Origin of the sequence: Pseudoclavibacter chungangensis (assembly GCF_013410545.1) — a bacterium.
GTDB lineage: Bacteria > Actinomycetota > Actinomycetes > Actinomycetales > Microbacteriaceae > Pseudoclavibacter > Pseudoclavibacter chungangensis.
Genome location: NZ_JACCFV010000001.1, coordinates 344,275 through 401,828 on the forward strand (window position 1 = coordinate 344,275; position 57,554 = coordinate 401,828).

Genomic DNA, 57,554 nt, shown 5'->3' on the forward strand with positions numbered 1-57,554 from the left:
GGCCCCGGTTCGGGCCGTGAGACCGCCATCCGCTCGCTGCAGGCCGCGGGCCTCGAGGTCGGGTCGATCAACGACGTGACGCCGCAGGCGCACAACGGTTGCCGCCCGCCCAAGCGCCGCCGCGTCTAGGCAGTCGCGCCCACGCCGGGGCTCCGTCGCACGACGGAGCCGCCGGCGGTTCCCCGGTTTCGCCCTCCGCCCCGCCCGATCACGCCCGTGGTCCGGCGCCCTCGTGAAGTGTCATATAGCGGACACTTCGCCGAAAGGAACACATCGTGCTCATCGCACAGCGCCCCACTCTGACTGAAGAGAACATCTCGGAGTTCCGCTCGCGGTTCGTCATCGAGCCCCTCGAGCCCGGCTTCGGCTACACGCTCGGTAACTCGCTGCGCCGCACCCTGCTCAGCTCCATCCCCGGTGCCGCCGTCACCAGCATCCGCATCGACGGTGTGCTGCACGAGTTCAGCACCGTGCCCGGCGTGAAGGAGGATGTCACCGAGATCATCCTCAACATCAAGCAGCTCGTCGTCTCGTCGGAGCACGACGAGCCGATCACGGCGTACCTCCGCAAGACGGGCGCCGGCGAGGTCACCGCCGCCGACATCTCGGCGCCGGCGGGCGTCGAGATCCACAACCCCGAGCTCGTCATCGCGACGCTCAACGACGACGCGAAGCTCGAGCTCGAGCTGACCGTCGAGCGCGGTCGTGGTTACGTCTCGGCGTCGCAGAACCGCAACGAGTTCTCGGAGGCCGGCCAGGTCCCCGTCGACTCGATCTACTCGCCCGTCCTCAAGGTCACGTACCGCGTCGAGGCGACGCGTGCCGGTGAGCGCACCGACTTCGACCGCCTCGTGGTCGACGTCGAGACGAAGCCCGCCATCACGCCGCGCGACGCGATCGCGTCGGCCGGGCACACGCTCGTCGAGCTGTTCGGCCTCGCCCGTGCGCTCAACGAGGAGTCGGAGGGTATCGACATCGGCCCCGCGCCCGTCGACGCCGTCCTCTCGAACGAGCTCTCGATGCCGATCGAGGACCTCGACCTGTCGGTCCGCTCGTACAACTGCCTCAAGCGCGAGGGCATCAACACGGTGTCCGAGCTCGTGGCGCTGAGCGAGACGCAGCTCATGAACATCCGCAACTTCGGCCAGAAGTCGGTCGACGAGGTCCGCGACAAGCTCGTGGAGCTCGGCCTGTCGCTGAAGGACAGCGTGCCCGGCTTCGAGGGCGCGCACTTCTACGGCGCCGGCGACGACAGCGGCGAGTACATCTAAGTCCCGGCCCGTCCGGAACACGAAACGCATCTGAGAGAGAACACCAATGCCTAAGCCCAACAAGGGACCGCGTCTCGGCGGCGGCCCGGCGCACGAGCGCAAGATCCTCGCGAACCTGGCCTCGCAGCTCTTCGAGCACAAGCGCATCCAGACGACCGAGACGAAGGCGAAGCGCGTGCAGCCGCTCGCCGAGCGCTTCATCACGTTCGCGAAGCGCGGCGACATCCACGCGCGTCGTCGCGTGCTGCAGCAGATCACCGACAAGTCGGTCGTGCACGAGCTGTTCACCGAGATCGCCCCGCTCGTCGCGGACCGTCCCGGTGGCTACACGCGCATCGTGAAGACCGGTTACCGCAAGGGCGACAACGCGCCCATGGCGGTCATCGAGCTCGTGCTCGAGCCCGTCGCGCCGAAGTCGAAGGCCGCGAAGCCCGCGGCCGAGGAGCCCGCCGAGGAGCCCGAGGTCGTCGAGGACGAGGTCGTCGAGGAGTCGCCCGAGTCGGACGACGCCGCCGAGGCCGAGTCCGAGGAGGCCGTCGAGGACGACGCCGAGGCGAACGCCGCTGAGGCGGAGGACGAGGCCACGGAGTCGGACGACACGAAGTAGTCGGAACCGCACGTCGAGCGGGGCCCACGGTGCGCACGCACCGTGGGCCCCGTCGTGTGTGCGGTTCCGAGGCGGCGCGCGCCGTCCGTCGGTGGTTTCCGGGGAACATCCCGCGTCGTCCGCCGCGCAGCGCGGCACGGATGGGAGGATGGCGTCATGCCAGGTGAGACGGTGGCCGCGCGGGACGCCGATGCGAACGGTGGGCCCGTCCGGGTCCGCGTCGACATCGCCTACGACGGCACGGCGTTCAGCGGCTGGGCGGCGCAGCCGCGGCTGCGGACGGTGCAGGGCGTCCTCGAGGAGGCCCTGCGCATCCTCTACCGCGACCTTCCGGCCGGGCCGCTGCTCACGGTCGCCGGACGAACGGACGCAGGGGTGCACGCGCTCGGTCAGGTCGCGCACCTCGACCTCCCCGCCGAGGCGTGGGAGCGCACGGCACGCCGCGGTGGCCGCGAGGACGCGGCGAACGCGCTCGTCCGCCGCCTCGGGGGCGTGCTCGGGGCCGATTCCGATGTCGTCGTCACGGACGTCGCACTCGCCCCGCCGGGGTTCGACGCGAGGTTCTCGGCCCTGTGGCGACGCTACGAGTACCGGCTCGCCGATCTCGACGCACCCACGAACCCGCTCGAACGCCATCGGACCGCCCAGGTGCGCCAGCGCCTCGACCTCGACGCGATGAACGAGGCCGCCGCGCTCCTCGTCGGCCTGCACGATTTCGCGGGGTTCTGCAAACCGCGTGCCCACGCGACGACGATCCGCACGCTGCAGGAGTTCGCATGGACGCGGGACGAGCGTGGCGTCTTCACGGCCCGCGTCCGGGCGGACGCCTTCTGCCACTCGATGGTGCGCTCGCTCGTCGGGATGTGCGCGGCGGCCGGCGCGGGTCGGCTCGAGCTCGGACGCGTCGCCGAACTGCTGCACGCGAGTGAACGCTCGAACGCGTTCCCCGTGCTCGCGGCCCGGGGACTGACCCTCCTGGAGATCGGCTACCCCGAGGCCGAGCGTTTCGCGGTCCGGGCGGAACAGACCCGGGCCCGCCGCCATCTGACGCTCGTGGAAGCCGAGCCGGGTGAGGGGTGAGCGTGCGCGAACCACACGCGGGCTTGCCCTCGTGCCCGCGGGTCACATAGACTGCTTCAGTTGTCTGCGCGCTCCTGCGCGCCGTCATCGTAGTTGAGCCCTCCACAGCGACGTTCGCGGCCGTGCCGCAACCATCGCGACCGAGTGGGATCCACGAACCTCTCAATTCGAACGAAAGCAGCATTCACATGCGCACATTCACGCCCAAGGGCGAGGTCACGCGCGAGTGGGTCGTCATCGACGCCACCGACGTCGTGCTCGGCCGCCTCGCGACGCACGCCGCCGCCATCCTCCGCGGCAAGCACAAGCCCACCTTCGCGCAGCACGTCGACATGGGTGACTTCGTCATCGTCGTCAACGCCGACAAGGTCGCGCTCAGCGGCAACAAGGGCATCCAGAAGCGTGCCTACCGCCACTCGGGCTACCCGGGCGGTCTCTCGTCGCTCAACTACAACGAGCTGCTCGAGAAGCACCCCACGCGCGCCGTCGAGAAGGCGATCCGCGGCATGCTCCCCAAGAACACGCTCGGCCGCAACCAGCTCAAGAAGCTGAAGGTGTACGCGGGGGCCGAGCACCCCCACGCCGCCCAGCAGCCCAAGCCGTACGTCTTCGACCAGGTCGCCCAGTAGCGCCCAGAGAGACCGAGGAAATCATCATGGCGACCATCGCAGAGTCCACCGAGCAGCCGCAGAGCTACTCGACCGAAACCCCCGTGTCGGAGGCCCCCGAGGCCACGCCGCGCAACCTTTCCGTCCCCGGTGCGGCCGTCGGCCGTCGCAAGCAGGCCATCGCCCGCGTGCGTCTCGTCCCGGGCACCGGTTCGATCACGATCAACGGTCGTGACATCACGGACTACTTCCCCAACAAGCTGCACCAGCAGCTCATCAACGATCCGTTCACGCTCCTCGAGCTCGCGGGCAGCTACGACGTGATCGCCCGCATCCAGGGCGGTGGCCCCTCCGGCCAGGCCGGTGCACTGCGTCTCGGCATCGCTCGGGCGCTCAACGAGATCGACCGCGAGAACAACCGACCTGAGCTCAAGAAGGCCGGCTTCCTCTCGCGCGACGCTCGCGTCAAGGAGCGCAAGAAGGCCGGTCTCAAGAAGGCCCGCAAGGCGCCCCAGTACTCGAAGCGCTAAGCGGACGGTACGACGTGGCCCGGCTCTTCGGAACGGACGGTGTACGCGGTCTCGCCAACGACCACCTCACGGTGGAACTGTCGGTGGGACTCGCGCAGGCAGCCGCCATCGTGCTCGCGCGTGAGACGCGCGAGCACGGGCGGCGTCCCCGGGCGGTGGTCGCCAGGGATCCCCGGATCTCGGGCGAGTTCCTCGCCGCCGCCGTTTCGGCCGGGCTCGCGTCGTCGGGCGTCGACGTCCTCGACGCCGGGGTCATCCCGACCCCTGCCGCGGCGTTCCTGACGGCCGACATCGGCGCCGACTTCGGCGTCATGATCTCGGCGTCGCACAACGCGGCCCCCGACAACGGGATCAAGTTCTTCGCCCGCGGCGGGCGCAAACTGCCGGACGAACTCGAAGACGAGATCGAACTCCTCCTCGCCTCGCCGAAGCTCGCGCCCACGGGCGCCGGCGTCGGCCGCATCTCCCGCTTCGCGGACGCCGAGGACCGCTACGCGCTGCACCTGCTGCGGACGATCCCGACGAAGCCCGACGGCACACCCGCACTCGGTGGCCTGCGCGTCGTGCTCGATTGCGCGAACGGTGCCGCCGCCGGCGTCTCGCCGCAGGTGTTCACCGACGCCGGCGCCGAGGTGACCGTCATCGGCAACGAGCCCGACGGCCTCAACATCAACGACGGTGTCGGATCGACGCACCTGGGCCGACTCCGCGAGACGGTCGTCGCGCTCGGCGCCGACATCGGCATCGCGCACGACGGCGACGCGGATCGCTGTCTCGCCGTCGACGCCGACGGGAACGTCGTCGACGGCGACCAGATCATGGCGATCATCGCGATCTCCATGCAGCAGCGCGGTCTGCTCCGCGAGAACACGCTCGTCGCGACGGTCATGTCGAACCTCGGCCTCAAGATCGCGATGCGCGATGCCGGCATCACGATGCACGAGACGAAGGTCGGCGACCGCTACGTGCTCGCGGAACTCAATGCGCGCGGCCTCGCCCTCGGCGGTGAGCAGTCCGGTCACGTCATCCTCACCGACTACGCGACGACGGGTGACGGCATCCTCACGGGCCTCCACCTCGCATCCGTCATGAGCGACACGGGCAAGACGCTGCGCGAGCTCGCCGACGTCATGCGCGTCTACCCGCAGGTGCTCATCAACGTCCGCGGCGTCCGCAAGGACGACTGCGCCGACGACGAGCACGTGCAGGCCGCCGTCCGGCGCGTCGTCGACACGCTCGGCGACACGGGGCGTGTGCTGCTGCGGCCGAGCGGCACCGAGCCCCTCGTGCGCGTCATGGTCGAGGCCGCCGACCACGATTCGGCCCAGCGCTATGCCGAGGAGCTCGCGGACGTCGTCCGCGAGAGCCTCGCGCTCTGACACACCGCGCGGATCCGGCTCAGCCGTACCGTTCGCGATAGCGGCGCCTCGCTGCGGGGTGCAGCGCGATCGGTGGCGTGTCGACGAGGTTCGACGCCGTGAGGAACTGGACGCCGAGCGACTCCGTCGGGACGAGGCGGTCGGCGTCGTCGATGAGCACGTCGACGAGGGCCGTCGCGTGGTCGTCCGGGAAGTCCGCCCGCGCGAGCAGGTAGTTCGAGATGCCGATCGACGGGATCGCCGCGGGCGTCCCGTACGCGCCGGGCGGGACGGACGCCGCGACGTAGGCGCCCGGATGCGCGTCGCGGAGGGCGGGGAGCGCGGCCGTGAGGTCGACGAGCGACACGGGCGATTCCGTCCGCACCTCCGTCACCGCGGGCAGGGGCAGGCCGCCCGACCACACGAAGGCGTCCAGCTCGCCCGACACGAGTGCCGTCACGGCGTCGTCGAGCTTGAGTTTCTCGACCTGCACCGGGTCGGGCCCCTCGGTCAACCCGAGCGCGTCGAACACGCGACCCGCCGTGAGCGCGGCGCCGGAGCGCGGGGCCCCCACCGAGACGCGACGGCCGCGAAGATCGTCGACACCGCGGACGTGGCCGTCGGCGAGGGTGAAGCACTGCAGGTAGTTCTGGTACACGCGACCGATCGCGACCTTCTCGCGCGCGTCGTCCGCCGCCGCGTCGGCGAGCACGATCGCGAGCTCCGCATCGCCCGAGCGCAACAGCTCGAGGTTCTCGACGCTGCCCTCCGTCTCGAGCACCGTGAGCCCACCCGGGCGGCGGTCCGAGAACGCGGCGTCGAGGAGTTCCCCGAACTGCAGGTACGTGCCACCGCGTTCGCCGCACGCCATGCGGATCCCGTCCTCGCCCACGCGGGGCGCGCAGCCCGCGAGCTGGAGCGCCGCGAGCACGGCGGCGCCCTGCAGCAGAGTCCGGCGCGTGACGCTCACGTGATCCGCTCGAATCGCACACGGACCCGGAGGCCACCGGCGACCGCGCGGTCGTAGGTGACGTCGCCACCGTTCGCGCGCGCGAGCTGGCCGACGATCGCGAGGCCGAGCCCCGTGCCGGGACGCGAGCGGTGTTCCGGGGCCCGCCAGAATCGGGTACCGAGGTGTGCGAGGTCCTCCGGACCGAGCCCCGGCCCGTCGTCGGCGATCTCCAGGACGGCGTGCGGGCCCTCCGCGCGCACATCGAGCGTGACACGGGCGCCCTCGCCCGCGTACTCCCTCGCGTTGTCGAGCAGGATCTCGACGATCTCCTCGAGATCGCTCCGACGGCACGCGAGCGAGATCGGTGCGTGGGCCCGCGCGTCGGCGGTCGTGTCCGACTCGACGGGGCCGGCGATGTCATCGATGTCCGCGTCCTGTCGGGGGAGGTCGGCGCGTGTCGGATCGCTCGGCGCGACACGCAACTCGATGCCGCCGGCGGCGAGCCGTCGCACCGAGGCGCCGACGAGGTCGGCCGCCGAGGTCGTGTGCTCGTGCGAGGCCCCCTCCGCGAATCCCGCGCCCTTCGCACTCGCCTCCGCCGTGGCGCGGTGCTCCGCGTTCGCGAGCACGAGCATGCGGTCGACGACGTGCTCGAGCCGGTCCACGTCGTGGGCGATCGCGTCGAAGCCGTCGTCCGCGACCTGGCCCGCGTCGAAGCGCAACCGGATCGCCGCGAGCGGATTCCGGAGCTGGTGCGATGCCTCCGCGACGAAGCCGCGCTGCTGCTCGAGCGCCTCCTCCACGGCCCTCGACATGCGGGCGAACGACGCGGACAGCCGCCGCAGCTCCCGTGGGCCCGTCGGCGGGTGCAATCGCGGATTGCGCTGTTCGGCGAGCGCGTTCGCGGCAGCGTCGAGCGCCCGGACCGGCCGCAGGACCCAGTTCGTCCACGCGAGCGAGGCGGCGAGCAGGACGGCGAGCAGCAGCACGCCGACGAGCCCGACGAGCACCCAGCGCTGGGTGACGTCCGCTCGCGCCGTCGACAGGTCGACCGCGAGCACGACCGCGCCGAGCGCACCGCTCGAGCCCGTCGCGAACGGTTCGGCCACGAGCTGCTGCTCGCCGCTCCACGGGTAGACGGTCGGGAGCGTGCGGGGCGGCACCGAACGCGTCGCGGCCATCACGAGCGACCGCGTCGCGTCGTCGAGGGCGATGTCACCGACCTCGGCGACGACCTCGCCGCCGTCGTCGACGACGAGGATCGACTCCCCGTAGGTGTCGTGGAACCGGCCGAGGTAGTCGACGAGCGCCGCCGACTCGCCACTCGCGAGCGCCGCCTCGGCGCGACTCGCGATCTGGTCCATCGAGATGGACCTCGCGAGCGTGAGCTGCTGCGTCCGGGTGACCGCGATGCCCTCCCCGATGGGGACGAGGATCGACACGACCGCGAGCAGCCCGAACACGAGCAGGGGGAGCAGCACCTGCGCTCTCACGCGCCGGTCTCCAAGCGGTAGCCGTACCCCCGGATCGTGGTGATCGACAGGTCCGGCAACTTGTGCCGGAGCGCCGCGAGGTGCACGTCGAACGATCGGGACCGCGCCGCGTAGGCATCGCCCCACACGCGGTCCAGCAGCTCCTGTTTGCTCACGGCCCGGCCGGAGCGGCGGGCGAGCGCCGCGAGCAGATCGAACTCGGTCGGCGTGAGCGCGATCTCGTCGTCGCCGGCCGTGACGCGGCGCGCGGGCAGATCGATGCGCACGGGCCCGAGTGCCACGTGCTCGACCTCGGTGACCGTGCCGCGACGCCGCGCGACCGCATCGATCCGCGCGAGCAGCTCGTGCATGCGGACCGGCTTCACGAGGTAGTCGTCGGCCCCGAGACCGAGCGCGCGCACGGTCGAACGTTCGTCGCCGCGGGCGGTGACGACGATGACCGGGACTTCGCTCACGAGGCGCAATCGACGGAGCACCTCGAGGCCGTCGAGGTCCTCGAGGCCGAGATCGAGCAGCAGCACGTCGATGTCGTGGTGCCGCAGGAGCACGTCACCGCCGCGCGACACGCGCACGACGGCGTGCGTGGCACGCTCGAGCACGGTCGCGAGGGCTGCCGAGACCGACGCGTCATCCTCGGCGACGAGCACACGCATGGGGCTCATCCTACGCGGGACCGTCCCACGGCCCCGGGCGGGTCGGGGCACCGCCGTCGGTGCTCCGGCGTCGACGCACCGTTAAGGAAGCGTAAGGATGCGCGCGGCCCCGGGCCGGCGGCCGGGACACTGGTCCCAATGCACCGGGTCGGGCGTGCGACGACGCCCCCGACCCACGGGACGATCGAGAGGAACGTCGATGACGACGACAACCCAGCAACCGGGCAGCCTGCGCCGCTCGGTCTCCAACACGCTCAAGGGCTCGGCGGGCAACCTCGTCGAGTGGTACGACGTCTACGTCTACTCCGTGTTCGCCTCCTACTTCGAGTTCCAGTTCTTCAGCGAGGAGGACGAGAACTCGACCATCTACGTGTGGGCCATCTTCGCCGTCACGTTCCTCATGCGCCCGATCGGCGCGTGGTTCTTCGGCCGCTTCGCCGACCGGCACGGGCGCCGGCTCGCCCTCACCATCTCGGTCTCGATCATGGCCGGCTGTTCGTTCCTCATCGCCGTCACGCCCTCGGCCGAGGTGCTCGGCATCGGTGCGGCCGTCATCCTCATCGGCTGCCGGCTGCTGCAGGGCTTCGCGACGGGCGGCGAGTACGGCACGAGCGCGACCTACATGTCCGAGGCCGCGATCCCCGGTCGCCGAGGCTTCCTCTCCTCGTTCCACTACGTCACGCTCGTCGGCGGTCACGTCCTCGCGCAACTGACGCTGCTCGTCATGGTGCTCACCCTGTCCGACGACCAGATCTCCGAGTGGGGCTGGCGCGTCGGCTTCGGCATCGGCGGCGTTGCGGCGCTCGTCGTGTTCTGGCTGCGGCGCACGATGGACGAGTCGCTCACCGAGTCCGCCCTCGAGGCCGTCAAGGAGGGCAAGTCGAGCGAGTCGGGATCCATGCGGGACCTGCTCGTCAACAACTGGCGCCCCCTGCTGCTGTGCTTCCTCGTCACGATGGGTGGCACCGTCGCGTTCTACACGTACTCGGTGTCGGGCCCGGCGATCGTCAAGAGCTCGTTCGCGGGCGACGACGTCGTCGCGGGCACGATCATCAACCTGATCGCACTCACGGTCCTCATGCTCCTGCAGCCCGTCGGCGGCTGGTTGTCCGACATCGTGGGCCGCAAGACGCTGCTCGTGTTCTTCGGCATCGGCGGCGTCGCCTACACGTGGTTCATCATCACGTTCCTGCCGCAGCAGACGAACGCCCTGTCGGCGTTCGCGATCCTCGTCGGGGGTTTCGTGATCCTCACGGGCTACACGTCGATCAACGCGGTCGTGAAGGCCGAGCTGTTCCCCACCCACGTCCGCGCCCTCGGTGTCGGCTTCGGCTACGCCCTCGCGAACTCCCTCTTCGGCGGGACGGCGCCGCTCCTCTACACGGCGGCGAAGGGAACCGAGCAGGTGCCCCTGTTCATCGTCTACGTGACGATCGCGATCGCCGCGTCGCTCGTCGTGTACATCTTCTTCCTCAACAACAGGGGACGGAACTGGCTCGACGACGAGAGGGCGATGCGCGAGCGCGGCAAGGGCGACGCGGTCGGAGCGGAACCCGTCGGGAGTCGCTGACCCCGACCGAGGGCGGTCATCCACGGGTGGCCGCCCTCGGTGACCGGATCGTGAGGTTCAGGGGTGCACTCCCCCTTTTGTGCGGGCGCATCCGTCGATAGGGTGAACCGCACAATGACGCCCATCGGGCGCGGCGAGCGCACCTCCCGACGACGGAAACGACGCCGAACCGGCGCACGCCGCCACCTACCGCAGCTCCACGTGGAACCACGCCGAGCGAGCGCCGCGAAACAGGAGAGGATCACGCATGACCGCAGCGACATCTGACGCAGCCCCCGCGACGAAGGGGGGCCTCAGGGTCGGCGTTCAGAAGTTCGGCACGTTCCTCTCGGGGATGGTCATGCCGAACATCCCCGCGTTCATCGCGTGGGGGCTCATCACCGCCCTGTTCATCGAGACCGGCTGGATCGCCCTCATCGCCGGCGGTGCCGAGCACCTCCCCGACTGGGTCGGCCTCATCGGTGGCTTCGGGCAGAGCATCGTGGACGGTGAGCTGACCGACAACCCGGGGCTCGTCAGTCCGATGATCACGTACATGCTGCCGCTCCTCATCGCCTACCAGGGCGGCAAGATGGTCTACGACACGCGTGGCGGCGTCGTCGGCGTCATCGCCACGATGGGCGTCGTCGCCGGTGCGGGCATCCCGATGTTCATCGGCGCGATGATCATGGGGCCGCTCGCCGCCTACCTCATGAAGCAGCTCGACAAGCTCTGGGACGGCAAGGTCAGGGCCGGCTTCGAGATGCTCGTCAACAATTTCTCGGCCGGCATCTTCGGCATGATCATGGCGCTCGTCGGGTTCTTCGCGATCGCCCCGGTCGTGAAGGGGCTCACGACCGTGCTCGGGAACGGCGTCGAGTGGCTCGTCGCACACCAGCTCCTGCCGGTCGTGTCGATCCTCGTCGAGCCGGCGAAGGTCCTGTTCCTCAACAACGCGATCAACCACGGCGTGTTCACGCCCATCGGCACCGACCAGGCGGAGCAGACCGGTCGCTCGATCCTGTTCCTCATCGAGTCGAACCCCGGCCCCGGTCTCGGCATCCTCCTCGCGTTCGCGATCTTCGGCATCGGCATGGCCCGTGCCTCGGCACCCGGTGCCGTCGTGATCCACTTCTTCGGCGGCATCCACGAGATCTACTTCCCGTACGTGCTCGCGAAGCCCGTGCTCATTGTCGCCGCCATCGCCGGTGGCGCGACGGGCGTCCTCACGAACATGCTCTTCGGTACCGGGCTCGTGGCACCCGCGTCGCCCGGTTCGATCATCTCGATCATGGTCATGGCCGCGCCCGGGACGCACCTCGGGATCCTGCTGTCGGTCCTGCTCGCCGCAGCCGTGTCGTTCGCGGTGTCGGCCGTCTTCCTCCTCGCCTCGCGCAAGCGCGACCTCGCCGCGGGCGACGCGGGCGACCTCTCGGCCGCGATCGCGAAGACCGAGGCGAACAAGGGCAAGTCCTCGGCCGCGCTCTCGAGCCTCGGTGCCGGTCGGACCGGCGACACCGCGACGGCGCTCCGGACGCGTGAGATCCACAAGGTCGTGTTCGCGTGCGACGCGGGCATGGGCTCGAGCGCCATGGGCGCGAGCGTCCTGCGGAACAAGTTCAAGAAGGCCGGCCTCGGCGACATCTCGGTCACGAACGTCGCCGTCGCGAACCTCGACACGACGCCCGACCTCGTCGTCACGCACGAGGACCTCACGGACCGCGCCAAGCTCAAGACGCCCGACGCGATCCACGTCTCGGTGAAGGACTTCATGTCCTCCCCGCGGTACGACGAGGTCGTCGAGCTCGTCCGCGAGCAGCGGGCCGACGAGGACGCGACGGCGACCGCCGAGCCCGTCGGCGCATCGGCACCCGCCGCGGCGGGCACGACTGCGACGGCCGGCGAGACCGATGCCGCCGAGCAGGCGGACGGTGGCGAGCGGATCCTCACGCTCCAGCAGATCCGCGCCCACGGCTCGGCGACGAACCAGGACGAAGCGATCCAGGAGGCGGCCGACATCCTCATCGAGCGCGGTGCCGTGACGCCCGCCTACGCGAAGGCCATGCGTGAGCGCGAAGCGAGCATCTCGACCTACATGGGCAACTTCCTCGCGATCCCGCATGGAACGAACGAGGCCAAGGGCGAGATCCTGAGCTCAGCCCTGAGCTTCGTCCGCTACGACGAGCCCATCGACTGGGAGGGCGACCAGGTCCGCTTCGTCGTCGGCGTCGCGGGCAAGGAGGGCGGCCACCTCGACATCCTGCAGAAGATCGCGATCCTGTTCAGCGACGAGTCGAAGGTGCAGACGCTCCTCGACGCCACCGACGAGCAGGCCCTCTACGAACTGCTGGGGAGCGTGAACGAATGAGCACCGCCGTCCATTTCGGTGCGGGGAACATCGGCCGCGGCTTCATCGGACTCGTCCTGCACGAGGCCGGGTACGACGTCGTCTTCGTCGACGTGAACGCGGAGCTCATCCGTGAACTCCAGTCGGTCGACTCGTACGAGGTCCGTGAGGTCGGCGCACATCCGCGGACGCACGTCGTGGATCGCTTCCGAGCCGTGGACTCGAGGGAGGACGAGGCCGAGGCGATCGCCGCGGTCGCGGCGGCCGACATCGTCACGTGTGCGGTCGGTCCGAACGTGCTCAAATTCATCGCGCCCGTCATCCGCGAGGGCCTGCGGGCGCGACCGGACGATGCCGCGCCACTCGTGGTCATGGCGTGCGAGAACGCGATCGGTGCGACCGACACGCTCGCGGGGTTCGTGCTCGAGGGCGCGGGGGAGCTGGCGTCCCGGGCCGTGTTCGCGAACACCGCCGTCGATCGCATCATCCCCGCCGTCGACGTGCAGGGCGTCGACGTCGTCGTGGAGGACTTCTTCGAGTGGTCGATCGATCGTCGTCCGTTCCACGGACACGAGCCGGTGATCCCCGCCGCGCACTTCGTCGACGACCTCGGTCCGTACATCGAACGGAAGCTCTTCACGGTCAACACGGGACACGCGACGGCGGCCTATCACGGCTATCGTGCGGGCGAACCGTCGATCGCCGCCGCGCTCGCGAATCCCGCCGTGCGCGCGGAGGTCGAGGCGGCGCTCGGCGAGACGAGCGCACTGCTCGTCGAGAAGTACGGCTTCGACGCCGCCGAGCACGCCGCCTACGTGGCGCGTGCGCTCGAGCGCTTCGAGAATCCGGATCTGCCCGACACGCCGGTCCGGATCGGACGCCAGCCGCTGCGCAAGCTCAGCCGTCACGAGCGCTTCATCGGCCCCGCTGCCGAGGCGGCCGAGCGCGGGCTCGCGACGGACGCGCTCACGCGGGCCGTCGGCGCCGCACTCGCGTTCGACGCACCGGAGGACCCGGAGGCCGTCGAGCTGCAGGGCCTGCTCTCGAGCCTCGACGCCGCCGAACTCACGACGAAGGTGACGGGGCTCACACCCGAGCACCCGCTCACCGAGCGCGTCGAGGAGGTCGTGCGTGCGGCGCAGGCCGCGCGTCCCGCGAGCGACGAGGACTGATCGTCGCGAGCGGACGACGCGGCGCCCGGTGCACTCGCACCGGGCGCCGCGTCGTTCACCGGGCGTCGGCGAGATGTCGGACGAGCTGCGCCGTCGTCGAGTCGTCGAGTTCGACGATGTCGGGGCGTGACTTCAGGAAGTCGGAGAACGAGCGGAACCCGAGCGAGCGTTCGCTGAACGACGGGTCCATGCGCTTCATCTGCTGCTTCACGGCGGAGGAGTGGAGCCAATCGGCGTCCTCCTTCTCGTGCCGGATGCGCAGCGCGCGATCGAGGAGCGAGGTCGCCTCGTCCTGCGGATCGACGCCGCGCTCGGCGGGCGTCGCCTCGTCCTCCGGGGCGTCCGGAGCGGGTTCGGTCCGTGCCTCGTCGTGCGTGGGCTTTGCCGTCCCGGTGCGCGTCGTGCTGCCCCGCGGGGTGACGATGCCGGGCAGGTCGTCGTACGTGACGAGCTCGTCGCACGCGGCCGCGAGCATGCGCGAGGTCGACCCCGCGACGCCGATCGCGACGACGTAGCGACCGAGCCGCTTCGCGCGCTGCGCGAGCGCGATGTAGTCGGAGTCGCCCGCGACGAGCACGAGGTGGGTCAGGTCGGGGAGGCGGAACATGTCCTCGATCGCATCGACCGCGAGCCGGATGTCGGCGCCGTTCTTGCCGTAGGCCGCTGCGGGGAACAACTGCACGAGGTCCACGGCCCGCGACACGAGTTGCGCGCGGTAGTCGCCGTTGACGGGCACCGACCAGTCGGCGTAGGCGCGACTGAAGACGAGCGTGCCGTAGGAGGACGCGAAGTCGATGACGGCGCCGACGTCGATCGTCGCGGCCTCGAGGCGCTTCCGGAACTCGCCCGACGGGTCCTCCCGTGGGTTCCGCGGGCGGTCGCGCATGTACGAGCCGCGACCGTTGACCTGGTCGTAGCGCGAGATGACGATGTTGTCGAAGTCGAGATAGACGCCCACGCGGGCGTCGGAGCTGTCGGACATGTTTCGCCTCCGGTCGGGGAACCTCCATTGTGCCGTGCCGACGCGTCACGCCCGGCGGGCCACTCCGCACACGCGCCCGCGCCCGCACACGCGCCCGGGCCCGCACCCGCGCCCGGGCCCGCACCCGCGCACCTCCGGTCTCTCGAAAAAGCCGGGTTGTTGCTACCGGGCCGCGGACCCGGTAGCAACAACCCGGCTTCTTCGGGGGCGGTACGGGCGCTGATGAACCTGCTCCGTGGGTTCGCGTCCCGAGAGTCGTTGGGTGGCTGCGGGTTGCCGTCCTGCTCGCGCCGTTCGCGCCGTTCGCCGCACCGCTCGCGCCGTCCTCGGCACGGCGGGTCAGATCTTGCGCAGCAGCACCTCGCCGACCGAGTGGTCGTGGTCCTTCTTCAAGACGAGCCGCGCGCGACTTCGCGTCGGGCGGACGTTCTCGAGCAGGTTCGGGCCGTTGATCGTGTTCCAGATCTCGCGTGCCCGCGTTCGCGCCTCCGCCTCCGACATGTCCGCGTATCGCCGGAAATAGCTGCGCGGATTCGTGAACGCACCCTTCTGCAGTCGAAGGAAGCGCTCCTCGTACCAGCGCTCGATGTCGCTCGTCCGGGCATCGACGAAGATCGAGAAGTCGAACATGTCGCTCACGGCGAGCGAACGGCCGCGCGGCGGCTGGAGGACGTTGAGGCCCTCGACGATGAGGATGTCCGGCGCGTTCACGACGATCTCCGCATCGGGAACGATGTCGTAGCTGAGGTGCGAATAGAACGGCGCGCGCACCTCGGGCATGCCGGATTTCACGTTCGTGATGAAGCGCAGGAGCGCACGCTGGTCGTACGACTCGGGGAAGCCCTTGCGCTGCATGAGACCGCGCCGCTCGAGTTCGCGGTTCGGCAGCAGGAACCCGTCGGTCGTGACGAGCTCGACGCGCGGCGTGTCCTCCCAGCGGCGCAGCAGCTCGCGCAGGAGGCGCGACACGGTGGACTTGCCGACCGCGACGGACCCCGCGACCCCGATCACGAACGGCGTCGTCGCGGCGCGTTCGCCGAGAAAGCCACTCGTCGCGCGGTGCAGCGAGCGGGCGTTCGACGCGTAGAGGTTGAGCAGTCGACTGAGCGGAACGTACACCTGCCGCACCTCGTCGAGGTCGAGCGGGTCACCGAGGCCGCGCAACCGGACGACGTCGCTCTCGTCGAGCGTCATCGGCGTCGTCGGCGCGAGGGCGGCCCAATCGGATCGACCGATCTCCACGAAGGGGGTCGCGCCGCTCGTGGAGGTGCCGGGACCGGAGACGGACATGGGGATCGAGTCTAGCCCGCGTGAGCCGCGCGCCCCTTCGGCACGCACCCTGCGACCCGCCCGGTGGGTCGAAGCGCCCACCTGCACGTACACTCGGACCCATGTGTGGAATCGTTGGATACGTGGGTCAGCGTCCGTGCCAGGACATCCTCATCGGCGGGCTCCGTCGGCTCGAGTACCGGGGGTACGACTCGGCCGGCATCGCGGTGATCGACGCCGAGGGTGAACTGCACGCGCGCAAGCGTGCCGGCAAGCTCGCCGTCCTGACGGACGATCTCGAGCGACACCCCATGGCCGACGGGACGACCGGCATCGGTCACACCCGTTGGGCGACGCACGGCGGCCCGACGGACGCGAACGCGCACCCGCACCTCGCCGACGGCGGCCGCCTCGCGGTCATCCACAACGGCATCATCGAGAACTTCGCGCCGCTCAAGGCGGAGCTCGAGGCCGAGGGCGTCGAGTTCCTCTCCGAGACCGACACCGAGGTCGCGGCGCAGCTCATCGGCCGCGCGTACGACCGCGTCGGCAACCTCGAGGCCGCGTTCCGCGAGGTCGTCAACCGTCTCGACGGTGCGTTCACGCTGCTCGCGGTGCACGCGAACGAGCCGGGCGTGGTGGTCGGCGCGCGCCTCAACTCGCCCCTCGTGATCGGCCTCGGTGAGGGCGAGAACTTCCTCGGTTCGGACGTCGCGGCGTTCGTCGAGCACACGCGCCACGCGATCGCCGTCGGCCAGGCGCAGATCGTCGTCGTGCGTCCCGACGCCGTCGACATCACGACCTTCGCGGGCGAGCCCGCCGAGGGCGAGTCGTTCGAGGTGTCGTGGGACGCGTCGGCCGCCGAGAAGGGCGGCTGGCCGTCGTTCATGGCGAAGGAGATCGACGAGGACCCGGAGGCCGTCGCGAACACGCTCCGCGGCCGCATCGACGGGGACCACGTCGTCCTGCCCGACCTCGACGCGCTCGGCGACGACTACTTCCGCGGCATCGACCGCATCATCATCGTCGCGTGCGGCACCGCCGCCTACTCGGCGCAGGTCGGCGTCTACGCGATCGAGGAGTGGGCGCGCATCCCGTCCGTCGTCGAGCTCGCGCACGAGTTCCGTTACCGCAATCCCGTCCTGAACGAGCGCACGCTCGTCATCTCGATGAGCCAGTCGGGCGAGACGATGGACACGCTCATGGCGGTCCGCTACGCCCGTGAGAACGGGGCGAAGACGATCTCGATCTGCAACACGCAGGGGGCGACGATCCCGCGCGAGTCCGACGCGGTCGTCTACACGCACGCGGGCCCCGAGGTCGCGGTCGCGTCGACCAAGGCGTTCCTCGCGCAGATCACGGCCCTCTACCTGTTCGGCCTCTACGCGGGCCAGGTGCGCGGCACGCTCGCGCCCGCCGAGGAGGCCCGCCTCCTGCTCGAGTTCCAGACCGTGCCCGACAAGGTCCGCAAGGTCCTCGACATCCGCCCCCGCATGCACGAGCTCGCGACGTGGATGGCCGACACGCGCTCGGTGCTCTATCTCGGGCGCAACGTGGGCTTCCCCATCGCGCTCGAGGGCGCGCTCAAGCTCAAGGAGATCGCGTACATCCACGCGGAGGGCTTCGCGGCGGGTGAGCTCAAGCACGGACCGATCGCCCTCATCGAGCCGGGCCAGCCCGTGTTCGTGATCGTGCCGAGCCCGCGCCACGACGAGACGCTGCACCCGAAGATCGTCTCGAACATTCAGGAGATCCGTGCGCGCGGGGCCCGCGTGCTCGCGATCTGCGAGACGGGTGACGCGGCCGTGCTGCCGTACGCCGACGAGGTGTTCGCGGTCGAGCCGACCGATCGCTTCTTCGAGCCGCTGCTCGCGGTCGTGCCGCTGCAGGTGTTCGCGATCGAGCTCGCGACCGCGAAGGGGCTCGACGTCGACCAGCCGCGCAACCTCGCGAAGTCCGTCACGGTCGAGTAGCCGGTGGCGAAGGGCGCTTGATCGTCGGCATCGGGATCGACACGGTCGATCTGACGCGGTTCGCACGTTCCGTGGAACGTGCGCCGCGGCTCCTCGACCGGCTGTTCACCGATGCCGAACGAGCACTGCCCCGGGCATCGCTCGCGGCGCGGTTCGCCGCACGCGAGGCGGCGGTCAAGGCGCTCGGTGGCTTGCACGGGCTGCAGTTGCGGGACCTCGCGGTCGCGCGCGAGCACCTCGGTCCGCCGACGTTCGAGCTCGACGCGCATGCGCGGGCGGTCCTCGCGTCCCTCGGTGTCGCGCGGCTGCACCTGTCCATCACCCACGACGCCAACCTCGCGACGGCATTCGTCGTCGCCGAGGGTGGCACGAACTGAACCGAGCCCGAGGAGAACCGTGTCGTACCCGCGCATCGAGGTCGATCTCGACGCCTTCCGCCACAACGTGCGCACGTTGCGCGAGGCGATGGGCGGGCCGGTGCTCGCGGTCGTCAAGGCGAACGCCTACGGTCACGGGGCGGTCGAGGTGGCACGTGCCGCGCTCGAGGCGGGGGCCGACATGCTCGGCGTGGTCGACCTCGCGGAGGCACTCGCGCTGCGCGAGGCGGGCATCGAGGCGCCCGTCCTCGCGTGGATGCTCGGTGCGGACACGACGTGGCAGGAAGCGTTCGACGCGGAGATCGAGCTCGGCGTCTCGTCGCTCGTGCAGCTCGACGCGCTCGCGCACGACGCACTCGCATGGCGGGCGCACCGCGCACTCGACGGGGGACCCGCGCCCGTCGCGCTCGTGCACCTCAAGGTCGACACGGGGCTCGGTCGGGGCGGTGCCGTCGAAGCCGATTGGGGCGCGTACTTCGCTCGCGCGGCCGAACTCGAGCGCGACGGCCTGATCCGCGTCCGCGGCCTGCTGAGTCACCTCTCGGGGGCGTCGCCGGACGACGACCGGGCACAGGTCGCGGTGTTCGAGCGTGCCCACGCCGCGGCGCTGGCGACGGGGCTCGATCCGGCGGTCCGTCATCTGAGCGCGACGGCCGGTGGGCTGCGCATTCCCGAGGCCCGCTTCGACCTCGTGCGGCTCGGCGTCGCGATGTACGGCCTGTCACCGTTCGGTGGGGGAGATCCGGCGGGTGTCGAGCTGCGGCCCGCGCTGCGATTGCTCGCACCGGTCGTCCGGGTCGCGTCCGACGACGGAACGCGCGGGTGGGCCGTCGAGGTCGGCGCCGCACACGGGCTGCCGCCGGTCGGTGAGGGGGACCTCGAGCTGGCGGACGCCGACGGCGGCCGTTGGCGGGTCGTGCGCGTCGAGACGGTCCGCACGATCGTCGAGCCGATCGTGCCGCCGCCGAGCATCGAGGTCCTCGCGGACCGCGTGGGCGCGGCGGGCGACGAGGGTCGAGCGGACGACGCTGTCGTCCGGGACCTCGTCGTCATCGGCGATCCCGGCCGGGGCGAGCCCGGCGCGGACGCGTGGGCCGCCGCCGCGTCGACGATCAACTACGAGATCGTCGCGCGCCTGCACGCCGACCTGCCGCGCAGCTACGCGGCGCGCCGAGCGGACACCGCGGCGCGGCACGCGCAGGCCCCCGCGCCGCGCACACTCGCGGGGGGACGAGGCACCGCACCGCGCACCGCGCCCGCCCGATCGCTCGAGGTCGACGTGACGGCCTTCGAGCGTGCGCTCGACGGTTCACCCGTCGACGTCTCCGCCGATGCGTACGGTCTCGGCGTCGCGAGGATCCTTCCCGCGCTGCACGCGGCCGGAGCGGTGCCCGTCGTCCGGACGAGCGCCGACGTCGATCGCGTCGAACGCGAGACGGGGATCCGGCCGCAGCTCGACCCGTCCGCTCCTGATGCCACCCGCGACGCGTACGGGTTCGACGACGCGTCGGGGCGGTCACCGGTCGTCTCGCTCCGCTCCGAGCTCGTGCTCGTCAAGCACGTCGAGGCGGGGCAGGGGGTGTCGTACGGCTACACGTGGGTCGCGGCCGCACCCACCGTGCTGGGCCTCGTGCCCGTCGGCTACGCGGACGGACTCGTCCGCCGCGTCGGTGGACGCGCGTGGATGCTCGTCGACGGGGTCCGCCGTCCGATCGTCGGTCGTGTCGCGATGGACCAGGTCGTCGTCGACCTCGGCGACAGCGAGCCCGCGCCCGGAGCGCCGGTCGTGATCTTCGGCGACGATCCCGGAGCGCCGTCGCTGCGGGACTGGGCCGAGTGGTCGGGCGTCCGGCCCGAGGCGCTCACCGCCTCGCTCGGCCCCCGCATCCGGCGCGGCGACCGATCGGTGCGCCCGTGACCGACGGGGCGTTCGTCGTCGAGGCGCGGCTCCCGACGGCCGCCGCGACCGAGCGACTCGGCGCGTCGCTCGCGGGCCTCCTGCGGCGCGGTGACGTCGTCGTGCTCACGGGGCCGCTCGGTGCGGGGAAGACGACCCTCACGCGCGGACTCGGGGCGGCGCTCGACGTGCGCGGCGGCGTGTCGAGCCCGACGTTCGTGCTCGCGCGCACGCATCCGCCGCTCGGTGACGGTCCCGCACTCGTGCACGTCGACGCGTACCGGCTCGCGGACGCGCTCGAACTCGACGACCTCGATCTCGATCTCGACGTGTCGGTGACCGTCATCGAGTGGGGCCGCGACGTCGTCGACGTCCTCACCGACTCGTGGCTCGACATCGAACTGGAGCGGCCGCGTGCGGACGACGGGGACACGCCCCGCCCGGCCGACGGGGCCGATCCGGAGGACGACGACCACGACGTCCCCCGGGGCGTGCGCGTGACCGCGATCGGTGACCGTTGGCGGTCACCGGACACGCTCGCCGAGCTCCGCGCCGCCGTCGCGGGCGCGGGCGACGTCGACGCCCGGGACTGAGCGCTCCGGGACGAGCCGGCGCGTAGGATCGTGGGCATGCTGCTCGCGATCGACACGTCCGCCGGAACCGACGTGGCGGTCGTCTCGCCCGGCGGCCGGGTGCTCGGGACGTCGCGGGGCGACGATCGCAGGCATCACGCCGAGGCGATCGGCGACGCGATCCGCGACGCGCTCGATGCGGCGGGCCTCGGCACCCGGCACGTCACCGAGGTCGTCGCGGGGATGGGCCCCGGCCCGTTCACGGGCCTCCGCGTCGGTGTCGCCGCCGCGCGTGCGTTCGCGTTCGGGCTCGGCGTGCGCTGCGTGCCACTGCGTAGCCACGACGCGATCGCGCACGAGTGGCGTCAGCGGCACCTCGACGCGACGGGTGACCTGCTCGTCACGACCGACGCACGTCGCCGCGAGCTCGCGTGCACCGTCTACCCGTTCGGGCGCCTCGTCCCGGACGAGCCGACCGTGCTCGTCGCTCCGGACGAGGTCGCGACGAGGTTCGACGGCGTCGCGCATCGCGTCGACGCCGAGCGCGTTTCCGCCACACACCTCGCGCTCGCGTGGCTCGACCGCGTCCAGCTCGGGCAGGACGCCGACCCGGACGAGCTCGTCTACCTGCGCGCGCCCGACGCGAAGCCCGCCGCGGGCAGGAAGCGGGTGACCTCGTGAGCGACGCCCTCCACGTCCGTCCCGCCGGTCCCGACGACCTCGACGCGATCGTCGCACTCGACGAGCGCGCGTTCCCCGCGCAGCCGTGGTCGCGCGACATGTTCCTCGCCGAGCTCGAGAGCGAGCACACGCGATACCTCGTCGTGGTCGACGACGAGGGGGCGCTCCTCGGGGCGGCGGGTGTCATGTCGCCGCGCGGCGTCGGTGAAGCCGACGTCCAGACGATCGCGATCGACGAGTCGGTCCGCCGACGCGGCCTCGGTCGGCGTCTGCTCGTCGAACTCGCCACGTGGGCCGGCTCGCGCGGCGCGAATGCCCTGTTCCTCGAGGTCCGCGAGAACGCGGACGCCGCACAGGCCCTCTACCGTTCGCTCGGCTTCGAGGAGATCGGCCGGCGCCCCAACTACTACCCCCGCGAGGGCCTCGCCGCGATCGTCATGCGGGCGGACGTCGACGGCGTCTCCCGGCACGTGGCGCCCGAACACAGTGGGCGGCGCGCCCCCGTCGTGCTCGGTATCGAGACCTCGTGCGACGAGACGGGCGTCGGGATCGTGCGGGGCCGCACGCTCCTCGCGAACGCCGTCGCGTCGTCGATGGACGAGCACGTGATCTTCGGCGGCGTCGTCCCCGAGGTCGCCGCACGTGCCCACGTCGAGGCGATCGTGCCCACCCTGCGTGCCGCGCTCGACGAGGCGGGCCTGACGCTCGACGAGCTCGACGCGATCGCCGTGACCTCCGGCCCCGGCCTCGCAGGCGCCCTCATGGTCGGCGTCGGCGCCGCGAAAGGCCTCGCGGCCGCGACGGGCCTCCCGCTGTACGGCGTGAACCACCTGGTCGGGCACGTCGCGGCCGATCTCATCGGTCGTGAGGGCGACGGCGAGGAGGCCGTCGCGCTGCTCGTGTCGGGCGGCCACACGTCGCTCATCCACGTTCGCGATCTCGTCGACGACGTCGAGATGCTCGGCGAGACGATCGACGACGCCGCGGGGGAGGCGTTCGACAAGGTCGCGCGCATCCTCGGGCTGCCGTATCCGGGTGGGCCGGAGATCGACCGGGCCGCGGCCGACGGCGATCGCGACGCGATCCGGTTCCCGCGCGGCCTCACGGCACCGAAGGATCAGGCGCGTCACCGTTACGACTTCTCCTTCTCCGGGCTCAAGACCGCGGTCGCGAGGCACGTCGAAGCGCTCGAGGACGCCGGGGTTGAGGTCCCGGTCGCCGATGTCGCCGCGAGCTTCCGCGAGGCCGTCGCCGACGTGCTGACACGCAAGGCGGTGGACGCCTGCACCGAACGGGGCGTCGGCATTCTTGTGCTCGGTGGCGGGGTCGCCGCGAACGCGCGCGTCCGGGAGCTCGCGGCGGAACGTGCCGCCGCAGCGGGTATCGAGCTGCGCGTCCCGCCGCTCCGCCTCTGCACCGACAACGGCGCGATGATCGCCCAGCTCGGCGTCCTGCTCGTCGAACACGGTCGCGAGCCGTCGCCGTTCGACTTCGGGGCCGACTCGACGCTGCCCATGACGCGCCCGCAGGCGGTCGGGGTGACCGAATCCGGCCACGCCGAGGCGGGTGAGCGCGCGCGACTCTGAGCCGTCGGCCGCGTCGGCCGCGTCGGCCGCGTCGGCCGCGTCGTGTCCGTCACGACCGACACCGTCGATCGTGGCGCGCCGTGACGACGGGGAGCGGGCCGTGGTGCAGACTCGTCCCGACGTGCAGCCCCGGCGTCGTTCGGGGCGGGGAGGAGCGCACATGAGCGAATCGGGTGACGGGCGGCGCCCACCGGCGGGGGACGATCCGGATTCGCGGCCGCTCCCTCGGGTGGAACTCCCGAGCATCAATCGTGACCCCGTGGCGGATCCGAGCAATGCCGGCTACCTCGCGCACACCCCGGGCATCGGCGGGGCGCGGGACGCGGGCGCGGACGGTCGTGACGCGGTCGGCGGCGAGGCGGGGGACGAGGCGGACGTGACGGACACCGCCCCTGAAGCGACGGGCGCCGCGGGCGTGCCGGACGTCGCCGATGTGACGGATGACGGGTCGGCCGGTGACGAGGGCACGGCCGATGGTGCAGCGACGGGCGAGATCGCGGACGAGCACGACGCGCACGACGAGGGCGATGAGGACGACGTGGCCGACGAGCGCGACTCGGACCGGGGTGTGGACGCCGGGGACTCGACCGCCACCGTGCGCGGCGGGACGGCGACGCCGGAACCGAGACCCCGACGGACCGGGCTCCTCATCACGGTCGTCGTGGTCGTCGCGGCGCTCGTTGGCGCCGTGACCTGGGCGATGACGAGCGGCCTCCTCGGCTGATCGACCGCCGGCCCCGCCGGACGAGCGGCGCCGAGCCCGGCCCGGTACGATCGAGCATCGAGCGCCACGACTCCGCGGCGCCCGGCGAAGGGACGTGACGCATGTCGTATCAGGGTGGGTTCGACCAGCCCGATCCGTTCGGCGCGCCCCAGTACGGCCAACAGGGCTACGGGTACGGGCAGCCCGGCTACCCCCAACAGGGGTACGGGCAACAGGGTGCCGTGCAGGGGCCGTACGGACAGCCGCCCTACGGCGCGCCGGTGCAGGACCCGCCGCTGCCCGAGGCCTCGCCGACGCTCGGCGTCGTCTCGATGCTGCTCGGGCTCGTGAGTTTCATCCTGGCGTGGATCCCCGCGGTCGTCGTCGGCGGCCTGGTGCTCGGCATCATCTCGGTCGTGCTCGCGATCCTCGCGGTCGTGAAGCGCTCCCGTCCGCTCTTCGCGTGGACGGGACTCGCGGGCGGCGTTCTCGCCGCGATCGTCGCGACCATCGGGATCATCGTCCTGCGTTACGCGGGCTGACGCGTCCCGGCACGGGCCGGCGAGCACGCCCCGAAACGCGCGGCGACCGGACGGTCGTGGCCCCCCGGGTCGGCACGCACCCGCAATGCGACAACATACTGATGCGGGCTCCCACGGGGGACCGCTAGCCTGCAATGGCGTCCGCCCGACGCCGAGTCGCTCGGGGAACGGTGGGCGCGACGCACGAGCCGTGTCCGTCACGGTGGCGGCAGACCCCAGGGAAAGGAACCCTCAATGACCGATCAGTCCAACAACGCCTTCCCGGGCGGCAATGGACCGTCCGGCCCCGCGCAGCCGGGCCAGTCAGGACACGATGGTCAGGAGCAGGCCGGCTACGCACAGCCGTATGGACAGCCGTACGGACAGCCGACCCCGGGGCAGGGCGCCTACGGACAGTCGAGCGCCGACCAGGGGACGTCCGGGCAGTCCGCTGCGCAGCCGGGCTACGGACAGGCGTCGGGGCAGCCCTCGTACGGGCAGTCGGCGTTCGGGCAGTCGGCGGGTCAGGACGGATCGAGCGCCACGGGTCAGTCGGCCTATGGCCGGTCCACGGGTCAGGATGGTTCGAGCGGGTCCGGGCAGTCGGCGTACGGGCAGTCGGCCTACGGCCAGTCTGCCTATGGCCAGTCGGCGGGTCAGGACGGTTCGAACGGGTCCGGCCAGTCCGCGTACGGCCAGCCGGCGTACGGGCAGTCGGCGTACGGCCAGCCTGCGGGGCAGGACGGTTCGAGCGGGTCCGGTCAGCCGGCGTACGGGCAGTTGGCGTACGGCCAGCCTGCGGGGCAGGACGGAGCGAGCGGGTCGGAGCAGTCGGCTGTCGGCCAGTCCGCGTACGGGCAGCCCTCGTACGGACAATCGGCCGGTGGGGCGGACGCCGCCGCAGCTCGGTCCGCCTACGGACAGCAGGGAACCGGTGCACAGCCCGGCTACGGTCAGGATCCCACCGGGCAGCCCGCTGCCGCGACGGACGCCGGGTCGACGTACGGCCAGTCGGCGTACGGCCATTCCGCGTCGTCGGGGCAGTCCGCATACGGACAGGCTCCCTCGGCATCCCCCTCGACCGGCGAGGCCTCGAATTCCTCGTCGCCCAGCGGCTACGGCGGCTTCGGCCAGAGCGCGCCCGGATCGGAACAGTCGGCGTTCGGTCAGTCGTCGGCGACCGCCTACGGCCAGGCCGACGCCGGCACCGCGCAGCCCACGGCCGACCCCTACGGGCAGTCGTCCGGCTATGGCGAGCAGAAGTCGGACGCACAGTCCGCATACGGCCAGGACGCCGGACGATCCGGGTACGGCCAGCAGGGCGCGGGGCAGCAGGCGGACGCCTACGGCCAGCAGACCGGCCAGTCGGCGTACGGCCAGTCGGGGTACGGCCAGCAGGCCGCGCAAACCGCGTACGGCCAGCAGGCAACGCAACCCGCATACGGCCAGCAGGGTCAGCAGCCCGGCCAGCCCGCATACGGGCAGCAGCAGGGGCAGGCCGCGTACGGCCAGCAGCCCGGCCAGCCCGCGTACGGCCAGCAGCCGGGGCAGGCCGCATACGGGCAGCCCGGCTACGGCGGCGCATTCGGAGCGGCACCGGCGACGCAGGCCTCGCCCACGCTGGGGATCGTCGCGGCCGCACTCGGCGCGCTCGGACTCATCCTGCTGCTCTTCCCGTTCCCCATGTGGGGCATCATCCTCATCCTGCTCATCTCGCTCGCAGCGGTGGGCATCGCGATTCCCGCCGTCCGCAAGCCGGGCCTGTCGAAGACCCTGGGCTTCATCGGGATCGGCGCGGGAGCGGTCGCTGCACTCGTCGCGATCGTGACCGTCATCGTCATCCTCGCCGTCGGCTGACGCGAGCGGACGCGACGCGCGCACGAACGGCGCACCACCCGGGGTGGTGCGCCGTTCGCGTTCCGCCGACGCACGTGGCGTGGGGCGGACGGGCGTTCAGCCGCCGATGCGTTCCGTCAGGATCGCCTTGCGCTCGTCGCCGACGCGCGTGAGCACGAGCGTCGCGTCGCCGTCGCCGCGGAGGTCGAGCCGGGTCCGGAACTCGGCGGGGTCCACGTCGACCCCGCGCTTCTTGATCTCGAGCCGGCCGATCCCTCGCGCACGGAGCTCGCGTTTGATGTTCGGCACGTGCAGCGGCAGCACCTCGAGCACCCGGAACGACTGCGCGAACGGTGAGCGGACCTCGTCGTCCGTCGTCATCCAGGCGATGTCGGGTGCGATCATGTGCGCGTCGATGCGCCGGGCGAGGTCGCCGATGAGCCGCGAGCGGATCACCGCGGCATCCGGCTCGTGCAGGAACGCGCCGAGCGCCGCCACGGGCACGTCCTCGGCGGCCCCCGTCCCGACGAGCTCGTTCGACCCGGCGCGCCCGAGCACGAGTGCGGAGCGGCCCACGCCGGCGCGCTGCGCCCCACCCGCCCACACCGTCGCCTCGACGAGCTGCCCGTCGACCGACACCCACTGCGTCTCGGCCCGATCGGCCGGCGGGAGCAGCTCGTGGTCGATGCCGGGGGCGAGCTTCACGCCGAGGACGTGCTCGTCGGCGAGCCCGAGAATCCAGTCGACGGGCGGCGACCAGTCGTCCGGGCGGTGCAACCGTCGTGTGCGGCCCTCGGCCGACTCGCGCCTCGCCGGATCGAACCAGAGGCCGTCGAACGGCTCGAGGTCCTGATCCTCGGCTCGTCCGTGGCGCACCTCGACGTCCTCGAACATCGCGAGGTTGTGGGTCGCGACCGCCGCCGTCACCTCGTCGGCATCGACCGCGACGAGCTCGAACCCGAGCGACGCGAACGCGAGCGAGTCGGCACCGATGCCGCAGCCGAGGTCCGCGAGCGTGCGGACGCCCGCGGTGCGGAACCGGTTCGCGTGGTGCGCGGCGACCTGGAGGCGGGTGGCCTGCTGCAGGCCGTCCTCCGTGAACAGCATGCGCTCCGCGAACGGCCCGAACTTCTCCTCGGCCCGTCGCCGCAGGCGCACCTGGGTGAGCACGGCGGAGACGAGACGGGCATCGTGCCCAGCGGCGCGGAGGCGGGACACGAGGCGCACGACATCGCGCTCGTCGTCGACGGTGTCGGGGGAGCGCAGGAGCGCCATCCCCTCGGGGGTGAGCAGGGCGATGAGATCTTGACGGTCCACGCCACCACGCTACCGGCGGCCGGCCGCACGCGAGCGGTGTCCGGCCGGGGCGTGTGCCGCGTCGCGTCCGCTCTCGGCGGACGCGACGCGGTGCGTCCACGTTGCCCGCAGCGGGCGCCTCGTCATACACTCGTGTTAGCACTCTCCACGTGCGGGTGCTAACTCTCGAACTTCGTACTTCAGAAAGAGGTCAAACGTGTCGGTGAACATCCAGCCGCTCGAAGATCGCATCGTCATCCAGCAGCTCGAGGCCGAGCAGACGACGGCGTCGGGACTCGTCATCCCCGACACCGCCAAGGAGAAGCCCCAGGAGGGCGAGGTCGTCGCGGTCGGACCCGGCCGCATCGACGACAACGGCAACCGCGTCCCGCTCGACGTGCAGGTCGGCGACAAGGTGATCTACTCGAAGTACGGCGGCACCGAGGTCAAGTACGGCGGCGGCGAGTACCTCGTGCTCTCGGCTCGCGACGTGCTCGCGAAGATCGGCTGACGATCCCGCACCCGCGTTCGACGGCGGCCAGGCATGTGCCTGGCCGCCGTCGCCGTTCGAGCGGTCGCCCGCGCCGGGCGTAGGCTGCCGGGGTGACGCCGTCCCCCCGCTCCGGATTCCTCCTCGCGATCGGCGCCTACGGGCTCTGGGGATTCCTGCCGCTCTACATCGCACTCACGGCGCCCACGAGCGCGGTGGAACTCATCGGCTGGCGCATCCTGTTCAGCGTCGTCTTCGGGGTGCTCCTGCTCGTCTGCCTGCGCGGCGGCGTCGCCGAACTGCGCGAACTCGTCCGAGACCGTCGCATCGTCGTCACACTCGGCATCGCGGGCCTCCTCGTCGCCGTCAACTGGCTGCTCTACGTGACCGCGGTCACGACGGGCCACACGGTCGAGGGCGCCCTCGGCTACTTCCTCAACCCGCTCGTGTCGATCGTCCTCGCGCTCGTCGTCGAGCGCGAACGGCTCCGCCCCCTGCAATGGGCCGCGGTGGGCCTCGCGGTCGTCGCGCTCGTCGTCCTCGCGGTCGGCTACGGGCAGCTGCCGCTCATCGCCATCGGGCTCGCGCTCTCGTTCGGTCTGTACGGCCTCGTGAAGAAGCGGGTCGGGCCGCGCGTCGGCGTCGTTCCGGGGCTGCTGGTCGAGACGAGCCTCATCGTCCCGATCGGCATCGGGTGCCTCGTGGTCGCGGCCCTCACGACCGGCATCACGTTCGGCGCGAACGGACCGCTGCACACGGGACTCCTCGTCGCGTCGGGCATCGTCACGGCGCTCCCGCTCCTGCTGTTCGCGGCGGCGGCGAAGCGGCTGACGCTCGTCGAGATCGCCCTCATGCAGTACCTCGCGCCGAGCCTCCAGTTCGTCATCGGCGTGCGGGTGTTCCACGAGGCGATGCCCGCCGAGCGTTGGGTCGGCTTCGCGATCGTGTGGGCCGCGCTCGTCCTGTTCACGGTCGACCTCGCCCTCGAGAACCGACGCCGACGCGCCGCACCGAGCGACCCGCCGCTGTGACCGCGGCGCGGCGCGGTGCCCGGGTTGGCGGGCGCTCGCGCCGACGAGTACGCTCGTCCCATCGTGGACCGCCCGGACCTCACGGTCCGACCCGGTCGGTTCGCGCTCGTACGCCTGCTCGATGGTGACCGGTCGCAGCGGCCCGCGCGCGCGGAATGCCGCGGTGACACGGGACGTTGTCGTTCGCAGGCACGCGAGGCCGCTCCCGACGCGAACGAATGGTGGTTGCCATGACCGAACACGACCCGTTCTCCCTCACCGGGTTGACCTACGACGACGTGCTGCTCCTGCCCGGGCACACCGACGTCATCCCCTCCGAAGTCGACACCTCCACCAGGCTGACCCGCAACATCGACCTCCACGTCCCCCTCATCTCGGCCGCGATGGACACCGTGACCGAGTCGCGCATGGCGATCGCCATGGCCCGCCAGGGCGGCCTCGGGATCCTGCACCGCAACCTCTCGATCGATCACCAGGTCGAGATGGTCGACCGCGTCAAGCGCAGCGAGTCGGGTATGGTCACGAATCCCGTGACGACGGGGCCCGACGCGACGGTCGCGGACGTGGAGCGCGTGTGCGCCGAGTACCGCATCTCGGGCCTGCCCGTCGTCGAACGTGATGGCACGCTCGTCGGGGTCATCTCGAACCGTGACATGCGCTTCGTCGACGACCGCGACATGGCGACGACGAAGGTCAGCGACGTCATGACGCGCGAGGGGCTCATCACGGCCCCCGTCGGCATCTCCGGTGACGACGCGTTCCGGCTGCTCGGCAAGCACCGCATCGAGAAGCTGCCGCTCGTCGACGAGGCGGGTCGGCTCAAGGGCCTCATCACGGTCAAGGACTTCGAGAAGAGCGACAAGTACCCGCTCGCGACGAAGGACGGCGAGGGGCGCCTGCGGGTCGGTGCCGCGATCGGATTCTTCGGCGACGGCTGGCAGCGCGCTACGTCGCTCATCGACGCGGGCGTCGACGTGCTCGTCGTCGACACGGCGAACGGCCAGTCGGCCGGCGTGCTCGACATGATCCGCCGACTCAAGAACGACCCGGCGACGCGCGGTGTCGACGTGATCGGTGGCAACATCGCGACCCGCGAGGGCGCGCAGGCGCTCGTCGACGCGGGGGTCGACGCGGTCAAGGTCGGCGTCGGCCCCGGCTCGATCTGCACGACGCGCATCGTCGCGGGGGTGGGCGTGCCGCAGATCACGGCCGTGTACCTCGCGTCGCAGGCGGCGACGCCCGCGGGCGTGCCGGTCATCGCCGACGGCGGCCTCCAGTACTCGGGCGAGATCGCGAAGGCGCTCGTCGCGGGTGCGTCGTCGGTCATGCTCGGCTCGCTGCTCGCGGGCACCGACGAGTCGCCCGGCGATCTCATCTTCGTGAACGGCAAGCAGTACAAGTCGTACCGGGGCATGGGCTCGCTCGGCGCGCTGCAGACGCGCGGCAAGCGCACGTCGTACTCGAAGGACCGCTACTTCCAGGCCGACGTGCCGAACGACGACGAGCTCATCGCCGAGGGCATCGAGGGACGCGTCTCGTACCGCGGCACGGTCAAGCAGTCGGTGTTCCAGCTGACCGGTGGCCTGCGCCAGTCGATGTTCTACGTCGGCGCACGCACGGTGCCCGAGCTGAAGGCGAACGGCAAGTTCGTGCGGATCACGTCGGCCGGGCTCAAGGAGTCGCACCCGCACGACGTGCAGATGGTGGCGGAGGCCCCGAACTACCGGTCGTAGCCACCGACTCTCTCGCCTTCACCGCCTCTCTCGCTTTCACAGTCCCGGCGCCGAGGGCGACGAAAAAAGCCGGGTTGTTGCTACCGGGCCCCGGGCCCGGTAGCAACAACCCGGCTTTTTCGGGCCGCTCGGGTAGCGTTCGGGCATGCACGTGCTGCTCGTTCCCGGGTTCTGGTTACAGGGCGACTCCTGGCGGGAGGTCGTGCCCGTCCTCGAGCGGGCGGGCCACACCGTCGAGGCGGTGACACCGCTCGGCCTCGTGTCCCGCAACACCGATCGGGCGAGCATCGGCCTCGCCGACCAGGCGGCTGCGCTCGTCGCCCGGCTCGACGAGCTCGCGGCCGGTGGCGCCGATTCCGGCAACGCTCGTGCCGCGCCCGTCGTGCTCGTCGGGCACTCGGGCGGTGGCGCGCTCGTGCAGCTCGCCGCGGACGCGCGACCCGCTCGCGTGGCCCGCGTCGTGTACGTCGACGCCGGGCCGCTCCCGGACGGCGAGTGCGTGAACGACCGCCTCCCCGTCGTCGACGGCGAGGTGCCGCTGCCCGAGTGGTCGTTCTTCGACGAGTCGGAGCTGGCCGGCCTCGACGAGGCGACCCTCGAACGCTTCCGGGCCGGGGCGGTCCCCGAGCCCGTGGGCGTGACGCGTGACCCCGTGCGACTGCACGATCGTCGCCGGCTCGACGTGCCGACGACGATCATCGCATCGACGATGACGGCGGCACAGCTCGCCCAGTGGATCGACGCCGAGGTACCGTTCGCGTCCGAGCTCGCGCGCCTGCGCGCACTCGACATCGTCGACCTTCCGACCGGCCACTGGCCGCAGTTCTCGCGGCCGGAGGCGCTCGGCCAGGCGATCGTGGACGCGATCGCGGAACCCGACGAGCCCTGACCGCACCGAAAAAGCCGGGTTGTTGCTACCGGGCCCGGGGCCCGGTAGCAACAACCCGGCTTTTTCGTACGGCGGGTGTGACCGAGGTCAGTTCGCGGTCAGGAGACCGAGCGTGTCGACCATGCGGTTCGAGAAGCCCCACTCGTTGTCGTACCAGGCGACGACCTTGACGTTGCGTCCCTCGACCACCGTGAGCTGCGAGTCGAAGACCGACGAGGCGGGGTCGCCCACGATGTCCGTCGAAACGAGCGGGTCGTCCGAGTACTCGAGGATGCCCTGGAGCGGACCGGCGGCCGCGGTGCGGTACGCCTCGAGGATCTCCTCGACCGTGACGTCGCGCGAGACGGTCGTCGTGAGCTCGACGATCGAGCCCACGGGCACCGGCACGCGGAGCGAGGAGCCCTGGAGCTTGCCGTCGAGCTTCGGGAGGACGAGGCCGATGGCCTTCGCCGCGCCCGTCGACGTCGGGATGATGTTGATCGCGGCGGCACGGGCACGACGCGGGTCCTTGTGTGGGCCGTCGACGAGGTTCTGGTCGGCCGTGTACGCGTGGATCGTCGACATGAAGCCGAACTCGATGCCGGCAAGGTCGTCGAGCACCTTCGCGAGCGGCGCGAGCGCGTTCGTCGTGCACGACGCGTTCGAGACGATGAAGTCGGTCTCGGGGTCGTAGACGTCCGAGTTGACACCGAACGCGATGGTCGCGTCGGCACCCTTCGACGGCGCGCTCACGAGGACGCGCTTCGCGCCGGCCTCGAGGTGGGCGCGGGCCTTCTCCGCGTCGGTGAAGCGGCCGGTCGACTCGAGGACGACGTCGACGCCCAGCTCACCCCAGGGGAGCTTCGCGGGCTCGCGCTCGGCGAGCACCTTGATGCGGCGGTCACCCACGACGAGCTCGTCGCCCTCGGCGTGGACGGGGACGCCGAGGCGGCCCGCGGTCGAGTCGAAGGCGAGCAGGTGGGCGAGCTCGGTCGGGTCGGTGAGGTCGTTGACGGCGACGACCTCGAGGTCGCTCCCGCGCTGGATGAGCACGCGAAGCACGTTGCGGCCGATCCGGCCGAATCCGTTGATGGCGATACGAGTCACTACGTTGGTCCTTTCGATCTGCACTCAAGACTCACGCGTTCACGCGCGCGTGAAAACAGGCGATATCGACAGTGTTCGCAACAATCACGCCAGGCCCGATGAGTGTTCGCACAGTGGTCACTCGCCGTTCGTGAACGTCGATCGATAGTCACTCGGTGTCGTGCCGAGGATGCGCTGGAAGTGCTGTCGCAGGTTCGCGCCCGTGCCGAGTCCCGTGTCGGCCGCGATGCGATCGATGCTGAGCTCGGAGCGCTCGAGCAGTTCGCGTGCGAGATCGATGCGGGCACGCATGACCCAGTGCATCGGGGTGTAGCCCGTGTCCTCGACGAAGCGGCGCGAGAAGGTGCGCGGCGAGACGGCCGCGTGCCGCGCGAGCTCCTCGAGCGTGAGCGGCTCGGCGAGGCGGGCGAGCGCCCACTCGCGCGTCGCGGCGAAGCGCTCGCCGAGCGGTTCCGGGACGGAGCGGGGCACGAACTGCGCCTGTCCGCCGCTGCGGTACGGCGCCGCGACGAGCCGACGGGCCGCGTGGTTCGATGCGGCGACCCCGAGGTCCCGACGCAGGATGTGCAGGCACAGATCGATCCCCGAGGCCGCACCGGCGGAGGTGAGGACGTGTCCCTCGTCGACGAACAGCACGTTCTCGTCGACGTGGATCGCGGGGTATCGCGTCGCGAGCTGACGCGTGTAGTGCCAGTGCGTCGTCGCGCGGAGGCCGTCGAGCAGGCCCGTCGCGGCGAGCGCGAACGCGCCGGTCGAGATCGCGGCGAGCCGTGCACCGCGCGCGTGCGCCGCGAGGAGTGCGTCGACGACCTCCTCGGGCGGATCGTCACGATCCGGGTACCGGTAGCCGGGCACGAACACGAGCTCGGCCCACTCGAGCGCCTCGAGGCCGTGCGCGACGTGGTACGAGAGCCCGTCGCCACCCGTCACGAGCCCCGGTGCGGCGCCGCACACCCGGACCTCGTACGGCATGCTCGCGCGCGTCGAGAACACCTGCGCGGGGATGCCGACGTCGAGGGGTTTCGCGCCCTCGAGCACGAGGACGGCGGCGCGAATGAGACGGTCCGGCATCGCACCAGGCTACGCGCGTGCGCACGCGCGCGGGTGCAGGCCGACTCGGCCCGCCCGGAGGGCGGCGCGACTAGGCTGGGGGCGTGACTGAAATCGAGATCGGCCGCGCCAAGCGCGCCCGCCGGGTGTTCTCCTTCGACGACGTGGCGGTCGTTCCGTCACGTCGAACGCGCGACCCGGAGGACGTGTCCGTCTCCTGGAAGATCGACGCGTTCACGTTCGAGATCCCCTTCCTCGCCGCGCCGATGGACTCGGTCATGTCGCCCGAGACCGCGATCGAGTTCGGTCGCTTCGGCGGTCTCGGCGTGCTCGACCTCGAGGGTCTGTGGACGCGCTACGACGACCCGGCCCCGCTGCTCGCGGAGATCGCGGACCTGCCGGCGAAGCAGGCGACCGCGCGCCTGCAGGAGATCTACCGGGAACCGATCCGCGGTGAGCTCATCAAGGCGCGGCTGCAGCAGATCCGCGAGGCCGGTGTGCCGGTCGCGGGCGCCCTGTCGCCGCAGCGCACGCAGCAGTTCTCGGCCGCTGTGCTCGCCGCGGGCACCGACCTGTTCGTGATCCGGGGCTCGACCGTCTCGGCCGAGCACGTGTCGAAGACGCAGGAGCCCCTCAACCTCAAGCGGTTCATCTACGAGCTCGACGTGCCCGTCATCGTGGGCGGCGCCGCGACGTACACGGCCGCCCTCCACCTCATGCGCACGGGCGCCGCGGGCGTCCTCGTCGGCTTCGGCGGCGGTGCGGCCTCGGCGACGCGCCGCGTGCTCGGCATCCACGCCCCCATGGCGACGGCCGTCGCGGACGTCGCCGGCGCGCGCCGCGACTACCTCGACGAATCCGGCGGCCGCTACGTGCAGGTCATCGCCGACGGCGGCGTGGGGACCTCGGGCGACATCGTCAAGGCGGTCGCCTCGGGCGCCGACGCGGTCATGATCGGCGCGGCACTCGCGCGCGCGACCGACGCGCCCGGCCGCGGCTGGCACTGGGGTGCGGAATCACGGCACGGCCGGCTGCCGCGCGGCAATCGCGTGCACGTCGGGCAGGTCGCCTCGATGGAGCGCATCCTCTTCGGGCCGTCCGACGAAGCGGACGGCACCTCGAACCTCGTCGGGGCCCTGCGGCACTCGATGGCGACGACCGGGTACTCCGACCTCAAGGAGTTCCAGCGCGCCGAGATGATCGTCAACCCCGCCACCACGACGAACCACTAGAAGCACCGGAAGCAGGAGGCGAAACCGCCCATGTCGAAGTCGAACACCGTGCAGCGCCCCGATCGACTCGGACCCGCCGAGCGTGAGGCAGCCATCGAATCGCTCAAGACGAAAAACCTCGATGTGCTCGTGATCGGCGGCGGCATCGTCGGCGCCGGCTCGGCGCTCGACGCCGTGACGCGCGGCCTCAGCGTCGGCCTCGTCGAGGCACGTGACTTCGCGTCGGGCACCTCGTCGCGCTCGTCGAAGCTCATCCACGGCGGCATCCGCTACCTGGAACAGTTCGACTTCGGGCTCGTGCGCGAGGCGCTCATCGAGCGCGGCCTCTTGCTGCAGCGCATCGCGCCGCACCTCGTGAAGCCCGTGCGCTTCATGTACCCGCTCGAGAAGCGCTTCATCGACCGCTTCTACATCGGCGCGGGCATGATGATGTACGACCTGTTCGCCCGCACCGGCAAGCTGCCGACGGGCGTGCCGTGGCACCGGCACTACTCGAAGCACGGTGTCGGCAAGCTCGCACCGGGCCTCGCGAGCTCGAAGTACGTCGGCGGCATCACGTACTACGACGCGCAGATGGACGACGCGCGCTACGTGTCGTCGCTCGCGCGAACGGCGTCGTTCTACGGGGCGCACGTCGCGTCCCGTGTGCGCGTCGAGGGCTTCCTCAAGGTCGGTCAGCGCGTCGTTGGCGTGCAGGCGATCGACCTCGAGACGGGTGAGCAGTTCGAGATCCGCGCGAAGCAGGTCGTGAACGCGACGGGCGTGTGGACCGACGACACGAACAAGATGGTCGGCGAGCGGGCCTCGTTCCGCGTGCGCGCCTCGAAGGGCGTGCACCTGCTCGTGCCGCGCGACCGCTTCCAGTCGCAATCGGGCCTCCTGCTGCGCACCGAGAAGAGCGTCCTGTTCGTCATCCCGTGGGGACGGCACTGGATCGTCGGCACGACGGACACCGATTGGGAACTCGACAAGGCGCACCCGGCGGCGACGAAGGCCGACATCGACTACATCCTCGAGCACGTCAACAAGGTGCTCGCCGTCAAGCTCACGCGCGACGACGTCGAGGGGGTCTACGCGGGACTCCGGCCGCTGCTCGCGGGCGAGAGCGAGGAGACCTCGAAGCTCAGCCGTGAGCACCACGTGTCGCACTCCGTGCCGGGCCTCGTGCTCATCGCGGGCGGCAAGTTCACGACGTACCGGGTGATGGCGAAGGACGCGATCGACGCCGCCGCCGACGCGCTCGACGGGCGTGTGCCGGAGTCGGCGACGAGCGACATCCCGCTCGTCGGTGCGACGGGCTACCGGGCCGCATGGAACCGCCGCGCGAAGATCGCGCGCGCGTTCGGCCTGCACCGCGTGCGCATCGAGCACCTGCTGAACCGCTACGGCACGATGACCGATCAGATCCTCGACCTCATCCGCGAGCGGCCCGAACTGGCCGAACCGGTTCCGGGCGCCGACGACTACATCCTCGCCGAGTTCGTCTACGCGGCCTCGCACGAGGGTGCACTGCACCTCGACGACGTGCTCGCCCGCCGCACCCGCATCTCGATCGAGTCGTGGGACCGCGGCGTCCAGGCCGCGCCCGTCGCTGCGTCGCTCATGGCCGAGGTGCTCGGCTGGGACGAGGAGCGCACGAAGAAGGAGGTCGACACGTACCTCGACCGGGTCGCGGCGGAGGTCGCGAGTCAGGAGCAGCCGGACGACCTGTCGGCCGACGAGGTGCGCCTGCAGGCGCCCGACATCCAGACGGTGCTGCACGGTGCGGTCGACGGCGCGCCCGTCGGCACGGCGCCGAAGCAGGTCGACCCCGAGCCGATCGATCCCTCGGACGACCTCGACGATGCGGACGACGCCCCGCCGTCGGCCGCCGAGGCCGAGGCGGCCGCGGTACCCACCGCCGTTGCTCGCGCGGAGCGCGCCGAGCAGATCGCCGGGCTCGACATCGAGAACGAGGCGACCGTCGAGCGCACCGAGCGTGCGTACACGGCCGCCGGTGAGGCCGCGACGACGAAGGTCGAGGCCGGCGAGGCGGCGCCGCTCGGCACGCCCGCAGCCGAACAGGCGGAGGCCACCGCGGACGCGAAGGCGGTCGAGCAGGAGGACGCGAAGGCGCCCGACGCGAAGCCGACACCCGCGCGCAAGCCCGCCGCGAAGCGGCAGACGACGTCGCGTTCGACCACGTCGCGCTCCACGGGTTCGCGTTCGCCGAAGCCGCAGGCGCCTCGTGACGGGAAGGACGGCTCCGCGCCGAACGACGCCTGATGCTGCGCGTCCTCGCTCGCCCCAAGTGGATCGGGGCGCTCGTGCTCGCGCTCGTCGTGGCCTCGCTGTTCGCGTGGCTCGGAAAGTGGCAGCTCGACTCCGCGATCCGTTCGGTGCAGGGCGAGGACGTGCCCGCGGCGAGTCAGCCCGCGCTCGGGCTCGGTGAACTCGCGACGCCACAGGAGGGGCTGTACGACGCCTCGATCGGCCGCGCGGTGACGTTCGAGGGGGTCGTCGATCCGCGCGACTTCGACGTCGTGCACAACCGCTTGCAGGGCGAGGCGCTCGGCGTGTGGGTCGTCGGCCACGTGCTCGTGACCGACGACGGGACGCGCGAGTACGTGATCGGCGACGCGAGCGCCGCCGCGCCGGGGCTCGCAGTCGTCGTCGGATGGGCGCCCGACGAGGCGACCGGTCGTGCCGTCGTCGAGCGGCTCGCCGCCGAGACGCCATCGCTCGAGGAGGGCGAGGTGCAGTCGTTCGCGGGCAGGCTCGAGTACGGGCAGGCGCCGGAACGGCCCAGGGGCGAGTCGGCGGACGACGCGGTCGTCACGATGGCGCCCGCGCAGCTCGTGAACCGGTGGGCCGAGCACCGCACACCCGCGTACGGCTCGTACGTGATCCTCGAGAAGGCGACGGGGCTCGCGAGCGATGCGACGTCGGCGATCGAGCCCGTGCAGTTCGGCTCGAGCCAGGCGAACCCGCAGTTCAACCTGCTCAACGTGTTCTACGCGATCGAGTGGGCCGTCTTCGCGATCTTCGCGATCTTCATCTGGTGGCGGCTCGCGCGCGACGAGTACGGGCGAGAACTCGCCGCGGCGGGCACGGCGGAGGATGCGCTCGCGCTCGAGATCCGCCGCGAGAAGCTCCGTGCCCTCGCGGCCCGGCGTCGCGAGCAGGACGCGGAGCAGGCGGGCCCGGCACAGCCGCCCGCGGACGGCTCGTAGGATGGACGCATGACCGATCAGCCCCGGCCGGAGGATTTTCCGCGCATCCGTCGCGCCCTGCGCTTCTACCAGGTCACCGCGTACATCACGGGCGTGCTGCTGCTCCTGCTCACGATCGAGATGGTGTTCAAGTACGCACTGCTCGTCGAGATCGAGGCGTTCGGCCCGTTCGGTCCGCTCGCGCTCGTCCCCGAGGTCACGACAGGGCTCAACCTGAGCCGCTGGATCCTCATCGTGCACGGCTGGTTCTACGTCGTGTATCTCGTCGCCTGCTACCTCATCTGGCAGCTCATGCGGTGGCCGCTCTGGTACCTGCTCGCACTCGCGGCGGGCGGTGTCGTGCCGTTCATGTCGTTCGTGACCGAGGTGATCATGGCCCGCAAGGTGCGTCGTGAGCTCGAGGGTTTCGAGGCGAAGGCGGCCGAGACCGCGAACGAGGACGACGAGCTCCGCGCGGTCGAGGCGTCGCTCACGCCCGAGGAGCGCGCCGAACTCGACGCCTCGGTCGCCGCCCAGGTCGCCGCGCGGCGCCGCGACGTCGAGCCGCCGCGCTGAGCCCACCCACGAACTCCGCTTCATCCAACCCCCGTATCGAGAGTCGAGCATGACCGAATCCGTCCCCGCCGCCGGCACCGCCGCGCGCCCCGTCCTCGTCGTCGACTTCGGCGCCCAGTACGCGCAGCTCATCGCGCGTCGCGTGCGTGAGGCGGACGTGTACTCCGAGATCGTGCCCCACACGATCAGTGCCGACGAGGTGCGCGCGAAGGATCCCGCGGCGATCATCCTCTCGGGCGGGCCGTCGAGCGTCTACGCGGAGGGTGCGCCCTCGCTCGATCCGGGCATCCTCGGGCTCGGCGTCCCGACGCTCGGCATCTGCTACGGCTTCCAGGTCATGGCGACGCAGCTCGGTGGCGAGGTCGCACGGACGGGGCGGCGCGAGTACGGCTCGACGCACGCGACGCTGACGGGCGAGGACTCGTCGATCCTCGCCGGGCAGCCGGCCGAGCAGACGGTGTGGATGAGCCACGGCGACTCCGTCGCGCGCGCGCCCGAGGGCTTCGCGGTGCTCGCGACGACCGCGGACACACCCGTCGCGGCGTTCGCCGACGAACGTCGCCACCTCTACGGCGTGCAGTGGCACCCCGAGGTGCTGCACTCCGAGCACGGCCAGGAGGTCATGTCGGCGTTCCTCCACGACGCGGCGGGGATCGCCGACGACTGGACGGCCGGTTCGATCATCCAGGAGCAGGTCGAGCGCATCCGTGCGCAGATCGGCGACAAGAAGGTCATCTGCGGGCTCTCGGGCGGCGTCGACTCGGCGGTCGCTGCGGCACTCGTGCAGGAGGCGGTCGGCGATCAGCTCATCTGCGTGTTCGTGGACCACGGCCTGCTGCGGCAGGGGGAGCGCACGCAGGTCGAGCGCGACTTCGTGGCGGTCACGGGCGTGCGGCTCGTCACGGTCGATGCGCGCGAGCAGTTCCTCACGGCGCTCGCCGGCGTGAGCGAGCCCGAGCAGAAGCGCAAGATCATCGGCCGCGAGTTCATCCGCTCGTTCGAGCAGGCGCAGCTCGAGCTCGTCCGCGAGGCGCAGGACGGCGACGGCGAAGAGGTGCGTTTCCTCGTGCAGGGCACGCTGTACCCGGACGTCGTGGAGTCGGGCGGCGGCAGCGGCACGGCGAACATCAAGAGCCACCACAACGTGGGTGGTCTCCCGGACGATCTGCGCTTCGAACTCGTGGAGCCGCTGCGGACGCTGTTCAAGGACGAGGTCCGGGCGATCGGACGCGAGCTCGGCCTGCCGGAGGAGATCGTGGGGCGCCAGCCGTTCCCCGGGCCCGGGCTCGGGATCCGCATCATCGGCGAGGTCACGCAGGAGCGGCTCGACCTGCTGCGTGAGGCCGACGCGATCGTGCGTGTGGAGCTCACGGAGGCGGGGCTCGACCAGGAGATCTGGCAGTGCCCGGTCGTCCTGCTCGCCGACGTCCGCTCCGTGGGGGTGCAGGGCGACGGACGCACGTACGGGCACCCGATCGTGCTGCGGCCCGTCTCGAGCGAGGACGCCATGACGGCCGATTGGACGCGCGTGCCGTACGGCGTGCTCGCGCGCATCTCGAACCGCATCACGAACGAGGTCGAGGGCGTCAACCGCGTCGTCCTCGACGTCACGTCGAAGCCGCCGGGCACGATCGAGTGGGAGTGACGCGAGGGGCCTCGCGTCCCTCGCTTCGGGTCGACGGCGACCACTGTCGGATAGCACCGCAACACGCGGCCGACACTGTGCGAACGCGTATTGCCGACGTGCCGGTTCCGGGCGGAGCATGAGTCATGCCCGACTCCGCTCCCAGGGAGGTTCCGTCATGTCCGTCGCACGCTCCACCGCTGCCACCGCGTCGCTCGATCACGTGGCGACCGCGAGCGGGCGGGCCTCGAATCCACAGGCCCTCGGTCTCGTGCTCGCCGTGCTCTCGGCGATCGCGTTCGCGGGCTCCGGCCCGTTCGCGAAGCCGCTCATGGAGGCCGGCTGGTCCGCGGGCGGTGTCGTCTTCGCGCGGGCGCTCGCGGCGGGTGTGCTGCTGCTGCCGTTCGCGGCGTGGGCGGTGCGGCGCGACCCGGCGGTCATCGTCCGCAACTGGAAGATCGTCCTCGGCTACGGTCTCATCGCGATCGCCGCGAGCCAGTTCTTCTACTACGGCGCGATCGAGCACATCCCCGTGAGCATCGCGATGCTCATCATGTACCTCGCGCCGGTGCTGCTGCTGCTCGCCTCGTGGGCACTCACCCGGCGACGCCCCGCGGCGCTCGCGCTCGTCGGGGCCGCCGTGTGCGTCGGCGGGCTGCTGCTCGTGCTCGATCTCTCGGGCGAGGTGCGCTTCGACGGACTCGGGCTCGCCTTCGCGGCCATCGCCGCGTGCGGTACGGCCGGCTACTACCTCATCGGGGCCGCGGCCCCGCGCGACTTCCCGCCGATCACGCTCGTCTGCTCGGGCCTGCTGATTGGTGCGCTGACCTACGGGCTGCTCGCGCTCGTCGGCGTGCTCCCCGTGACGATGGTCCTCACGAGCGAGGTCGCCCTGTTCGGCACGACCGTGGCGTGGTGGCTGCCGCTCGGCGTCGTCGTCCTCGCGGGCACCGTCACGGCGTACGCGCTCGGTTTGCTCGCCGCGACGCGGCTCGGCTCACGTCTCGCGTCCTTCGCGGGACTCATGGAGTTGCCCGCGACGTTCACGGTCGCCGCGCTGCTGCTCGGCGAGATCCCGACGTGGGTGCAGTTCGCCGGCACCCTGCTCATCCTCGCCGGGGTCGTGTGCGTGCGCCTCGCGCCGGACCGCACGGCCGCCCCGCTCGCCGAGGAGCCTGGAACCGTCACGGGTTCGATCCCCGTCGTGACGAACGCGATCCCCGTCGTCACGGGAGCGATCCCGCTCGTGACGAGCGCGATCCCGATCATGACGAGCGCCGTGCCCGTCGTGGAGCACTACGAGCTGGACGACGAACGGTTCGACTGAGCCGCACGGGCCTCACGGCCGGCCTTCTCGACGATGCGGTCGGCCTTCGCCGCGCCCTCGTCGCCCTTGAGCGGCCGCGTGCCGAAGCGCTCGCGCGCGAACGAGCGGAACTCCTTGCGGAGGGGCGCGGAGCAGCCGCCGCCGTGTGAGAAGGCGGGGACGGACGTGCCGTCGATCGTGCGCACGCCGGGGAGGGCGTTGAGTGTGAACAGGCGCGCCAGCTCGGTCGCATCGCGGGCGACGGGGACGAGGCCTCCCTCACTGCCGATGAGCGCGACCGCGCGGTCCTCGAACCGCGGTGCGGTCGCGAGCGCGGCGAGCACCGCGCCGCCGGCATCGGCATACGCCACGACGACCGCACCCGCGGGGAGCCCCGGCGCTTCGCCGGACGCACCGTAGCGCTTCGCCGTGCGGCGCGAGCGGACGGTGACTCCGAGCGGGAACGCGGGGGAGACGTTCTTGTGCGCGCGCTGCCACGCCGCGAGCTCGAGTAGCGGCCAGGCGGCGGTGTCGACGTTCGGGTCGAGCCCGAGGGCGACGACCTCGTCGAAGCGGGCCGCCGTCTCGTCGCGATCGACCGTGTCGCGGAGGGCGTCGAGCGCCGTGCGCAGCGAGCCGGCGATCTGCACGTCGTCGTCGCCGCTCGCGAGGCGCAGCTCGATGCGCCGGTCGGTGCGGACGGACACGCCGCGGCGCGGGACGTCGAGGATGAGCAGCCGACCGTTGTCGCGCTCGATCTCGACGCGCGGCGACGCGGCGGACGGCCCGAAGACGCGCCCGACGGCGTGCCCCAGATCGACCTCGAGCGGCCCCGAATCGGGCACGAGGCGCGAGTACACGAGACGTCGCGCCCGCCGCTCGAGCCGCTTCGCCCTGATGTCGTCGCGCTGGTTCATGACGCCCCTCTTCGTTGCTCGTCGTCGATGCTGCTGGTGGATCACGGGCCTGCTCCCGGCGGTCGACGTGATCGATTCGACCCTATCGGGGCACCACGACGGAACGGCCGCCCCGAGGGGACGGCCGCTCGTCGGAACGCGTGAAGCTAGTTGTTCCTGAAGATCGCGATGAGTCGCAGGATCTCGACGTAGATGAACACGACCGTCGAGACGAGCGAGTACGCGCCGATCCAGCCGTACTTGCGCGGAGCACCCGAGCGGACGCCGTTTTGGATGAACTCGAAGTCCATGACGAGCATGTACGCCCCCATGAGCACCGCGAAGATCCCGAGGATCACGCCGAGCGGGATGCCGCCGAAGATCGGGATCACGACGCTCGAGCGCCAGCCGAACATCTCGCTGCCCGGCGTCAGGAGCATCCCGACGAAGTTCGCGAGCGAGAACACGAGGTAACCGACCATCGCGACCATGACGATCTTGGTCATGCGGGGTGAGGTGCGGACCTTGCCGAAGCTGAACAGCACGAGCACGGTCGCGACGACCGCGAGCGTCGCGAGCACCGCCTGCATCGCGATACCGGGGTAGAGCTGTTCGAGGATCGACGTCAGGCCGCCCACGAGCAGTCCTTCGGCGGCCGCGAACGTCCAGATGAGGCCGGGCTTGGGCTCGCGCTGGAACGCGAGGACGATGCCGAGGACGAGCGCGCCGATCGCGCCGACGACCATGAGGATCGGAACGAACCACGCGACCGCGGCCGCGACGAGCACGGCGACGAACAGGCCGGCCGTCTTGGCGACCGTGTCCTCGACCGACATGCGGTCCATCTGGTCGGGGGAGGCACTCGGCTTCGCGAACTGCGCGTCGAGCTGCTCGGGGGTCCCGTAGCCCGGCTGCGTGCCCGGTGCCGCCTGGTGGGCGTTGAACTGGCTCGGCGCCTGGCCGTTGAAGTACGGGTTGCGTTCGAGCGCGGAATTGGCCATCGATGTGGTCCGTTCTGTCTCGTGATGTTTCGCTCGTGACGAGCTGCGGGATGCCGGTCGGCTTCCCGGATACCACGATTTTACGCGAGGGGCCCTGCGAGCGGGGCGAAGACGATTGCGCCCGCGGCGAATCAGGCCAGTGGACCGGTACCCGCCGCGTCCGTCGACGCGACGTCCACGCGCGACAACCGGAACCCACCGAGGACCACGCGGGGGACGAGGAGGAACACGGCGAGCGTGATCGAGGCGACGACGACGAACGCGGTCGCCGCCGTGTCACCCGTCGCGATGCGCAGGAGCATCCCGCCCGCGACCGTGACGAGCCAGACGACGACACCCGCGGGCCACACGAACGCGATGCGCGCGCGCAGGAGCGTCGCGAGCGCCCACCCGCACAGGAGGGCGATGACGAACGGCCACGCCGTCACGAACACGCCCGCGGGCGTGACGGGCTCGTCGTGACTCGCGCGCCCGATCGTCGCGAACACGACGACGAGGACGACGTCGAGCACGAGCGGGAACGCACGATGTCCGCGGTACAGGGAACGCAGGGATCGCATGCACGTAACGCTACGCGGTCACCCGCCGTTCGTCCGCGTCGTGCACACTTCGCGTGTGAGCACACACCGGCCTCCCCACGTCATCGGTCACCGCGGGGCACCCGCGCTGCGCCCCGAACACTCCGCGAGCGGCTACCGTCTCGCCGTCGAGGCGGGCGCCGAGTTCGTCGAACCCGATGTGGTCCCGTCCCGCGACGGCGTCCTCGTCGTCCGCCACGAGCCCGTGCTCGACGAGACGACCGACATCGCCGCGCGGCCCGAGTTCGCGGACCGCCGCGGATCCTTCGAGGTCGACGGCGCGCGCATCGACGGTTGGTTCGCGAACGACCTCGACTGGGACGAGATCCGCACGCTCCGCACGCGAGAGCGGCTGCCCCGGCTGCGTCCCGGGAGCGCCGCACACGACAACGAGGACCGCGTGCTGCGGCTGCGGGAGCTCGTCGAACTGCTCGACGAGGCGGACGGCGCGACGGGGCTCGTGATCGAGCTCAAGCACCCGTCGCTCGCCGAGGAACTCGGCCTCGACCTCGTCGAGGCGCTCGAACGCGAGCTCGAGGGCCGCTGGGACGCGCCGTCGATGCGCGGCCTCGTGTTCGAGAGCTTCGAGTGGGACGTCCTGCGCCGCCTCCGTGAACGCGGTCTGCCGGGGCGGCTCGTCGCGCTCGTCGAGGGCACCGACGGGACGGGCCCGGACGCCCGTGCTCGCGACCTCGAGCTCCTCGACTCGCTCGCCCCCTGGGCGGACGGCGTGAGCGTGTTCCACGAGCGGCTCGAACTCGGCGGTGCCGCGGACGACCCGACGCTCGTCGCGTCGACGCGCGGCGCACACCTCGTGCGCGAGGCGCACGAGCGTGGCCTGGACGTCTTCACGTGGACGCTGCGCAGCGAGGACGAGTTCCTGCCGGCCTCGTTCGCGGGACGGCCCGACGACTACGCGCGCGCCATCGCGGCGACGGGGCTCGACGCCGTCTTCGCCGACGACCCAGGTCGCGCCCGGCAGGCGTTCGCCCGGGACTGAGCGGGCTCGCGCCGGGACGCGGACCCGGCTCGGTTCAGAACGCGCGCAGGTTCTCGGCGAGCCCGCCCGGCGCGTACTGCGTGCGCAGGAGGCCGCGTCGACGGAGGATCGGGACGAGATCGTCGAGTGTCCGGTGCAGGGTCACGGGGTGCAGATCGCCCCACAGCAGCACACCGTCACCACCCCACCCGGCGAGGTCCTCGACGAGGTCGGCGAACTCGTCGGCCGTGCCGACGAACCCCGTCCGGTCGCCGAGTCGTCCGAGCTTCGCGAGATCCGTGAGCAGCACGCGCAGGGGTGTCGTCGCGAGGTCGTGCTCGCCCGTCAGGCGTCGGAGGCTGCCGTGCGAGACGTGCTCGCCGAAGCGTGCCGTGTCGAGCGGCCGATCGAGGTCCTGCGTCGTGAGGTCGGTCTCGAGGTCGCTCGACTGCTGCGCCGCGATGCGGTGCAGCGTCGCGTCGTCGGGCTCCGCCGACGCGCGGACGAGCCGGTCGGCCTCCTCGCTCGACGTCGTGATGACCGGGCGCACGGCGAACAGGACGCGGACGGCGTCGGCGTCACGCCCGCGTTCGATCGCCGCGAGCCGCACGCGTTCGCGGTACGCCTCGACCGAGGCGCGATCGAGCGGGGCGAGCGCGAGCTGCACGTCGGAGTTCGCACCCGCGAAGCGCAGGCCGCGCGGTGAGCCACCCGGCGAGACGATCGCTGGTTCGGCACCGGGGAACGGGACGGCGTTGAGCGGGCCGTCGAACGCGAAGTGCTCGCGACGGTGCTCGAACGCGTCGAGTCGCGAACCGTCGGCGTACCGTCCCGTCGTCTCGTCGGCGACGAGCGCGCCGTCCTCCCAACTGCGCCACAGTCGGCGCAGGGCGCCGACCCACTCCTCGGCACGGTCGTAGGCACCGTCGTGACCGAGCGGCGGTTCGGCACCGAAGTGCCGCGCGCTGCCCGTGTCGGTCACGACGTTGACGCCGAGGCGTCCGCCCGAGAGGTGGTGCAGGGTCGCGAACTGGCGCGCGGCCGTGTACGGCGGCAGGGCCGCGGGGTTCACGGTCGGGACGACGCCCAGGTGGCTCGTCGCCTGGAACAGGTACGGCGCGAGCAGGAGCGGATCGAGCTTGGGGCCGCCGAACGCGTGCCGCACGCGCAGGTCGATCGTCTCGGGTGAACCGAGCGACGGGGAGTCCTCGATGATGAGCAGGTCGAAGCCCGCCTGTTCGAGTTCACGCGATGCCTGCTGGTACACCTCGGGTCGCGTCCAGTCCCAGTTCCAGCCGAGCGCCGGAGCGCCCCATCCCTGGGGGCCGAAGCCGCGCGCACAGAACCAGCCGAAGTGCTGGAGCCGGGTCACGCGGGGACCGCCTCCAGTGCCGCGAGCGCGTGGCTGAGGTCGGCGATGAGGTCGCCCGCGTCCTCGATGCCGATCGACAGGCGCAGCGTGCCGGGGAACACCCCGACGCTCTCCTGCTCCTCGGGCGTGAGGAAGGTGTGGCTCGTCGTCGCGGGGTGGAGCACGAGCGAGCGCACGTCACCGATGTGGGTCATGTGCGTGACGAGCCGCAGCGACTCGACGACGGTGCGGGCCGCCTCGGCACCACCGCGGACCGTGAACGTGAACACCGAGCCGGCGCCGCGCGGCAGGAGGCGCTGGGCGAGCTCGTGGTCGGGGTGGCTCGCGAGGCCCGGGTGGTCGACGCCCTCCACCGCGGGGTGCGCGTCGAGTGCACGGGCGACCTCGAGCGCGACGTCGCTCTGGCGACGCACGCGCAGGCTCAGCGTCTCGGCGCCCTGGCCGATGAGGAACGCGTTGAGCGGCGAGGGGGTCGGGCCGAAGCGCGGCGCGACGCTCTCGCGCATGTAGGTGATGCGGGCGAGGCCGCCGACGCGCTCCGCGACGCTCGCGCCGCCCAGGCGGCCCCGCTCGAGCAGTTGCGGGTAGTTCTTCCCGTCGCGCTCCACGTCGAAGGTGCCGGCGTCGACGACGAGTCCACCGAGCACCGAACCCTGGCCGGAGAGGAACTTGCTCGCCGAGTGGATGACGAGGTCCGCCCCGAGCTCGAGGGGGCGGACGAGGTACGGCGTCGGGACGGTGTTGTCGATCACGAGGGCGATGCCGTGGCGGTGCGCGACCTCGGCGATCGCGGCGATGTCGAGCACCGTGTTGGACGCGTTGGAGACCGACTCGGCGAACAGCACACGCGTGTTGGGGCGGATGAGCCGCTCCCACGCCTCGGGGTCGCGGACGTCGACGAGGAAGTCGGACTCGATGCCGAACCGGCTCAGCTGGTCGCGGATGAGGCCGCGGCTGCCCTCGTAGACGTGGGTCGAGGAGAGGATGTGGTCGCCGGCCGAACACAGGCCGAGGAGCGTCGTCGAGAGGGCCGCCTGGCCGCTCGCGACGAGCAGTCCGTCCGCGCCGCCCTCGAGTGCGGCGAGCTGCTGCTCGACGACGTCGATCGTGGGGTTCGAGATGCGCGTGTACGAGTAGCCGATGCCGTCGCCGAAGTGGGCGGCCGCCTGCTCGTACTCGTCGAACTCGAAGCCCGCCGTGAGGTAGACGGGCGTGGTGCGAGGACGCGCGGGCGCGGCGTGCGGTGCGGCATGCGCCTGGGTGGTCTCGAACGTCGCGTCCGTCATGGTGTGGGGTCCTCTCGTGTTCCTCGCCGTGGGCTCGCACGCGGTTCGTCGCTCGATCGCGGTGCCCGGCCGTCCGATCGTGCCATCGGCGGGGCGGGCGGGCCGCATCCGGGTCCTCGTGTTACGCGACGCGGGAATGCGGGCTACGCTCGCGACGTGGAGGATCGGACGGTGTCACCGGCCGTGCGCGGGCGCACGGTCGACGACGAGACGCGCTGCGTGCACTACGCGACGGTGCTCGATGTCGTCGCGATCCGCTTCCACTGCTGCGACGCGTACTGGCCGTGCGCGGAATGCCACGAGGAGGGCGCGGGACACGAGGCGGTCCGTGTGCCCGTCGCCGATCGCGACCGGCCGGGCATCCTGTGCGGCGTGTGCCGCCACGAGCTCTCCGTCACGACGTACCTCCGGGTCGAGGTGAGTATTTGGAGTCTTGAGGGCCACTGATTATTGCGGTTCGGGGCCAGCCGATATTTGCTCTCGGGGCCAGGGGTATTGCCGGTGAGCGCCACCCCCGCGGGCGCGACGCTCACCGGCGCCGACTCAGCTGGACGCGGCGGTCTGTTCGCGCATGTTGACGTCGCCGGTCTCGATCCAGAGGGTGTTGTGGACGATGCGGTCCATGATCGCGTCGGCGTGGACCCCGGAGCCGAGGCGCTGGTGCCAGTCCTTCTTCGCATACTGGGTGCAGAACACCGTCGAGGTCGCGTCGTATCGGCGTTCGAGGAGCTCGAGCAGCATGGATCGAACGTCGTCGGTGGGTGGGTCGAGCAGCCATTCATCGATCACGAGGAGCGTGAACGTGCTGTATTTCCGCAGCCACTTCTCCCTGCCGGCGGGCTTGTCTTTCGCCGCGGCCCAGGTCTCTTCGAGGTCGGGCATGCGGATGTAGTGCGCTCGGTAGCGGTGCTGACAGGCCTGTTTCGCCAGCGCCGATCCGAGGTAGCTCTTCCCGGACCCGGTGAACCCTTGGAACACCACGTTTTGCTGCCTGCTGATGAACTGGCAGGTCCCGAGCTGCGCGATCACACCCCGGTCGAGGCCGCGTTGTTCGAGCAGGTCGACCCTGCGCAGGTCCGCGTTCGGGTATCGGAGCCCCGCCCGCCGGATGAGGCCCTCGACTTTCGCGTGGGTGAACGCGGCGTGGGCGTCGTCGACGGCGAGCTTGATGCGCTCTTCGAACACCATCCCCATCGTGAGGGCATCGTCTTGGATGTCGATCGCGTCGACCAGGGCGGAGATGCCCATCTCCCGCAGCTTCCGTTTCGTCTCGGAGTCGAGCCGGCTCATCGGGTGCCTCCGGCGTAGTAGTCGGCGCCGCGGACGTAGCCTGCCGGCTCCTCCCAGACGGATGGTTCGAACCTCGGTTGCCGTCTGCCGTTCTGGTCCTGATTGGAGTCCAGGATCGGCCGCAGATGCGCATACCTGGGCGACCTCACCCGCGACTGCAGCGCGATCCCAGCAGCAGCTTCGACCCGCGCAGCCGAGTAGCGGCGAGTCATCCGCAACACGGCCAGCGCAGCGTCCAAACCCTGCTCGTCGACCGGGACGGACTCGAAGATGCGGTTCACGATCGTCGTGGTGTCCTCCCCGATCCGAGCTGCCCACTCCCGAACCCGCTCCGCGTCCCATTGCCGATACTGGGGTCCGTCGGGCAGATCCGAGTCGTGCGTGCGGTACTCGTTGATCACCCCGGCTGGGGCGAGGAGATGGCTGGTGAGCCGCTGATCGGCGGCGAACACCTCGAGGGTGGTCTCGGTGACGCGCAGGTCGACGTTGCCTCCGATGTTGGCGTAGGGGACGGAGTAGAAGTTCCGCTCGAACACCACGTGCCCGTTGCGCTGAACCTTGCGTCCGTAGTGCCATCGGGAGATCTCGAACCCGACGGCCGGCAGCGGCCGTAGCAGCGGCTTCTCCTCTGCCTCGAACACGGAGAGTCTGGACCCGGCGCGCTTCTGGAACGGCTCGGCGTTGTAAGCGGTGACCCGCTCACGGATCACCGCGCGAAGCTCCGGCAGCGTCGCGAAGGTGCGGTCACGGAGCGTGGCGATCACCGCTGTCGCGACGTTGCCGACAGTGTTCTCGACGCTCGCCTTGTCTTTCGGTTTCGCGGGCCGGCCCGGCAGCACCGCCGCGGAGTAGTGCGCGGCGAGTTCCCGATACGCGTCGTTGAGTACGACCTCACCCTCGGCAGGGTGCTTGATCACCCCGGTCTTCAGGTTGTCCGGCACGATCCTGGGGACGCTGCCGCCGAACCAGTCGAACATCGCCGCGTTCGCCCGCAACCAAGTGTCCTGCCGCATATCCAGGGCCGGTTCAACGAACGCATAGCGGGAGAACGGCAGCGTCGCGACGAACAAGTAGACCCTCATCGCCTGGCCGGTGACCGGATCAGTGAGCCGCATCGTCTTTCCGGACCAGTCGACCTCGACCGTCTGCCCGGCCTTGTGACCGACCCGCGACGCCGCCCCGATCACCAGCACGTGACGCTGATACGACTTGCAGAACCTGTCGTATCCCATCGCCGTCTCACCCCTACTGTGGCAGGCGTCGACATACTCGCCGTGCAGCAGCTTCAACGTGACCCCGACCTTCGCGAGCTCCTTATGGACCTTCTCCCAGTCCGGCTGCGCGTGAACACTGTCATGCTCACCCCGCCCGGGGAACAGCCGCGCATACACGTCCGCCTCATCGAGCGCGGCGACGTCGTCCCAGCCGATGCCCTCCCGGTCAGCGGCATCGAGCACCATCGCCACGCTGGTGCGGGACATACCCTGCGCGGCGATCTGCCGACCCGTGAGCCCCTCCGAGCGCAACCGAAGCACGAGCTTCGCCTTGATCTTGCGTACCATCCGAATCACTCCTTCTGCCGCGTGATCAGCCACACGGCAGAAGGAGCCTAAGAAAGCGGCCCCGAACCCCAATACTCGGTGGCCCTCAACGACGCGATCGCCTCGACGGCAGGGTGGCCCCGAACCCCAATATCAGCGGCCCTCAGAAGCGCGAATACTCACGTGGCCTGCCCGCGCTGCGGTGCGGCGTTCAACCCGCGCTGCGCGCTCCATCGCGACCGGTACTTCGAGCCCGGCCCGGCGTGAACGACGAGCGGCGAGCACGATGTCGTCGTGCTCGTCGCTCGGTCTCGGCGTTCTCGGCTCTCGCGAGCCGTCGGGTCAGGAGAGGCGTTCGCCGCTCTCGTGGTGGAACAGGTGCACGCGTCGCGGGTCGGCGGCAACCGTGACGACGTCGCCGGGCTCCGGGTGGTCGCGGCCGTCGACGCGGACCACGATCTCGAGCGCGTCGTCGTCCTTGCTGTGGCCGAACAGGTAGCCGTCCGCCCCGAGCTCCTCGATGAGGTCCACGACCACCGCGAGTCCCTCGTCGGTCTCGGACACGAGTCGCAGGTCCTCCGGACGGACGCCGATCGTGACCTGCGGCCCCTCGATGGGAGCCGTGAGGGGGATGCCGAGCGATCCGAAGCTCACGCCACCGGAGGTGACCGGCCTGCCGGGCAGGATGTTCATGGACGGGGAGCCGATGAAGCCGGCGACGAACACGTTCGCGGGGAGCTCGTAGAGCTCGCGCGGGGTGCCGAGCTGCTGGAGGAACCCGTCCTTCAGGACCGCGATCCGGTCGCCCATCGTGAGGGCCTCGGTCTGGTCGTGGGTGACGTACACGGTGGTCACGCCGAGACGACGCTGGAGCGAGGCGATCTGCGTGCGCGTCTGCACGCGGAGCTTCGCGTCGAGGTTCGAGAGCGGCTCGTCCATGAGGAACACCTGCGGCTGCCGCACGATCGCGCGGCCCATCGCGACGCGCTGGCGCTGGCCACCGGAGAGCGCCTTCGGCTTGCGGTCGAGGTAGTCCTGCAGATCGAGGATCTTGGCGGCCTCGTTCACGCGCTGCTCCCGCTCCGCCTTCGAGGTTCCGGCCATCTTGAGCGCGAAGCTCATGTTCTCGGCCACCGTCATGTGCGGGTAGAGCGCGTAGTTCTGGAACACCATCGCGATGTCGCGGTCCTTCGGCGGCATGTCGGTGACGTCGCGCTCGCCGATCAGGATCTGACCGTCGTTGACCTCCTCGAGGCCCGCGAGCATGCGGAGCGTGGTCGACTTGCCGCAACCGGACGGGCCGACGAGGACGAGGAACTCGCCGTCCCCGATGTCGAGATCCAGGTTGGACACGGACGGGTGGTCGGCACCGGGATAGGTGCGGGAGACGCCATCGAACGTGACAGTAGCCATTGCATTTCCTCCACCGGCAGGTACGTGCCGGACGATCCGTTGTAGAGCCGTGGGTCGACCGACCCGCGGTGCCCGCCATTGGGCTCGATGAGCGTAGCAGGCTCGGTGCCGCCGTGGTGGGATTCCGTTCGCCGGGATGCCACGAGGGGCGGGTGCGCATGCGCACCCGCCCCTCGCGGTGTGGCCGGTGGAACCGGCCGTGGGTCAGCCGATCATCGGTTCGACGAGCGTGCTCGTCGGGTGTTCACGACCGCGGCGGCTCCGAGGAGGAGCAGTGCGGCTGCGAGGCCGAGGGGCAGTGCCGCGTCCCATTCGCCGCCCGTCTGGGCGAGGCCGGGGGGCGTGGTCGGCGTCGGGGGCGTCACGTCGTCGATGGTGTTCGTCAGGACGACACCGACGACGGTGCCGTCACCGATCGTGACCGTGGTCGTGTCGAACGACGCGCCGGTCCACTGCCCGTTTGTGATGGCGGCGGGTGTGGCCTCGCTGAGCGTGACGACGGCGCCGTAGGGCAGCGGGTCGGACTGGACGAGGGTCCCGTCCGCGGCGACGACGAGCGTGCCGGAGCCGGCCTCGAACCCTTCACCTGCGGGGTAGGAGTAGTCGACGGTGAACGTCGTGTCGTTCGGCACCAGGACGGCGCCGGAGCCCGAAACGACCTTCTTCACCGTGAACGCGCCGTGCTGCAGCTCGGTCGGGTTGTCGAGGTCGATCGCGACGGTCGTGCCCGCGACGACCGTGAAGCCGTTCTGCGAGAACACCGGGTCGAGCCACTTCACGCCGTCGACCTTGGCCGCGTCGTGTTCCGTGAGCGTGACCACGGCGCCGCCGGGAACGCCCTGCACCTCGACGGGGTCACCGCCGGCGACGACGTCGATCGTGCCGTTCCCGGTGGTGCCGTCGGGCGCCGTCCAGGCGTAGTCGACCGTGAAGGTCGTGCCGTCCGGGACGAGGCCGTTCGCGTCACCCGAGACGGACTTCTGCAGGGAGAAGCCGCCGAGGGTCTCGCTGACGGGGTTCTCGACCGTCACCGCGACGTCCGTGCCGGCACCGATGGTGACCGTCGCGGGCGAGATGACCGGGGTGCCCCAGCCGAGGCCCTCGACCGCGGTCGGGGTGCGCTCCGTGAACGTGACCTGCGCGCCGAAGGGGAGCGCGGGGCTCGTCACCGGGGTGCCGTCGGCCGAGACCGTCAGCGAGCCCGATCCGGCGGCGAAGCCGTTACCGGCCGGGTAGCTGTAGTCGATCGTGAACGTGGCATCCGCCGGGACGAGCGCGGTGGCCGCGTCGGTTCCCGTGATGGTCTTCGCGATCGAGAGCGTGCCCGTGCGCAGTTCCGTCGGGTTGTCGAGATCGATCGCGACGACCGTCCCGTCCTGCACCGTGAAGCCGTTCTCCGAGAAGCGCGGGTCGAGCCACGTGATGCCGTCGATCGCGCCCGGCGTGTGCTCGGAGAGCGTCACCGTCGCGCCGACGGGGATGCCGTCGACCGAGGCGGGGTCACCACCGGCCGTGACCGTGACCGTGCCGTTGCCGGAGCGGTCACCGGACGCGGTCCACGCGTAGTCGACGTCGAACCGCGTGCCCGCGGGAACGAGTCCGGCGCCGTCACCCGTGACGGTCTTCTGCAGCGTGAAGCCACCGAGCTGCTGGGTGATGGGGTTGTCGACCGACACGTGCGTGCCCGTGGAGCCCGAGTCGCTCGCCGTGAACGTCGCGGGAGAGATCGAGGCCGTGCCCCATGCCGCACCCGCGACGGGGTTCGGCGTCCGCTCGGTCACCGTGACCTCCGCACCGACGGGGATCTTCGGGCTCGTGACGGTCGTGCCGTCGACCGGCAGTTCGATCGTGCCCTCGCCGGCCGCGAAGCCGGTCCCGCTCGGGTAGCTGTACTCGAGCGTGACGGTCGCATCGGACGGCACCAGCGCGGCCGCATCACCCGAGAGCGACTTCGATGCCGTGAAGTCCGTGAGGCGGACGTCAGCCGTGTTGGTCAGCGTGACCGGCGTGATCTGGCCACCGGGAAGCGTGAAACCGTTCGTCGAGAACGCCGACGACCAGGTCACGTTGCCCGGCTCGCTCGGCGCGTCCTCCGTGAGCGTCACGACGCTGTCGCGCGGGAACTCGGGGCTCCGCCACGTGTCGCCGCTCGCGACGCTCCAGGTGCCCGTGATCGCGTCACCCGTCGGCGGCTGCACCGAATAGGTACCCGTGAAGAGCTGGTCCGCGGGCAGGTTGACCGCGGTACCGTCCACGGCCTTCTCGATCGTCACGACACCGACGTTCGTACCGATGCCGGTCCCGCCGCCGCCCGCATAGCGGACGTCCCGCGAACTGGTGCCGTCGAGCGTGCCGTTGATGTAGAACTCGACCGTGTTCGAGTAGGTACCGGACGCGCCGGCATCCGCGACGTTCGTGATGTAGAGCACCTGATAGAAGTAGCCCGCCTGCGACGTGAAGTGGATGGTCCCGTCGAGATCGACCGTGTATTCGCTCCGGGGCACGTCCTGCCAGCCCGAGGGGACTTCCACGCCGGCCGCGTTCGGACCCGTGACATTGGTCCGCTGGAGCCTCGGAAGGCTGTCGTCGACGACGAGGGTCTGGTTCCCAGCGGGGGTGTCGCGAACCACGACGTCCTGGCCGCCCACCATGCCCGTCGGCGGAGCCGCGACGTGGGCGTACCACACGATGGTGTTGTTCTGGTAGATGTACGAGCCGTCCTTGCGGTACTGCCAGTCGAGATCGCAGTTCTCGGTGCACTGGGGGCGAGGCTGGATGTTCACCGTCGCGGTGTTCGACCCGAAGTCGAAGGTGTGCTCCGTCGTGGTGGTCGTCTCCGTCGTCACGGTCACCCAGAAGTTGACGTTACCGCGGAGGTTGACGGGGTTCGCGGCCACGTAGGCGGGGTCCATGTCGCACTGGAGCTGTGTGGCGGTGGCCACGCAGTTGGCGATCGTCGCGCCGGAGTCCTGAGCCGTGAGGGTGAAGGTGTCACCCCGGCCGGCCAGGCCGCTGGGAAGGTCGATCGTGAAGCCCGCGGGAGTGGTGGGGTTGTTCGGGAACGACCAGTTGGCGGTCAGGGCGGCCGAGCCGCCGGCCGTGACCGTGGTTTCGACGAACTGGACGTTCGTCACCGTGCCCTGCGTCGTGTAGGGCGGCGCCGCCTGGGCGATCGCGCCACCGGTCAGGGCGAGGACGAACGCAGAGAGCAGCGTGAGGACGAGCCTGAACAGGCGACCCGGTCGGGCAGAACCGACATCGGATTCGGGCATGAAGAAGCCTCCATTGGGGGAATGGGTAGAGGTGGCCCCGAGTCTACAAGAAGTTGAGAATTACGGGAACTTTTGCTGAGGAACGCACGAGAATGTGCCGTTCCGGTCGCCGTGGTGCGATGCCGTCGCGGCGGCCGCACGCCGCGGCCCGATATCCTGCGTCAGCCCTGCGAGGCGCGGTCGAGCTCGTCGATCTCCGACGGGTCGAGCGTGATGCGGGCCGCATCGAGCAGCAGCGGCAACTGGGCGATGTTGCGGGCCGATGCGATGGGGGCCGTGATGCCCGGTTTCGCGAGCAGCCACGCGAGGGCGACGGAGCCGGGCTGCACCTTGAGGCGCCCCGAGATGCCGTCGAGGGCGCGCAGGATCCGCTCGCCGTGCGCGCTCTCGAGGTAGGCACCCGCCCCCGCGGCGCGCGGCGTGTCGGGCCTCGGCGCGTCGGAGCGATACTTGCCCGTGAGGAACCCCGAGGCGAGCGTGGAGTAGGGGAGGACGCCGAGCCCGAGCTCGCGGGCGGTCGGCAGCACCTCGTCCTCGATGCCGCGCTCGACGAGGCTGTAGCGCGGCTGCAGCGCGACCGGGCGGTGCAGTCCCTCGCGATCGGCGACCTCGATCCACTCGCGCATCGCGGCGGGGGAGTAGTTCGACAGGCCGAGGTAGCGCACCTTGCCTGCGTCGACGAGCGCCGACATCGCGGCCGCCGACTCGGCGATCGGTGTCCCGGGGTCCTCCTGGTGCGCGTAATAGAGGTCGATCGCGTCGACGCCGAGCCGGCCGAGCGACCCGTCCACGGCTCGCGCGATGTTGTCGGGTGAGAGGCCGGGGGCCTCGCTCCACATGGCGACCTTCGTGGCGACGACGAGATCGGACGGACGCGTCCGCGCCGCGAGCCACTCGCCGATGATCGTCTCCGACTCGCCACCGCTGTTCCCCGGCACCCACGCCGAGTACACGTCGGCCGTGTCGATCGCGTTGCCGCCGCCGGCGACGAAGCGGTCGAGCACCTCGAACGAGGTGTCCCGGTCGGCGGTCCATCCGAACACGTTGCCGCCCAGCACCACGGGGAACACCTCGAGCGCGTCGCCGAGTGAGCGCCGCGGCGCCTCGCCGGTCGTGGTGGTGTGGTCGTTCGTCATGTTCGTCGAGCTCCTAAGACGGTGCGAACCGGGCACGGAACGGCACCCGGTCGGAATCGTGCCGATGGCAGTGTATTGGCGAGCGGGAATGTGCGCATCCGCGACCCGGCCGTGGCCGGGCGATGTCCGTGGCCGCACGTAGACTCGAGGCCTGATGACGTTGCTTCCACCAGTTTCCGGCGTGACCGCTGATTCCCTGCTCGACGGCCTCAACCCGCAGCAACGGGAGGCCGTCACCTACCGCGGGCCTGCGCTGCTCATCGTGGCGGGCGCCGGCTCGGGCAAGACCCGCGTGCTCACGCACCGCATCGCCGGGCTCATCGCGAGCCGTGAGGCGTGGCCGAGCCAGATCCTCGCGATCACGTTCACCAACAAGGCGGCCGCGGAGATGCGCGAGCGCGTCGGTGCGCTGCTCGGCGGCGCGGCCGAGGGCATGTGGATCTCGACGTTCCACTCCGCGTGCGTGCGCATCCTGCGGCGCGAGGCCGAGCACCTCGGGTACACGCAGAGCTTCACGATCTACGACTCCGCCGACTCGAAGGCGCTCATCCGCCGCATCGTGAAAGAGCTGGAGGCCGATCTGCTCGGCTTCACCGTGCCGAGCGTGCAGGGACGCATCTCGAAGCTCAAGAACGAGCTCGTCGACCCCGACGAATTCTCACGACAGGCATCCGATCGCGATCCGCGCGACGCGATGTTCCTCGACATCTACCGCCGCTACGAGCGCGAGCTGCGTCGCGCGAACGCGTTCGACTTCGACGACCTGCTCGGCCAGACGGTCACGCTGTTCCGCGCGTTCCCGGAGGTCGCGGCGAAGTACCAGCGCCGGTTCCGGCACGTGCTCGTCGACGAGTACCAGGACACGAACCACGCCCAGTACGCGCTCATCCGCGAGCTCACGAAGCGCGTCGAGCCGAAGGACGTGCCGCTCGACACCCGCACCGAGCTCGATGCCGAGGGCGGCATCGAGGGGGCGTCGCTCACGGTGGTCGGCGACTCCGACCAGTCGATCTACGCGTTCCGCGGCGCCGACATCCGGAACATCACCGACTTCGAGCGCGACTTCCCGGGCGCGCGGGTCGTGCTGCTCGAGCAGAACTACCGCTCGACGCAGAACATCCTCGAGGCGGCGAACGCCGTCATCCGCAACAACTTCGACCGGGTCGACAAGAAGCTGTGGTCGGCCGACGGTGCGGGCGAGAAGATCGTCGGCTTCACGGGCTACTCGGGGCACGACGAGGCGCAGTTCGTCGCCGACGAGATCCACCG

At 70.9% G+C, this 57,554-nt stretch carries 49 protein-coding genes and 1 pseudogene (2 of these 50 only partly in view); 32 read left to right on the forward strand and 18 right to left on the reverse strand.

Going from position 1 to position 57,554, the window contains the following annotated elements:
* The 7 genes from rpsK to glmM all read left to right on the forward strand — a co-directional run.
* A protein-coding gene (rpsK, locus tag HNR16_RS01500; protein WP_158039252.1) for a 30S ribosomal protein S11 crosses the window boundary here: on the forward strand, positions 1–129 show its 3' end. 270 nt of this gene lie to the left of the window's left edge; 129 of the gene's 399 nt are visible here — the last part of the coding sequence; its start codon lies off the left edge, out of view; the stop codon is at positions 127–129.
* Between the two features lie 146 nt (positions 130–275).
* On the forward strand, positions 276–1,271 hold the full coding sequence (locus HNR16_RS01505) for a DNA-directed RNA polymerase subunit alpha (RefSeq protein ID WP_158039253.1): 996 nt from the start codon (positions 276–278) through the stop codon (positions 1,269–1,271).
* Between the two features lie 46 nt (positions 1,272–1,317).
* Entirely contained in the window at positions 1,318–1,878 is a 561-nt protein-coding gene (gene rplQ / locus HNR16_RS01510; protein ID WP_158039254.1) for a 50S ribosomal protein L17, read from the forward strand.
* A gap of 156 nt (positions 1,879–2,034) precedes the next feature.
* Entirely contained in the window at positions 2,035–2,958 is a 924-nt protein-coding gene (gene truA / locus HNR16_RS01515; RefSeq protein WP_158039255.1) for a tRNA pseudouridine(38-40) synthase TruA, read from the forward strand.
* Between the two features lie 188 nt (positions 2,959–3,146).
* Entirely contained in the window at positions 3,147–3,587 is a 441-nt protein-coding gene (gene rplM / locus HNR16_RS01520; protein WP_158039256.1) for a 50S ribosomal protein L13, read from the forward strand.
* Positions 3,588–3,613: 26 nt separating this feature from the next.
* The gene (gene rpsI / locus HNR16_RS01525; RefSeq protein WP_158039257.1) at positions 3,614–4,096 is read left to right on the forward strand and encodes a 30S ribosomal protein S9; all 483 of its coding nucleotides are present in this window, start codon (positions 3,614–3,616) and stop codon (positions 4,094–4,096) included.
* Positions 4,097–4,110: 14 nt separating this feature from the next.
* Positions 4,111–5,475, forward strand: a complete 1,365-nt coding sequence (gene glmM / locus HNR16_RS01530) for a phosphoglucosamine mutase (protein ID WP_158039258.1) — start codon at positions 4,111–4,113, stop codon at positions 5,473–5,475.
* A 19-nt stretch (positions 5,476–5,494) separates the two neighbouring features.
* Here the strand turns inward: glmM and HNR16_RS01535 are convergent, their stop codons facing one another.
* From HNR16_RS01535 to HNR16_RS01545, 3 genes are read right to left on the reverse strand one after another with little or no spacing between them, the layout of a single operon-like run.
* The gene (locus HNR16_RS01535; RefSeq protein WP_179558045.1) at positions 5,495–6,424 is read right to left on the reverse strand and encodes a TAXI family TRAP transporter solute-binding subunit; all 930 of its coding nucleotides are present in this window, start codon (positions 6,422–6,424) and stop codon (positions 5,495–5,497) included.
* The gene (locus tag HNR16_RS01540) at positions 6,421–7,899 is read right to left on the reverse strand and encodes a sensor histidine kinase (protein ID WP_158039260.1); all 1,479 of its coding nucleotides are present in this window, start codon (positions 7,897–7,899) and stop codon (positions 6,421–6,423) included. Before HNR16_RS01540 ends, HNR16_RS01535 begins: the two co-directional genes overlap by 4 nt.
* Positions 7,896–8,552 (reverse strand): response regulator transcription factor, encoded by a 657-nt coding sequence (locus tag HNR16_RS01545; protein WP_158039261.1) that lies wholly within the window; start codon positions 8,550–8,552, stop codon positions 7,896–7,898. The genes HNR16_RS01540 and HNR16_RS01545 overlap by 4 nt, the downstream gene beginning before the upstream one ends.
* 199 nt (positions 8,553–8,751) lie before the next feature.
* On the opposite strand from HNR16_RS01545, the gene HNR16_RS01550 reads away from it, so the two are divergent.
* From HNR16_RS01550 to HNR16_RS01560, 3 genes are all read left to right on the forward strand, one after another.
* Positions 8,752–10,122, forward strand: a complete 1,371-nt coding sequence (locus HNR16_RS01550) for an MFS transporter (protein WP_158039262.1) — start codon at positions 8,752–8,754, stop codon at positions 10,120–10,122.
* Positions 10,123–10,369: 247 nt separating this feature from the next.
* The gene (locus HNR16_RS01555) at positions 10,370–12,469 is read left to right on the forward strand and encodes a PTS mannitol transporter subunit IICBA (protein ID WP_158039263.1); all 2,100 of its coding nucleotides are present in this window, start codon (positions 10,370–10,372) and stop codon (positions 12,467–12,469) included.
* A complete protein-coding gene (locus tag HNR16_RS01560) occupies positions 12,466–13,620 on the forward strand; it encodes a mannitol-1-phosphate 5-dehydrogenase (protein ID WP_158039264.1) in 1,155 nt (384 codons plus the stop codon). Before HNR16_RS01555 ends, HNR16_RS01560 begins: the two co-directional genes overlap by 4 nt.
* A 55-nt stretch (positions 13,621–13,675) precedes the next feature.
* Here the strand turns inward: HNR16_RS01560 and HNR16_RS01565 are convergent, their stop codons facing one another.
* Positions 13,676–14,602 (reverse strand): NYN domain-containing protein, encoded by a 927-nt coding sequence (locus HNR16_RS01565; protein ID WP_158039265.1) that lies wholly within the window; start codon positions 14,600–14,602, stop codon positions 13,676–13,678.
* Positions 14,603–14,941: 339 nt separating this feature from the next.
* Positions 14,942–15,892 (reverse strand): type I pantothenate kinase, encoded by a 951-nt coding sequence (gene coaA, locus HNR16_RS01570; RefSeq protein WP_158039266.1) that lies wholly within the window; start codon positions 15,890–15,892, stop codon positions 14,942–14,944.
* Positions 15,893–15,993: 101 nt separating this feature from the next.
* Here coaA and glmS point away from each other — a divergent pair, with 101 nt between their 5' ends.
* The 9 genes from glmS (at position 15,994) to HNR16_RS01615 (ending at position 26,038) form a co-directional block, all read left to right on the forward strand.
* Entirely contained in the window at positions 15,994–17,844 is a 1,851-nt protein-coding gene (glmS, locus tag HNR16_RS01575; RefSeq protein WP_158039268.1) for a glutamine--fructose-6-phosphate transaminase (isomerizing), read from the forward strand.
* A 17-nt stretch (positions 17,845–17,861) separates the two neighbouring features.
* Complete coding sequence (locus tag HNR16_RS01580; RefSeq protein WP_158039269.1) at positions 17,862–18,221, forward strand: holo-ACP synthase; 360 nt, start codon at positions 17,862–17,864, stop codon at positions 18,219–18,221.
* 19 nt (positions 18,222–18,240) lie between these two features.
* Positions 18,241–20,139: an alanine racemase gene (locus tag HNR16_RS01585; protein ID WP_225737738.1), complete on the forward strand. Its 1,899-nt coding sequence runs from the start codon at positions 18,241–18,243 to the stop codon at positions 20,137–20,139.
* A complete protein-coding gene (gene tsaE / locus HNR16_RS01590) occupies positions 20,136–20,711 on the forward strand; it encodes a tRNA (adenosine(37)-N6)-threonylcarbamoyltransferase complex ATPase subunit type 1 TsaE (protein WP_158039270.1) in 576 nt (191 codons plus the stop codon). Before HNR16_RS01585 ends, tsaE begins: the two co-directional genes overlap by 4 nt.
* Positions 20,712–20,747: 36 nt before the next feature.
* Complete coding sequence (gene tsaB / locus HNR16_RS01595) at positions 20,748–21,371, forward strand: tRNA (adenosine(37)-N6)-threonylcarbamoyltransferase complex dimerization subunit type 1 TsaB (RefSeq protein ID WP_158039271.1); 624 nt, start codon at positions 20,748–20,750, stop codon at positions 21,369–21,371.
* Positions 21,368–22,957, forward strand: coding sequence for a tRNA (adenosine(37)-N6)-threonylcarbamoyltransferase complex transferase subunit TsaD (gene tsaD, locus HNR16_RS01600; RefSeq protein ID WP_158039272.1), 1,590 nt, complete (start codon positions 21,368–21,370; stop codon positions 22,955–22,957). The genes tsaB and tsaD overlap by 4 nt, the downstream gene beginning before the upstream one ends.
* A 160-nt stretch (positions 22,958–23,117) precedes the next feature.
* A complete protein-coding gene (locus tag HNR16_RS01605; protein WP_158039273.1) occupies positions 23,118–23,681 on the forward strand; it encodes a hypothetical protein in 564 nt (187 codons plus the stop codon).
* Positions 23,682–23,782: 101 nt separating this feature from the next.
* Positions 23,783–24,202 carry a hypothetical protein gene (locus HNR16_RS01610; RefSeq protein ID WP_158039275.1) on the forward strand — a complete coding sequence of 140 codons (420 nt, stop codon included), beginning with the start codon at positions 23,783–23,785 and terminating at the stop codon, positions 24,200–24,202.
* A gap of 234 nt (positions 24,203–24,436) precedes the next feature.
* On the forward strand, positions 24,437–26,038 hold the full coding sequence (locus tag HNR16_RS01615) for a hypothetical protein (RefSeq protein WP_158039276.1): 1,602 nt from the start codon (positions 24,437–24,439) through the stop codon (positions 26,036–26,038).
* Positions 26,039–26,134: 96 nt separating this feature from the next.
* On the opposite strand, the gene HNR16_RS01620 is transcribed toward HNR16_RS01615, so the two are convergent.
* On the reverse strand, positions 26,135–27,334 hold the full coding sequence (locus tag HNR16_RS01620) for a class I SAM-dependent methyltransferase (RefSeq protein WP_158039277.1): 1,200 nt from the start codon (positions 27,332–27,334) through the stop codon (positions 26,135–26,137).
* Positions 27,335–27,530: 196 nt separating this feature from the next.
* Between HNR16_RS01620 and groES the strand changes: the two genes are divergently transcribed.
* The 4 genes from groES to HNR16_RS01640 all read left to right on the forward strand — a co-directional run bounded on the left by groES (position 27,531) and on the right by HNR16_RS01640 (position 31,456).
* Positions 27,531–27,824 (forward strand): co-chaperone GroES, encoded by a 294-nt coding sequence (gene groES, locus HNR16_RS01625; RefSeq protein WP_158039279.1) that lies wholly within the window; start codon positions 27,531–27,533, stop codon positions 27,822–27,824.
* A gap of 92 nt (positions 27,825–27,916) precedes the next feature.
* Positions 27,917–28,834 (forward strand): EamA family transporter RarD, encoded by a 918-nt coding sequence (rarD, locus tag HNR16_RS01630; RefSeq protein ID WP_158039280.1) that lies wholly within the window; start codon positions 27,917–27,919, stop codon positions 28,832–28,834.
* Positions 28,835–29,064: 230 nt separating this feature from the next.
* On the forward strand, positions 29,065–30,567 hold the full coding sequence (gene guaB, locus HNR16_RS01635; protein WP_158039282.1) for an IMP dehydrogenase: 1,503 nt from the start codon (positions 29,065–29,067) through the stop codon (positions 30,565–30,567).
* Positions 30,568–30,712: 145 nt separating this feature from the next.
* Positions 30,713–31,456: an alpha/beta fold hydrolase gene (locus HNR16_RS01640; protein WP_158039283.1), complete on the forward strand. Its 744-nt coding sequence runs from the start codon at positions 30,713–30,715 to the stop codon at positions 31,454–31,456.
* A gap of 87 nt (positions 31,457–31,543) precedes the next feature.
* Here HNR16_RS01640 and gap read toward each other — a convergent pair whose 3' ends face one another.
* A complete protein-coding gene (gap, locus tag HNR16_RS01645) occupies positions 31,544–32,542 on the reverse strand; it encodes a type I glyceraldehyde-3-phosphate dehydrogenase (RefSeq protein WP_158039285.1) in 999 nt (332 codons plus the stop codon).
* A gap of 117 nt (positions 32,543–32,659) precedes the next feature.
* Positions 32,660–33,613, reverse strand: coding sequence for a GlxA family transcriptional regulator (locus HNR16_RS01650; RefSeq protein ID WP_158039287.1), 954 nt, complete (start codon positions 33,611–33,613; stop codon positions 32,660–32,662).
* 83 nt (positions 33,614–33,696) lie between these two features.
* Here HNR16_RS01650 and HNR16_RS01655 point away from each other — a divergent pair, with 83 nt between their 5' ends.
* The 6 genes and pseudogenes from HNR16_RS01655 to HNR16_RS01680 all read left to right on the forward strand — a co-directional run bounded on the left by HNR16_RS01655 (position 33,697) and on the right by HNR16_RS01680 (position 41,542).
* Positions 33,697–34,824: a GuaB3 family IMP dehydrogenase-related protein gene (locus tag HNR16_RS01655; RefSeq protein WP_158039288.1), complete on the forward strand. Its 1,128-nt coding sequence runs from the start codon at positions 33,697–33,699 to the stop codon at positions 34,822–34,824.
* 30 nt (positions 34,825–34,854) lie between these two features.
* A pseudogene (locus HNR16_RS01660) lies at positions 34,855–36,570 on the forward strand (glycerol-3-phosphate dehydrogenase/oxidase); the annotation flags it as partial.
* A gap of 518 nt (positions 36,571–37,088) precedes the next feature.
* Positions 37,089–38,036 carry an SURF1 family cytochrome oxidase biogenesis protein gene (locus HNR16_RS01665; protein WP_158039290.1) on the forward strand — a complete coding sequence of 316 codons (948 nt, stop codon included), beginning with the start codon at positions 37,089–37,091 and terminating at the stop codon, positions 38,034–38,036.
* Positions 38,037–38,045: 9 nt separating this feature from the next.
* Positions 38,046–38,591 carry a DUF3817 domain-containing protein gene (locus tag HNR16_RS01670; protein WP_158039292.1) on the forward strand — a complete coding sequence of 182 codons (546 nt, stop codon included), beginning with the start codon at positions 38,046–38,048 and terminating at the stop codon, positions 38,589–38,591.
* A 49-nt stretch (positions 38,592–38,640) separates the two neighbouring features.
* Positions 38,641–40,236 (forward strand): glutamine-hydrolyzing GMP synthase, encoded by a 1,596-nt coding sequence (gene guaA, locus HNR16_RS01675; RefSeq protein WP_158039293.1) that lies wholly within the window; start codon positions 38,641–38,643, stop codon positions 40,234–40,236.
* A 157-nt stretch (positions 40,237–40,393) separates the two neighbouring features.
* Entirely contained in the window at positions 40,394–41,542 is a 1,149-nt protein-coding gene (locus HNR16_RS01680) for an EamA family transporter (protein WP_179558048.1), read from the forward strand.
* Here the strand turns inward: HNR16_RS01680 and HNR16_RS01685 are convergent.
* The 3 genes from HNR16_RS01685 to HNR16_RS01695 all read right to left on the reverse strand — a co-directional run bounded on the left by HNR16_RS01685 (position 41,512) and on the right by HNR16_RS01695 (position 43,978).
* Positions 41,512–42,438 carry a hypothetical protein gene (locus HNR16_RS01685; protein ID WP_158039296.1) on the reverse strand — a complete coding sequence of 309 codons (927 nt, stop codon included), beginning with the start codon at positions 42,436–42,438 and terminating at the stop codon, positions 41,512–41,514. The genes HNR16_RS01680 and HNR16_RS01685 overlap by 31 nt on opposite strands.
* A 146-nt stretch (positions 42,439–42,584) precedes the next feature.
* The gene (locus HNR16_RS01690; protein WP_158039297.1) at positions 42,585–43,418 is read right to left on the reverse strand and encodes a Bax inhibitor-1/YccA family protein; all 834 of its coding nucleotides are present in this window, start codon (positions 43,416–43,418) and stop codon (positions 42,585–42,587) included.
* A gap of 131 nt (positions 43,419–43,549) precedes the next feature.
* On the reverse strand, positions 43,550–43,978 hold the full coding sequence (locus HNR16_RS01695) for a DUF3054 domain-containing protein (RefSeq protein WP_158039298.1): 429 nt from the start codon (positions 43,976–43,978) through the stop codon (positions 43,550–43,552).
* Positions 43,979–44,033: 55 nt separating this feature from the next.
* Here HNR16_RS01695 and HNR16_RS01700 point away from each other — a divergent pair, with 55 nt between their 5' ends.
* The gene (locus HNR16_RS01700) at positions 44,034–44,996 is read left to right on the forward strand and encodes a glycerophosphodiester phosphodiesterase family protein (protein WP_225737739.1); all 963 of its coding nucleotides are present in this window, start codon (positions 44,034–44,036) and stop codon (positions 44,994–44,996) included.
* Positions 44,997–45,030: 34 nt separating this feature from the next.
* Here HNR16_RS01700 and HNR16_RS01705 read toward each other — a convergent pair whose 3' ends face one another.
* Positions 45,031–46,347, reverse strand: a complete 1,317-nt coding sequence (locus HNR16_RS01705; protein ID WP_158039300.1) for an LLM class flavin-dependent oxidoreductase — start codon at positions 46,345–46,347, stop codon at positions 45,031–45,033.
* Complete coding sequence (locus tag HNR16_RS01710; RefSeq protein ID WP_158039301.1) at positions 46,344–47,633, reverse strand: O-acetylhomoserine aminocarboxypropyltransferase/cysteine synthase family protein; 1,290 nt, start codon at positions 47,631–47,633, stop codon at positions 46,344–46,346. Before HNR16_RS01710 ends, HNR16_RS01705 begins: the two co-directional genes overlap by 4 nt.
* Positions 47,634–47,789: 156 nt before the next feature.
* Between HNR16_RS01710 and HNR16_RS18700 the strand changes: the two genes are divergently transcribed.
* A complete protein-coding gene (locus HNR16_RS18700; protein ID WP_218868359.1) occupies positions 47,790–48,080 on the forward strand; it encodes a CHY zinc finger protein in 291 nt (96 codons plus the stop codon).
* Between the two features lie 96 nt (positions 48,081–48,176).
* Here HNR16_RS18700 and HNR16_RS01720 read toward each other — a convergent pair whose 3' ends face one another.
* From HNR16_RS01720 to HNR16_RS01740, 5 genes are all read right to left on the reverse strand, one after another.
* Positions 48,177–48,923 carry an ATP-binding protein gene (locus HNR16_RS01720; protein WP_179558049.1) on the reverse strand — a complete coding sequence of 249 codons (747 nt, stop codon included), beginning with the start codon at positions 48,921–48,923 and terminating at the stop codon, positions 48,177–48,179.
* The gene (gene istA / locus HNR16_RS01725) at positions 48,920–50,485 is read right to left on the reverse strand and encodes an IS21 family transposase (protein WP_179558349.1); all 1,566 of its coding nucleotides are present in this window, start codon (positions 50,483–50,485) and stop codon (positions 48,920–48,922) included. Before istA ends, HNR16_RS01720 begins: the two co-directional genes overlap by 4 nt.
* Before the next feature lie 321 nt (positions 50,486–50,806).
* Complete coding sequence (locus HNR16_RS01730; RefSeq protein WP_158039328.1) at positions 50,807–51,877, reverse strand: ABC transporter ATP-binding protein; 1,071 nt, start codon at positions 51,875–51,877, stop codon at positions 50,807–50,809.
* A 212-nt stretch (positions 51,878–52,089) separates the two neighbouring features.
* Positions 52,090–55,149: a DUF5979 domain-containing protein gene (locus HNR16_RS01735; RefSeq protein WP_158039329.1), complete on the reverse strand. Its 3,060-nt coding sequence runs from the start codon at positions 55,147–55,149 to the stop codon at positions 52,090–52,092.
* A gap of 161 nt (positions 55,150–55,310) precedes the next feature.
* Positions 55,311–56,285 carry an aldo/keto reductase gene (locus tag HNR16_RS01740; RefSeq protein WP_158039330.1) on the reverse strand — a complete coding sequence of 325 codons (975 nt, stop codon included), beginning with the start codon at positions 56,283–56,285 and terminating at the stop codon, positions 55,311–55,313.
* Between the two features lie 154 nt (positions 56,286–56,439).
* Between HNR16_RS01740 and HNR16_RS01745 the strand changes: the two genes are divergently transcribed.
* Positions 56,440–57,554 carry the start of an ATP-dependent helicase gene (locus HNR16_RS01745; RefSeq protein ID WP_158039331.1) on the forward strand. It continues 1,381 nt past the right edge of the window, so only the first 1,115 of its 2,496 coding nucleotides appear in the window; its start codon is at positions 56,440–56,442; its stop codon lies beyond the right edge, outside the window.

What these genes read in the sequence shown, in the direction of transcription:
- rplQ (WP_158039254.1), top strand. Translation starts at nt 1,318, where the DNA reads ATGCCTAAGCCCAACAAGGGACCGCGTCTCGGCGGCGGCCCGGCGCAC.
- truA (WP_158039255.1), top strand. Translation starts at nt 2,035, where the DNA reads ATGCCAGGTGAGACGGTGGCCGCGCGGGACGCCGATGCGAACGGTGGG.
- rplM (WP_158039256.1), top strand. Translation starts at nt 3,147, where the DNA reads ATGCGCACATTCACGCCCAAGGGCGAGGTCACGCGCGAGTGGGTCGTC.
- rpsI (WP_158039257.1), top strand. Translation starts at nt 3,614, where the DNA reads ATGGCGACCATCGCAGAGTCCACCGAGCAGCCGCAGAGCTACTCGACC.
- HNR16_RS01545 (WP_158039261.1), bottom strand. Translation starts at nt 8,552, where the DNA reads ATGCGTGTGCTCGTCGCCGAGGATGACGCGTCGGTCTCGGCAGCCCTC.
- HNR16_RS01550 (WP_158039262.1), top strand. Translation starts at nt 8,752, where the DNA reads ATGACGACGACAACCCAGCAACCGGGCAGCCTGCGCCGCTCGGTCTCC.
- HNR16_RS01555 (WP_158039263.1), top strand. Translation starts at nt 10,370, where the DNA reads ATGACCGCAGCGACATCTGACGCAGCCCCCGCGACGAAGGGGGGCCTC.
- HNR16_RS01560 (WP_158039264.1), top strand. Translation starts at nt 12,466, where the DNA reads ATGAGCACCGCCGTCCATTTCGGTGCGGGGAACATCGGCCGCGGCTTC.
- HNR16_RS01565 (WP_158039265.1), bottom strand. Translation starts at nt 14,602, where the DNA reads ATGTCCGACAGCTCCGACGCCCGCGTGGGCGTCTATCTCGACTTCGAC.
- coaA (WP_158039266.1), bottom strand. Translation starts at nt 15,892, where the DNA reads ATGTCCGTCTCCGGTCCCGGCACCTCCACGAGCGGCGCGACCCCCTTC.
- glmS (WP_158039268.1), top strand. Translation starts at nt 15,994, where the DNA reads ATGTGTGGAATCGTTGGATACGTGGGTCAGCGTCCGTGCCAGGACATC.
- tsaB (WP_158039271.1), top strand. Translation starts at nt 20,748, where the DNA reads ATGCTGCTCGCGATCGACACGTCCGCCGGAACCGACGTGGCGGTCGTC.
- HNR16_RS01605 (WP_158039273.1), top strand. Translation starts at nt 23,118, where the DNA reads ATGAGCGAATCGGGTGACGGGCGGCGCCCACCGGCGGGGGACGATCCG.
- HNR16_RS01610 (WP_158039275.1), top strand. Translation starts at nt 23,783, where the DNA reads ATGTCGTATCAGGGTGGGTTCGACCAGCCCGATCCGTTCGGCGCGCCC.
- HNR16_RS01615 (WP_158039276.1), top strand. Translation starts at nt 24,437, where the DNA reads ATGACCGATCAGTCCAACAACGCCTTCCCGGGCGGCAATGGACCGTCC.
- guaB (WP_158039282.1), top strand. Translation starts at nt 29,065, where the DNA reads ATGACCGAACACGACCCGTTCTCCCTCACCGGGTTGACCTACGACGAC.
- HNR16_RS01640 (WP_158039283.1), top strand. Translation starts at nt 30,713, where the DNA reads ATGCACGTGCTGCTCGTTCCCGGGTTCTGGTTACAGGGCGACTCCTGG.
- HNR16_RS01650 (WP_158039287.1), bottom strand. Translation starts at nt 33,613, where the DNA reads ATGCCGGACCGTCTCATTCGCGCCGCCGTCCTCGTGCTCGAGGGCGCG.
- HNR16_RS01665 (WP_158039290.1), top strand. Translation starts at nt 37,089, where the DNA reads ATGCTGCGCGTCCTCGCTCGCCCCAAGTGGATCGGGGCGCTCGTGCTC.
- HNR16_RS01670 (WP_158039292.1), top strand. Translation starts at nt 38,046, where the DNA reads ATGACCGATCAGCCCCGGCCGGAGGATTTTCCGCGCATCCGTCGCGCC.
- guaA (WP_158039293.1), top strand. Translation starts at nt 38,641, where the DNA reads ATGACCGAATCCGTCCCCGCCGCCGGCACCGCCGCGCGCCCCGTCCTC.
- HNR16_RS01680 (WP_179558048.1), top strand. Translation starts at nt 40,394, where the DNA reads ATGTCCGTCGCACGCTCCACCGCTGCCACCGCGTCGCTCGATCACGTG.
- HNR16_RS01685 (WP_158039296.1), bottom strand. Translation starts at nt 42,438, where the DNA reads ATGAACCAGCGCGACGACATCAGGGCGAAGCGGCTCGAGCGGCGGGCG.
- HNR16_RS01690 (WP_158039297.1), bottom strand. Translation starts at nt 43,418, where the DNA reads ATGGCCAATTCCGCGCTCGAACGCAACCCGTACTTCAACGGCCAGGCG.
- HNR16_RS01695 (WP_158039298.1), bottom strand. Translation starts at nt 43,978, where the DNA reads ATGCGATCCCTGCGTTCCCTGTACCGCGGACATCGTGCGTTCCCGCTC.
- HNR16_RS01710 (WP_158039301.1), bottom strand. Translation starts at nt 47,633, where the DNA reads ATGACGGACGCGACGTTCGAGACCACCCAGGCGCATGCCGCACCGCAC.
- HNR16_RS01720 (WP_179558049.1), bottom strand. Translation starts at nt 48,923, where the DNA reads ATGAGCCGGCTCGACTCCGAGACGAAACGGAAGCTGCGGGAGATGGGC.
- istA (WP_179558349.1), bottom strand. Translation starts at nt 50,485, where the DNA reads ATGGTACGCAAGATCAAGGCGAAGCTCGTGCTTCGGTTGCGCTCGGAG.
- HNR16_RS01730 (WP_158039328.1), bottom strand. Translation starts at nt 51,877, where the DNA reads ATGGCTACTGTCACGTTCGATGGCGTCTCCCGCACCTATCCCGGTGCC.
- HNR16_RS01735 (WP_158039329.1), bottom strand. Translation starts at nt 55,149, where the DNA reads ATGCCCGAATCCGATGTCGGTTCTGCCCGACCGGGTCGCCTGTTCAGG.
- HNR16_RS01740 (WP_158039330.1), bottom strand. Translation starts at nt 56,285, where the DNA reads ATGACGAACGACCACACCACCACGACCGGCGAGGCGCCGCGGCGCTCA.